52 protein-coding genes, 1 tRNA gene and 2 other annotated features (2 of these 55 cut by a window edge) are annotated in these 57,671 nt (G+C 53.6%); of the genes, 52 read left to right on the top strand and 1 reads right to left on the bottom strand.

Annotated elements, in window-relative coordinates; genetic code table 11:
* The 7 genes from NSQ80_RS16270 to NSQ80_RS16240 form a co-directional block, all read left to right on the top strand.
* Positions 1 to 228 carry the end of an ABC transporter substrate-binding protein gene (locus tag NSQ80_RS16270; RefSeq protein ID WP_339299896.1) on the top strand. 1,437 nt of this gene lie to the left of the window's left edge, so only the last 228 of its 1,665 coding nucleotides appear in the window; its start codon lies off the left edge, out of view; it ends in the stop codon at positions 226 to 228.
* A 39-nt stretch (positions 229 to 267) separates the two neighbouring features.
* Complete coding sequence (locus NSQ80_RS16265) at positions 268 to 1,272, top strand: ABC transporter permease (RefSeq protein ID WP_009225139.1); 1,005 nt, start codon at positions 268 to 270, stop codon at positions 1,270 to 1,272.
* 12 nt (positions 1,273 to 1,284) lie between these two features.
* Positions 1,285 to 2,184: a nickel transporter permease gene (gene nikC / locus NSQ80_RS16260; RefSeq protein WP_260070332.1), complete on the top strand. Its 900-nt coding sequence runs from the start codon at positions 1,285 to 1,287 to the stop codon at positions 2,182 to 2,184.
* 125 nt (positions 2,185 to 2,309) lie between these two features.
* On the top strand, positions 2,310 to 3,260 hold the full coding sequence (locus NSQ80_RS16255; protein ID WP_323077487.1) for an L-lactate dehydrogenase: 951 nt from the start codon (positions 2,310 to 2,312) through the stop codon (positions 3,258 to 3,260).
* A 144-nt stretch (positions 3,261 to 3,404) separates the two neighbouring features.
* A complete protein-coding gene (locus tag NSQ80_RS16250; protein ID WP_339299892.1) occupies positions 3,405 to 3,962 on the top strand; it encodes a GNAT family N-acetyltransferase in 558 nt (185 codons plus the stop codon).
* Positions 3,963 to 4,140: 178 nt separating this feature from the next.
* The gene (locus NSQ80_RS16245; protein WP_339299890.1) at positions 4,141 to 4,812 is read left to right on the top strand and encodes an alpha/beta hydrolase; all 672 of its coding nucleotides are present in this window, start codon (positions 4,141 to 4,143) and stop codon (positions 4,810 to 4,812) included.
* Between the two features lie 69 nt (positions 4,813 to 4,881).
* Positions 4,882 to 5,316: a DUF1801 domain-containing protein gene (locus NSQ80_RS16240; RefSeq protein WP_009225144.1), complete on the top strand. Its 435-nt coding sequence runs from the start codon at positions 4,882 to 4,884 to the stop codon at positions 5,314 to 5,316.
* Positions 5,317 to 5,846: 530 nt separating this feature from the next.
* Here the strand turns inward: NSQ80_RS16240 and NSQ80_RS16235 are convergent.
* A tRNA-Arg gene (locus NSQ80_RS16235) sits at positions 5,847 to 5,920 on the bottom strand.
* Between the two features lie 307 nt (positions 5,921 to 6,227).
* Here NSQ80_RS16235 and NSQ80_RS16230 point away from each other — a divergent pair.
* The 45 genes from NSQ80_RS16230 to NSQ80_RS16010 form a co-directional block, all read left to right on the top strand.
* On the top strand, positions 6,228 to 7,076 hold the full coding sequence (locus NSQ80_RS16230; protein ID WP_232282288.1) for a hypothetical protein: 849 nt from the start codon (positions 6,228 to 6,230) through the stop codon (positions 7,074 to 7,076).
* Positions 7,077 to 7,325: 249 nt separating this feature from the next.
* Positions 7,326 to 8,747: a trigger factor gene (gene tig / locus NSQ80_RS16225; protein WP_009225146.1), complete on the top strand. Its 1,422-nt coding sequence runs from the start codon at positions 7,326 to 7,328 to the stop codon at positions 8,745 to 8,747.
* A gap of 254 nt (positions 8,748 to 9,001) precedes the next feature.
* Positions 9,002 to 9,592, top strand: a complete 591-nt coding sequence (gene clpP, locus NSQ80_RS16220) for an ATP-dependent Clp endopeptidase proteolytic subunit ClpP (protein ID WP_009225147.1) — start codon at positions 9,002 to 9,004, stop codon at positions 9,590 to 9,592.
* Positions 9,593 to 9,604: 12 nt separating this feature from the next.
* Positions 9,605 to 10,861 (top strand): ATP-dependent protease ATP-binding subunit ClpX, encoded by a 1,257-nt coding sequence (gene clpX, locus NSQ80_RS16215; protein WP_009225148.1) that lies wholly within the window; start codon positions 9,605 to 9,607, stop codon positions 10,859 to 10,861.
* A gap of 121 nt (positions 10,862 to 10,982) precedes the next feature.
* Entirely contained in the window at positions 10,983 to 12,104 is a 1,122-nt protein-coding gene (gene ispG / locus NSQ80_RS16210; protein ID WP_009225149.1) for a flavodoxin-dependent (E)-4-hydroxy-3-methylbut-2-enyl-diphosphate synthase, read from the top strand.
* A gap of 172 nt (positions 12,105 to 12,276) precedes the next feature.
* Complete coding sequence (gene lonB / locus NSQ80_RS16205) at positions 12,277 to 13,995, top strand: ATP-dependent protease LonB (RefSeq protein ID WP_009225150.1); 1,719 nt, start codon at positions 12,277 to 12,279, stop codon at positions 13,993 to 13,995.
* 149 nt (positions 13,996 to 14,144) lie between these two features.
* Positions 14,145 to 16,481, top strand: a complete 2,337-nt coding sequence (gene lon / locus NSQ80_RS16200) for an endopeptidase La (protein WP_009225151.1) — start codon at positions 14,145 to 14,147, stop codon at positions 16,479 to 16,481.
* A gap of 51 nt (positions 16,482 to 16,532) precedes the next feature.
* Entirely contained in the window at positions 16,533 to 17,177 is a 645-nt protein-coding gene (gene yihA / locus NSQ80_RS16195; RefSeq protein WP_339299884.1) for a ribosome biogenesis GTP-binding protein YihA/YsxC, read from the top strand.
* A 196-nt stretch (positions 17,178 to 17,373) separates the two neighbouring features.
* Positions 17,374 to 17,958 carry a hypothetical protein gene (locus NSQ80_RS16190; RefSeq protein ID WP_009225153.1) on the top strand — a complete coding sequence of 195 codons (585 nt, stop codon included), beginning with the start codon at positions 17,374 to 17,376 and terminating at the stop codon, positions 17,956 to 17,958.
* A 318-nt stretch (positions 17,959 to 18,276) separates the two neighbouring features.
* Complete coding sequence (gene speD, locus NSQ80_RS16185) at positions 18,277 to 18,675, top strand: adenosylmethionine decarboxylase (RefSeq protein ID WP_009225154.1); 399 nt, start codon at positions 18,277 to 18,279, stop codon at positions 18,673 to 18,675.
* Between the two features lie 203 nt (positions 18,676 to 18,878).
* A complete protein-coding gene (gene hemA, locus NSQ80_RS16180) occupies positions 18,879 to 20,324 on the top strand; it encodes a glutamyl-tRNA reductase (protein WP_009225155.1) in 1,446 nt (481 codons plus the stop codon).
* Between the two features lie 205 nt (positions 20,325 to 20,529).
* The gene (locus NSQ80_RS16175) at positions 20,530 to 21,156 is read left to right on the top strand and encodes an NAD(P)-dependent oxidoreductase (protein ID WP_260071180.1); all 627 of its coding nucleotides are present in this window, start codon (positions 20,530 to 20,532) and stop codon (positions 21,154 to 21,156) included.
* A 2-nt stretch (positions 21,157 to 21,158) separates the two neighbouring features.
* A complete protein-coding gene (hemC, locus tag NSQ80_RS16170) occupies positions 21,159 to 22,121 on the top strand; it encodes a hydroxymethylbilane synthase (RefSeq protein ID WP_260071179.1) in 963 nt (320 codons plus the stop codon).
* Between the two features lie 6 nt (positions 22,122 to 22,127).
* Complete coding sequence (gene cobA / locus NSQ80_RS16165) at positions 22,128 to 23,675, top strand: uroporphyrinogen-III C-methyltransferase (RefSeq protein WP_260071177.1); 1,548 nt, start codon at positions 22,128 to 22,130, stop codon at positions 23,673 to 23,675.
* A 59-nt stretch (positions 23,676 to 23,734) separates the two neighbouring features.
* Positions 23,735 to 24,739 carry a porphobilinogen synthase gene (gene hemB / locus NSQ80_RS16160; protein ID WP_323077468.1) on the top strand — a complete coding sequence of 335 codons (1,005 nt, stop codon included), beginning with the start codon at positions 23,735 to 23,737 and terminating at the stop codon, positions 24,737 to 24,739.
* 45 nt (positions 24,740 to 24,784) lie between these two features.
* The gene (gene hemL / locus NSQ80_RS16155) at positions 24,785 to 26,089 is read left to right on the top strand and encodes a glutamate-1-semialdehyde 2,1-aminomutase (protein WP_009225160.1); all 1,305 of its coding nucleotides are present in this window, start codon (positions 24,785 to 24,787) and stop codon (positions 26,087 to 26,089) included.
* Positions 26,086 to 27,018, top strand: coding sequence for an RluA family pseudouridine synthase (locus NSQ80_RS16150; RefSeq protein ID WP_339299878.1), 933 nt, complete (start codon positions 26,086 to 26,088; stop codon positions 27,016 to 27,018). Before hemL ends, NSQ80_RS16150 begins: the two co-directional genes overlap by 4 nt.
* A 181-nt stretch (positions 27,019 to 27,199) precedes the next feature.
* Positions 27,200 to 28,657 (top strand): LysM peptidoglycan-binding domain-containing protein, encoded by a 1,458-nt coding sequence (locus NSQ80_RS16145; protein WP_260071175.1) that lies wholly within the window; start codon positions 27,200 to 27,202, stop codon positions 28,655 to 28,657.
* An 85-nt stretch (positions 28,658 to 28,742) separates the two neighbouring features.
* Positions 28,743 to 29,005 (top strand) — a binding site (T-box leader).
* 151 nt (positions 29,006 to 29,156) lie between these two features.
* Entirely contained in the window at positions 29,157 to 31,832 is a 2,676-nt protein-coding gene (locus NSQ80_RS16140) for a valine--tRNA ligase (RefSeq protein WP_339299876.1), read from the top strand.
* 100 nt (positions 31,833 to 31,932) lie between these two features.
* On the top strand, positions 31,933 to 33,306 hold the full coding sequence (locus NSQ80_RS16135; RefSeq protein ID WP_036645168.1) for a folylpolyglutamate synthase/dihydrofolate synthase family protein: 1,374 nt from the start codon (positions 31,933 to 31,935) through the stop codon (positions 33,304 to 33,306).
* A gap of 59 nt (positions 33,307 to 33,365) precedes the next feature.
* Positions 33,366 to 34,688, top strand: coding sequence for a UDP-N-acetylmuramate--L-alanine ligase (gene murC, locus NSQ80_RS16130; RefSeq protein WP_260071183.1), 1,323 nt, complete (start codon positions 33,366 to 33,368; stop codon positions 34,686 to 34,688).
* A 172-nt stretch (positions 34,689 to 34,860) separates the two neighbouring features.
* Entirely contained in the window at positions 34,861 to 36,021 is a 1,161-nt protein-coding gene (locus tag NSQ80_RS16125) for an SPOR domain-containing protein (RefSeq protein WP_260071172.1), read from the top strand.
* 220 nt (positions 36,022 to 36,241) lie between these two features.
* Complete coding sequence (locus NSQ80_RS16120; RefSeq protein ID WP_009225167.1) at positions 36,242 to 36,847, top strand: Maf family protein; 606 nt, start codon at positions 36,242 to 36,244, stop codon at positions 36,845 to 36,847.
* Positions 36,848 to 36,975: 128 nt separating this feature from the next.
* Entirely contained in the window at positions 36,976 to 37,671 is a 696-nt protein-coding gene (gene radC / locus NSQ80_RS16115) for a DNA repair protein RadC (RefSeq protein ID WP_260071170.1), read from the top strand.
* 307 nt (positions 37,672 to 37,978) lie between these two features.
* Positions 37,979 to 39,013, top strand: a complete 1,035-nt coding sequence (locus NSQ80_RS16110; RefSeq protein ID WP_009225169.1) for a rod shape-determining protein — start codon at positions 37,979 to 37,981, stop codon at positions 39,011 to 39,013.
* A 96-nt stretch (positions 39,014 to 39,109) separates the two neighbouring features.
* Entirely contained in the window at positions 39,110 to 39,988 is an 879-nt protein-coding gene (mreC, locus tag NSQ80_RS16105) for a rod shape-determining protein MreC (RefSeq protein ID WP_323077460.1), read from the top strand.
* Positions 39,985 to 40,515, top strand: a complete 531-nt coding sequence (gene mreD, locus NSQ80_RS16100; RefSeq protein WP_009225171.1) for a rod shape-determining protein MreD — start codon at positions 39,985 to 39,987, stop codon at positions 40,513 to 40,515. Before mreC ends, mreD begins: the two co-directional genes overlap by 4 nt.
* 79 nt (positions 40,516 to 40,594) lie before the next feature.
* Positions 40,595 to 41,254 carry a septum site-determining protein MinC gene (gene minC / locus NSQ80_RS16095; RefSeq protein WP_009225172.1) on the top strand — a complete coding sequence of 220 codons (660 nt, stop codon included), beginning with the start codon at positions 40,595 to 40,597 and terminating at the stop codon, positions 41,252 to 41,254.
* Positions 41,255 to 41,257: 3 nt separating this feature from the next.
* Positions 41,258 to 42,055, top strand: coding sequence for a septum site-determining protein MinD (gene minD / locus NSQ80_RS16090; RefSeq protein ID WP_009225173.1), 798 nt, complete (start codon positions 41,258 to 41,260; stop codon positions 42,053 to 42,055).
* A 3-nt stretch (positions 42,056 to 42,058) separates the two neighbouring features.
* Entirely contained in the window at positions 42,059 to 43,204 is a 1,146-nt protein-coding gene (locus NSQ80_RS16085) for an FtsW/RodA/SpoVE family cell cycle protein (protein ID WP_009225174.1), read from the top strand.
* 413 nt (positions 43,205 to 43,617) lie between these two features.
* Positions 43,618 to 44,523 carry a M23 family metallopeptidase gene (locus NSQ80_RS16080; protein WP_323077455.1) on the top strand — a complete coding sequence of 302 codons (906 nt, stop codon included), beginning with the start codon at positions 43,618 to 43,620 and terminating at the stop codon, positions 44,521 to 44,523.
* The gene (locus tag NSQ80_RS16075) at positions 44,516 to 45,373 is read left to right on the top strand and encodes a M50 family metallopeptidase (RefSeq protein ID WP_260071168.1); all 858 of its coding nucleotides are present in this window, start codon (positions 44,516 to 44,518) and stop codon (positions 45,371 to 45,373) included. Before NSQ80_RS16080 ends, NSQ80_RS16075 begins: the two co-directional genes overlap by 8 nt.
* Positions 45,374 to 45,466: 93 nt before the next feature.
* The gene (locus NSQ80_RS16070; RefSeq protein WP_323077452.1) at positions 45,467 to 46,654 is read left to right on the top strand and encodes an Rne/Rng family ribonuclease; all 1,188 of its coding nucleotides are present in this window, start codon (positions 45,467 to 45,469) and stop codon (positions 46,652 to 46,654) included.
* A 55-nt stretch (positions 46,655 to 46,709) separates the two neighbouring features.
* Positions 46,710 to 46,798, top strand: a sequence feature (ribosomal protein L21 leader region).
* Between the two features lie 13 nt (positions 46,799 to 46,811).
* Positions 46,812 to 47,123 carry a 50S ribosomal protein L21 gene (rplU, locus tag NSQ80_RS16065; RefSeq protein WP_009225178.1) on the top strand — a complete coding sequence of 104 codons (312 nt, stop codon included), beginning with the start codon at positions 46,812 to 46,814 and terminating at the stop codon, positions 47,121 to 47,123.
* Positions 47,124 to 47,137: 14 nt separating this feature from the next.
* Entirely contained in the window at positions 47,138 to 47,473 is a 336-nt protein-coding gene (locus NSQ80_RS16060; protein WP_009225179.1) for a ribosomal-processing cysteine protease Prp, read from the top strand.
* Positions 47,474 to 47,491: 18 nt separating this feature from the next.
* Entirely contained in the window at positions 47,492 to 47,803 is a 312-nt protein-coding gene (gene rpmA, locus NSQ80_RS16055) for a 50S ribosomal protein L27 (RefSeq protein WP_009225180.1), read from the top strand.
* A 155-nt stretch (positions 47,804 to 47,958) separates the two neighbouring features.
* Entirely contained in the window at positions 47,959 to 48,723 is a 765-nt protein-coding gene (locus tag NSQ80_RS16050; RefSeq protein WP_009225181.1) for a Spo0B domain-containing protein, read from the top strand.
* Positions 48,714 to 50,024 carry a GTPase ObgE gene (gene obgE, locus NSQ80_RS16045; protein ID WP_009225182.1) on the top strand — a complete coding sequence of 437 codons (1,311 nt, stop codon included), beginning with the start codon at positions 48,714 to 48,716 and terminating at the stop codon, positions 50,022 to 50,024. Before NSQ80_RS16050 ends, obgE begins: the two co-directional genes overlap by 10 nt.
* Positions 50,025 to 50,153: 129 nt before the next feature.
* A complete protein-coding gene (locus NSQ80_RS16040; RefSeq protein WP_016311133.1) occupies positions 50,154 to 50,591 on the top strand; it encodes an ACT domain-containing protein in 438 nt (145 codons plus the stop codon).
* Positions 50,592 to 50,652: 61 nt separating this feature from the next.
* A complete protein-coding gene (locus NSQ80_RS16035; RefSeq protein ID WP_009225184.1) occupies positions 50,653 to 51,939 on the top strand; it encodes a homoserine dehydrogenase in 1,287 nt (428 codons plus the stop codon).
* A gap of 34 nt (positions 51,940 to 51,973) precedes the next feature.
* Positions 51,974 to 53,044: a threonine synthase gene (thrC, locus tag NSQ80_RS16030; protein ID WP_339299866.1), complete on the top strand. Its 1,071-nt coding sequence runs from the start codon at positions 51,974 to 51,976 to the stop codon at positions 53,042 to 53,044.
* Positions 53,041 to 54,006 carry a homoserine kinase gene (gene thrB / locus NSQ80_RS16025; protein ID WP_339299864.1) on the top strand — a complete coding sequence of 322 codons (966 nt, stop codon included), beginning with the start codon at positions 53,041 to 53,043 and terminating at the stop codon, positions 54,004 to 54,006. Before thrC ends, thrB begins: the two co-directional genes overlap by 4 nt.
* A gap of 58 nt (positions 54,007 to 54,064) precedes the next feature.
* Positions 54,065 to 54,961, top strand: a complete 897-nt coding sequence (pheA, locus tag NSQ80_RS16020; protein ID WP_009225187.1) for a prephenate dehydratase — start codon at positions 54,065 to 54,067, stop codon at positions 54,959 to 54,961.
* Entirely contained in the window at positions 54,961 to 55,842 is an 882-nt protein-coding gene (gene ilvE / locus NSQ80_RS16015; RefSeq protein ID WP_085170859.1) for a branched-chain-amino-acid transaminase, read from the top strand. Before pheA ends, ilvE begins: the two co-directional genes overlap by 1 nt.
* A 161-nt stretch (positions 55,843 to 56,003) precedes the next feature.
* Positions 56,004 to 57,671: the 5' portion of a LysM peptidoglycan-binding domain-containing protein gene (locus NSQ80_RS16010; RefSeq protein WP_339299859.1), read on the top strand. 207 nt of this gene lie beyond the right edge of the window; 1,668 of the gene's 1,875 nt are visible here — the first part of the coding sequence; the start codon lies at positions 56,004 to 56,006; its stop codon lies beyond the right edge, outside the window.

Genomic DNA, 57,671 nt, shown 5'->3' with positions numbered 1-57,671 from the left:
TACTATTCGAGTGACGAACTGCATGAGTTGTTAGTCGCTGCGCAAAAAGAAACCGACCAATCGAAACGTGAGGAACTGTACAAACAAGCGCAAGAAATCATCAAAGCCGACGCTCCGTGGATTCCGCTCGTGCATACGACACCGCTCCTGGCTGCAAGAGCGAATCTGAAAGGATACGTTCCGGCGCCGACAGGTACGGAATATTACAGCAACATCTATTTCGAATAACAGGCGGGAGCTTAACGCCTCTGGCAGGTGAACCTCATCTTGAAAGCTTATATTTTGAAAAGAATACTCATCATGGTTCCTGTCCTAGTCGGCATGACGATTATCGTGTTTTCCATTATCCATGCGATTCCCGGTGATCCTGCGGAAACGATTCTGGGGCAGAAGGCAACGGAGCAGTCCAAGGAAGCGCTCCGCGAGCAACTGGGCCTGAACAATCCGTGGTATCAGCAGTATTTCACGTACATGGGAGATTTGTTGAAAGGTGACCTGGGGCAATCGATCCGCACGAGAGTACCGATTGCCCAGGAGATTGCCCCCTATCTGGCGGCTACGGCGGAACTAACCGTGGCAGCCATGGCGTTTGCGATCTTCTTTGGCGTGAATGCCGGCATCATCAGCGCCTGGAAGCAAAACTCGTGGTTCGATTACATTTGCATGCTGATCGCGTTGATTGGGGTATCGATGCCAATCTTCTGGCTCGGGCTGATGGAGCAGTGGATCTTCTCGCTTAAATTGCATTGGCTGCCTTCCATCGGGCGGATGAACCAACGTGATCCGGTTGAAGCGGTCACCAATCTGTATCTGATCGACAGCATGATCGCAGGCCGCTGGGATCAGTTATGGACGGTGTGCAGGCATTTGATTTTACCAAGTGTCGCGCTGGGTACGATTCCGATGGCGATTATCGCCCGGATGACGCGGTCGAGTATGCTGGAAGTCATGAATTCCGATTTCGTTCGCACGGCCAAGGCCAAAGGGTTGTCGCAATTTATTGTCATCTATAAACACGCCTTGAAAAATGCATTTATTCCCGTGCTGACGGTCATCGGACTGCAAACTGGCGCATTGCTTGGCGGTGCGGTTTTGACCGAAACGATCTTCGCATGGCCTGGTGTGGGACGGTATATTTACGAAGCGATCAGCTCGCGTGATTATCCGGTAATTCAATCCGGCATTCTGGTTATCGCCTTTATTTTCGTCATTATCAATCTGATCGTGGATTTGCTGTACGCAGCGGTCGATCCACGCATCCGTTACCGGTAAAGGAGGGAAACCATGGCAGAGGCAACTACAGCAAGCACAAACCGCAGCACCGCCGTCCCGGCCGGGAAGGTTTCCGGACCTTGGCGCGATGCGTGGAAAGCGTTCCGCAAAAATAAAATCGCCATGGCCGGCCTGATCATGATCGTGTTTTTCATTCTGATCGCCTTGCTGGCCCCGGTGATTGCTCCTTATGAATTTGACAAGCAGGTTTTGCGCGACCGCTTAAAACCGCCGTCCTCATCGCATTGGTTTGGGACGGACGATCTGGGACGCGACCTGTTCACCCGCGTATTATACGGGGCGCGAATCTCCTTATGGGTGGGGACGTTCTCCGTTGTGGGATCAATCATTTTGGGGACGCTCTTCGGCATTCTGGCAGGGTTCTACGGCAAATGGATCGATATGGTGATTTCGCGCCTGTTCGATATTTTGCTGGCGTTCCCGAGCATTTTGCTGGCGATCGCGATCGTGGCCATCCTTGGTCCGTCGCTGCAAAACGCGTTGCTTGCCATCGCCATCGTCAACATCCCAACGTATGGGCGGCTGGTGCGGGCGAAGGTGCTTAGCCTGAAGAACGAAGAGTATATCACTGCAGCACGGGCAATCGGGATGAAAAACAGCGCGATTTTGCTGCGGCACATCCTGCCAAACAGCTTGACGCCAATCATCGTGCAAGGCACGCTGGGAATCGCTACGGCGATTATCGAAGCGGCTGCGCTGGGCTTCCTTGGTTTAGGTGCTCAGCCGCCTACACCGGAATGGGGCAAGATGCTGTCTGACTCGCGTCAATTCATCGCCACCGCTCCGTGGACTGTAGTTTTCCCGGGGATTTCGATCATGCTGACCGTACTTGCCTTCAACCTGATGGGCGACGGTTTGCGTGACGCGCTTGACCCGCGGATGAAAAGTTAAATCCATCGTTATGAACTGTCGGGAGGATTCCCGGCAGTTTTTTTGTGTGTTGCACCAAATATACGGTCTGCGGTTATAATTTAGGCATCGGATATAGAGAATGGATAGGAGAAGGAGGCGGCAGAATGGCTAAAAAAGCGAGGAAGGTAACGATCGTTGGTTCCGGCCTGGTCGGTACGGCTTGCGCTTATTCCATGATCAATCAATCGATCTGCGAAGAAATTATGATGATTGACCGGACGTATGATCGTGCGGTGGCACATGCGCTGGATTTGTCGCATTGCATGGATTTTACGCCAACCCGTACGAAGGTATATGCTGGCCGGCTGGAGGACTGCCGCGACATGGATGTGGTTGTGCTGACGGCAGGGGCGAATCCCAAGCCGGGGCAAACGCGGCTGGATGTGCTGGGCGAGGCGGAGAAGATTACGCGGGATATCGTCAGCCGCATCGTGGATGGAGGATTTGACGGCGTGTTTGTCGTCGCTGCCAATCCGGTGGACATCGTGACCTATATTGTACGCGAGGTGTCGGGATTCCCGCGGAACCGGGTGATCGGCACTGGGACCTCCATCGATTCGGCGCGGCTCAAAACGCTGCTGTCGGAGGTATTTGCTGTTGATCCGCGCAGTGTAAACGGGTATGCGATGGGAGAGCACGGGGATTCGCAGTTTGTGGCCTGGTCGCATGTCACGATCGGCGGGAAACCGCTACTGCACATTTTGGAGCAGCATAAGGAGCGGTTCCGCCACGTCAAGCTGGACGAAATCGCGCAAAAAACCAAAGATGCGGGATGGGAGATTTTTACCCGTAAGGGCAACACCCAGTTTGGGATTGGGAACGCGCTCGCTTATATCGTGAGATCCATCTTAAACGACGAGCACAAAATCATCGCCGTTTCGGTTGTGCTGGAGGGGGAATATGGACAGACCGGAGTTTGTGCCGGTGTGCCTGCCATTATCGGTGACGGCGGGATCGAGGAAGTGCTGGAACTGAACTTGACCTGGGAGGAACAGCGCAAATTTACGCAATCCTGCGATATTTTGAAGGCGGCGATTGCAAGTCTTCAACTCTAATCATGTTTAGCCGCTGTCGGTTGGCGGTTTATCAGAGCATCCGTTCGATGGGGAACGGATGTTTTTTTATTTTTCCTGGAGAGGTCTGTTTCTGTGCTTAAGTCGCGGGAAGGAGGGGGAATCCGCCTGAGGACCGTTCTGTGCATGTTTCACCTTTTTATACAGGCGGCGGAGATTTTTGTGGAAGGCTTTTACGACTCGCTGCGATACTTTACTTCGGAACGGGACAAACTGGCGAAAGCCATTGTGCATGCTTTGGTCAGAGAGCAGTTTTTTGTTGCCTTGGAAAGGGAGCAGGTTCTGGGGATATTCGCGTATTCCGCGGGGCAGAAGCGGGCTTTCCGGTTTCAACGGGCTGAGCTTCAGCGGGAACTTGGCTGGTTGCGGGGAAGTTTGTTTTATTTCCTTGTCCGTCGGGAGCTGGAAAAACCGCTGCATTTGGCGGAGGGCCAATGTTATTTCGAGGCGGTTGCTACGGCAAAGCAAGCACGGGGTCGTGGGGTTGCCAGCCAACTGAACAACGAACTGATATCTCGTTTAGGTTATGACGATTATATTTTGGAGGTTGTTGATACCAATACCGCAGCGATTCGTTTATATGAACGATTGGGGTATGCCGAGTTTCGGCGGAAGCCGCAGCGCTGGTTTCGGAAGCAGGCGGGGTTTAATGCCAGGTTGTATATGAGATGGATGCAAGACTAGGCGCGACCAGAATAAGGTGTGGTAAATTTAGGTCTAGACAAGAACATATATTCTCTTTATGATGAGGGCATCATGCGGCCGATCGTGCTGATTCACGGGTTTACGCTTGACCATCGCCTGATGAGCGGCTGCATGGAACCGATATTTCAGAATCGCACGGGGTGGAGAAGGATTTACCTTGATTTGCCATTTGCCGGGGACGGGAAAGTCGAAGAATTATGCGGGTATTGAGAATACGGACGGGATGCTGGATGCGGTGCTGGAGTTGATCGATGGGTTGGTGCCGGAATCGCGGTTTGCGGTAGTTGGTGAGTCCTACGGCGGGTACTTGACGAGAGGGATCATTGCCTGTCGTCCCGAACGAGTTGAGGGGGTGGTGTTTATTTGCCCCTTGATCATGGCGGATCCAGATCAACGGGAACTGCCGGACCATACGGTTATTTATGAGGATCCGGCGTTGATTCATGAACTGTCTCCCGAGGAGTATGATGATTTTTGCTCGATGAGCGCAGTTTTGGATCGGCACACCTGGAGAAGGTATGCAAACGAGATCGTTCCCGGCTGTCGCATGGCAGATTCCGCTTTTTTGGACAAGATTCGGGCACGGTATGGGTTTTCTTTTCTGATCGATCGGGAGAAGTTTGACGCGCCTTCGTTATTCCTGCTCGGCAGGCAGGACACGTCGGTGGGATATGCGGATGCGCTCCGCTTTTTAGAGCTGTATCCGTGCGGTACGCTTGCGGTCATGGACCGGGCCGGGCATAACCTGCAGATTGAGCAGGAGGACACGTTTAACGCGTTGGTGAACGAGTGGCTGGATCGAGTGGAGGAAGCTAAGGATAAGGAATAATAAAATGAGACAGGCTTGCGGTGGGACTTGAATTGGCGGGATACGGAGATTCTTGAGGGAGGTTTCTGAATGTACGAGTTGAAGACCAAAGAAAACGACAACAGTGTCATCGAGTTCATTGAAGGGGTGGCCGATGCCAAGAAGCGAGAGGATGCCTATCGGTTACTGGATATTTTTACAGAGACAACGGGGTATCCGGCCAAAATGTGGGGCCCCAGCATCATCGGCTTTGGCTCCTACCACTACAAATACGCCTCCGGCCACGAAGGGGATGCGCCGCTGGTTGGCTTCTCGCCTCGGAAGGCGAAGATCAGCCTATATCTTGCCGCGGATGATCCGGGACGAGGCGCTTTGCTGGAATCCTTCGGGAAGCATACCCAAGGGAAAGGGTGTGTTTACATTAATAAAGTCGCCGACATCGATGTGGACGTGCTGCGTAAGTTGATCCGGCATTCGGTCGAGCACCTTCAGAAGTTGTATCCGAATGATGGGGGAAGGAGCTAGCTGGTAAGCGGCTCTTTCTTTGTGTCGGAAACGGTAAGGGGATTCGGTGCGGGAAATCGGTATAGGAACTGGTATGAGGAACTGTTGTGGGACGGTTATAGCGGCGCGTAGGGTAGCAACTAGGGGGGCGTCGTCGTCCGCAATGGTCGGCCATGGTTCACCTTGTCCGCCGTCGTCTGCCTTGCCCGCCGTGTGGTCCGCCTTGTCCGCCGTCGTCCGAAATATATGCGAAAAATCGAATAGAATTCAACGGGTAACGGTACTTTTGGGCGATTATATATGAAATTTCATGCTTATTTGGACCATCAGAGGTCGAAAGGCCGAAATCTATATGAAAAATCGAATAGATTTGGCGATATTGGCTGTTTCGGTCTGAATTATATATGAAATTTCGAATAGAATTCGGTTGCTGCTATATCCCAGTCACATCGGCCCTACTCGCATGGGCGGCCTCGCTCCGACGACCCCCACCGGGGTTCTCACCCTCCTGGGAACGCAAAAACACTCTCCGTTTGGAGAGTGTTTCGTCACGTCCCAGGAGGGATTCGAACCCCCGACCGACGGCTTAGAAGGCCGTTGCTCTATCCAGCTGAGCTACTGGGACATCTCAAATATGAAAAACACAAGCAAAATATATTATATCACATGTAAGGTTGTTGGGCAATAACTTATAAAGAAAAATTGACATGCCGCAGATGAAAAGGGCGATCGCCGCGATCTGATCCGCGTTCTAATCCGACGATTTGGCCCAAGAGGTTTTTGCCTTCGCAAGGGACTATGCTATAATCTCAATTAATTGCGATTCGGAGGAGAAAGGAGGTAGCCTTATCAGCAGTTCACGACCCGATGAGAAAGACAACATTGTCTTGTTTCCCAAAACGTTGGACTATTACCAGATCGAACTGACCCGTATGCTGGAGACCGAAAGATATGGGGAGGCCGTAGAGCTCCTGCAATTTCTGCTTCAATGCCAGGGAGAGGATCCAAGGCATTACGAGGAATGGCAGGCTTTACTGGAGTGGCTGACCAGCGCATTTCCCGCGCTGAAAGACGGCATATCGGATTCGGAACCACAGGGCTTCGAGGGAGATGAGGAAACAGAGGAAATGCTCGCTCGTCGGCTCGCGGAGGCCAAGCTAGCCGAAGATGCGGGTTATACGGACAAGCTGTTAGCTGCCGTGAGGGACAAGCCGCTCTCGGAGCAGACGTTCCTTGCCCTGGAACAGCTTGCATACCTGGATCGTCCCGAGATCGATGACGCGCTGATCGGCTGGATCAGCCGGGAGGAGATGCATCCGCTTCTTCAATATCGGGTACTGCAAACGCTGCGCCGCCGCGGAACGACGGGGACGCTGGTGATCATGCGCGGAGGGGAGCGGGTGGAAGTGGAGATTGAGGCAGTCCCGCTCAAGCCTGAGGATTTCCCGCCAGCCGTGCAAATGGTGCTTGATCGCGTAGGCGACCAGACGCAGGTGCATGATCCGACCCTTTACTATTTCGCTCAGGAATTATGGTCACAGTTTGTCATGGTACTATATGGTACGGCGGATTACCGCTCGCTCCTGGTCGAAGAAGATGCGATCATCGATATTTGGGCGGCGGCGCTGCATCAGATGGTGGCAGATAGCTTGTCCGGAAGCCAAACGGATGAGGAGATTCGCGCCATGTACGGAATTACCGATGGACTGCGGCTGCGATATGAGCAAGTCTGCCGAACGATTGGCAAATTCGTTGCGTCGGGACGAATCCACGGCATGTAACCATTGGGTGAGAGTGCAGCAGAAGATCACTCTATCAACCTTGCAAATAGGATTTGCCCAATACCTGACTGTGGTCCGGCTCTTGTAAAAAGATGTATTGTTGTTTATAATATAATGGTTATTCTGATCGTGTTCATAGAGACAGCTATACTGGAACCCAAGAGCAAGACACCTTGAAAATAGCTGTTTTAGTCGCGATTCGGTTTCAGTATTTAAAGTATATGTGAAATTTGGAGGGGAAAGCATAAAATGAAAGCAACTTGGGAAAAAATAGAGAAGAACCTCGGTGTACTCGAGGTTGAGGTGGAGGCGGAACGCGTAGCCGCCGCACTGGATAAAGCTTTCCAAAAGGTTGTTAAGAAAGTAAACGTACCTGGTTTCCGCAAAGGTAAAGTGCCTCGGCCGATTTTCGAAGCACGTTTTGGCGTGGAAAGCTTGTATCAAGATGCAATCGACATCCTGTTACCTGAAGTGTACACTGAAGCGGTTGATCAAACGGACATTTTCCCGGTAGATCGTCCTGAAGTGGACATCGAGCAATTTGCTAAAGGACAACCTTTCAAGTTCAAAGCAAGAATCACGGTTAAACCAGAAGTGAAGCTTGGCGACTACAAAGGCGTAGAAGTTCCTGCCATTAACGTTGAAGTCAGCGACGAAGAGCTGAACAATGAATTGGAGCGTCTGCAACAACGCCATGCTGAGCTTGTTGTCATCGACGATGAGCCGGCTAAGAACGGCGACACCGTTGTTATCGACTTTGACGGTTCCGTAGACGGCGTGCCTTTCGAAGGCGGCAAAGCTGAACGTTATTCCCTGGAGCTTGGAAGCAACACGTTTATCCCTGGCTTCGAGGATCAAGTTGTAGGCTTGGCTACCGGCGACTTCAAGGACGTTACGGTAACTTTCCCGGAAACGTACCATGCAGAAGAGCTGGCTGGCAAAGAAGCTGTGTTCAAAGTCAAAGTTCACGAAATCAAACGCAAACAACTGCCTGAACTGGACGACGAGTTCGCGAAAGACGTTAGCGAATTTGACACGTTGGACGAGTTCAAAGAAGATTTGAAGAAACAGCTTGCGGCTCGCAAAGAGCAAGAAGCAAAAGCAGCCCGCGAAGGGGCAATTGTTGATAAAGTCGGCGAGAACGCTGAAGTCGAAATTCCGGAAGCGATGATCAAAGGCGAAGTTGAGAACATGATTCGCGACTTCGACAACCGTCTTCGCGCACAAGGCATGAACCTGGATATGTTCCTGGGCTTCTCCGGTCAAACAGTGGACGACCTCAGAGGACAAATGCAAGGGGACGCTGAGAAACGCGTTCGCAACAACCTGGTGCTTGAAGCCATCGCTAAAGCCGAGAAGATCGAAGTCACTCAAGACGAAATCAACAAAGAGCTGAACGATATGGCGGAAGCTTACAAACGTACGCCGGAAGAAATCCGCAACATTTTGGCAGCTAACGGTTCTTTGGGCAGCTTGAATGAGGAAATCCTGATCCGCAAGACGATCCAGTTCTTGCTGGAGAACAGCAAGGAAGTTCCGGCTGAGCAAGCGGAAGCAAAGTCCAAAGAAGCTAAACCGGCTGCTAAGAAATCGACGAAGAAGTCGACCAAAGCCGAAGCGAAAGCAGACGCTGACAAAACTGAAGCCGAAGAAGCCCAAGGCGAGGAATAATTCACTCCAGCCAGATCCCGCTTCTTTGTATACATCACGATAAAAGTTGGGGCACGTATGATAAAATGCGTGCCTTAATTTTTCATCTCCAGATGATACATTTATTTCCATCGCGCACGGGACAAGCCTAAGGTTATATAATGTGTAAAAACGAACATAAACTGTACTGGGCGAAAAATGACACGGGGCTTCGAACATGATAGAATGTTTTACGTAAGCGCAAGGGAAATTGAAAAGGAAAAGAGGTTGGTCGCATGAGTCTGGTACCTATGGTCGTAGAACAAACGAATCGAGGAGAACGGTCGTACGACATCTATTCGAGACTCCTTAAAGATCGCATTATTTTTCTCAGCAACGCAATTGATGATGAAGTTGCCAATCTCGTGATTGCCCAACTGTTGTTCTTGGCAGCTGAAGATCCTGAGAAAGATATTCACCTGTACATCAATTCTCCGGGGGGTTCCGTTACCGCGGGGATGGGTATATATGATACGATGCAATATATCAAGCCCGATGTGTCCACCATCTGTGTCGGGATGGCGGCCAGCATGGGATCATTGCTGCTGACAGCAGGGGCCCCTGGCAAACGTTATGCGCTTCCGAACAGCGAAGTGATGATTCACCAACCGCTTGGCGGCGTTCGCGGTCAGGCAACGGATATTAAAATTCATGCCGATTGGATCATCAAGACAAGACAAAAGCTGAATCAGATCTATGTAGAGCGGACGGGTCAACCCCTTGAAAAAATCGAGCGCGATACAGACCGCGACTTCTTCATGAGCGCGGAAGAGGCTAAGGCCTACGGGATTATCGATCAGGTGATCTCCAAGCCCACTAATCTATAAAGGGGTGTTTACATGTTTAAGTTTAACGATGAAAAAGGCCAACTAAAATGCTCGTTCTGCGGCAAATCGCAAGAGCAAGTACGCAAGCTTGTTGCCGGACCCGGCGTTTATATATGCGACGAATGCATTGAGCTGTGCACGGAAATCGTGGAGGAGGAACTTGGCCACGAGGAAGAGCTGGATCTGAAGGAAATTCCGAAGCCAAAGGAAATCCGCGATATTTTGGACCAGTACGTCATTGGTCAGGAGCAAGCGAAGAAATCGCTGTCCGTTGCGGTTTACAACCACTACAAGCGGATTAATACGCAGAACAAGATCGAGGATGTTGAGCTGCAGAAGAGTAACATCCTGCTGCTAGGCCCTACAGGTTCGGGGAAAACACTCCTTGCCCAAACGATGGCCAAAATCCTGAACGTTCCATTCGCGATCGCCGATGCCACTTCCTTGACGGAAGCCGGCTATGTCGGTGAAGACGTGGAAAACATTCTGCTGAAACTGATTCAGGCTGCCGATTATGACGTGGAAAAAGCGGAACGCGGCATCATTTACATCGACGAGATCGATAAAGTGGCGCGTAAATCGGAGAATCCTTCGATTACCCGCGACGTTTCCGGCGAAGGTGTGCAGCAAGCGCTGTTGAAAATTTTGGAAGGTACGGTGGCTTCCGTTCCTCCGCAAGGCGGACGCAAACATCCGCATCAAGAATTTATCCAAATCGATACGACGAACATTTTGTTCATCTGTGGCGGGGCGTTTGACGGCCTGGAGCAAATGATCAAGCGTCGGATCGGTAAGAAGGTTATTGGCTTTAACGCGGCGAATGACGGGCAAAAAGAACTCAAACCGGGCGAATACCTGTCGATGGTATTGCCGGAGGACTTGCTGAAATTCGGATTGATTCCGGAATTCGTTGGCCGTCTGCCGGTCATCTCGACCCTCGAGCCGCTGGATGAGAAGACGCTGGTGCGCATTTTGTCCGAGCCGAAGAACGCTTTGGTGAAGCAATATCAGAAGCTGCTTGAGCTGGACAACGTGAACCTGCAGTTCGAACCGAAGGCGCTAGAAGCGATCGCTCGGGAAGCGATCAAGCGGAATACCGGAGCCCGCGGACTTCGCGCCATCATTGAGGGCATTATGCTTGACGTGATGTACGAAGTGCCTTCCCGCGACGATATTACGGATTGCGTGATCACCGAGAAGGTCGTTCTGGAGAAAACGGTGCCGGAATTGGCTTCCAAGCCAAACAAGAAACAAGAAGAAAGCGCGTAAGCGGGGAACCGCCGGGTGCGCTAAAATAAAGGTCAAGGTTCTCCACCTTTGCGGTTGTCGTGCCCTATATCTGGGCGCGCCCGCGGGGGTGGAGCTTTGATCGTTATGGGAGAGACCAGACATGACATTCTTGAGACAAGATACGCGGCCGGTTAAAGTCGGAAATCTGACGATCGGCGGCAGCAACGAAGTCATCATCCAAAGCATGTGTACGACGAAAACGGCAGATGTCGAGGCAACGGTAGCCGAGATTCTCCGGTTGGAGGAAGCAGGTTGCCAACTGGTACGCGTGACGGTGAATAACGAGGAAGCGGCTGCGGCGATCAAGGAGATCAAGAAACGGATTCATATCCCGCTGGTCGCTGACATTCACTTTAACTACAAGCTGGCGCTGCTGGCGATCGAAAACGGCATCGATAAGGTCCGGATTAATCCGGGGAATATCGGCCGCCGCGAAAAGGTTGAAGCGGTGGTCAAAGCGTGCAAGGAACGCGGCATTCCGATTCGGATCGGCGTGAACGCCGGTTCGCTGGAGAACCACTTATTGGAGAAATACGGCTACCCAACGCCCGAAGCGATGGTCGAAAGCGCCTTGTACCATATCGGGATTTTGGAGGATCTGGACTTCCATGACATTATCGTGTCGCTGAAGGCCTCGGACGTGCCGATGGCCATTGCGGCCTATACCAAAGCGGCAGAGGTCATTCCATACCCGCTGCATTTGGGCATTACGGAAGCTGGAACCTTGTTCTCCGGCACGGTGAAGAGTGCAGCTGGTATCGGCGCCCTCTTGTCGATGGGGATCGGCTCGACGGTCCGGATTTCGCTGAGTGCGGATCCGGTAGAGGAAGTGAAGGTGGCGCGCGAGCTGTTGAAGACGTTTGGGTTGATTACCAATGCAGCGACGCTTGTCTCCTGCCCGACCTGCGGCCGGCTGGATATTGACCTGTTCTCCATCGCCAACGAGGTGGAGGCGTATATCGCCAACCTGAAGGTGCCGATTAAGGTATCCGTGCTCGGTTGTGCCGTCAACGGCCCGGGCGAAGCGCGCGAAGCCGACATCGGGATCGCCGGAGCTCGCGGGGAAGGGTTGCTGTTCCGTTACGGGGAAATGATCCGGAAGGTTCCGGAAGCCGAGCTGCTAAGCGAATTAAAGAAAGAAATTGACCATATCGTGGAGGTGTACGAAGCGACCGGAGAAATTCCGGGACGCAAGGAGCACCGGGCCCGCGTGAAGTCTTGATTGAATATAAATCCGTACCGCAGTCTGCTTGAATGCAGGCTGCGTTTTTTTGTTGCCCGCTTCAACACGAACTATCCCTTAGAATATCCCAACTTGAAAAATCCTTGTTTTACCTTGGAGCGAAAAGGCTATACTACCAAGTATCAGTATAAGAGTGGGAGGCGTAACGCGTATGGATCTAAATGTTATCCTGATGGCGGTCCAAATGTTTTTTGCCGTCGTGATTGGGCTTTATTTCTGGAATCAGCTGCGCAGTCAAAAAGGCAACCGGCTGGCGGTAGACCGGGAATCGCGCAAGGAAATGGAGAAATTGCGCAAGCTAAGGGCCGTCTCGCTCACCAAGCCGCTTGCGGAGCGTACCCGTCCGGCCTCGATGAACGACATCGTTGGGCAAAAGGACGGTTTGCGTGCGCTGAAAGCGGCGCTTTGCAGCGCCAACCCGCAGCATGTGATCATTTACGGTCCGCCGGGCGTAGGAAAAACGGCGGCAGCACGCGTTGTGATGGAGGAAGCGAAGAAAAATCCGGTATCTCCCTTTAAATCCGATGCCAAATTTGTTGAAATTGATGCAACGATCGCCCGCTTCGACGAGCGCGGCATCGCTGACCCGCTGATCGGTTCGGTGCATGATCCGATCTACCAAGGGGCGGGGGCGATGGGGGTTGCCGGCATTCCGCAGCCGAAGCCCGGTGCCGTGACGAAGGCGCATGGCGGGATTTTGTTTATCGATGAGATCGGCGAATTGCATTCGATCCAAATGAATAAACTTTTGAAGGTTTTAGAGGATCGCAAGGTGTTTCTGGAGAGTGCGTATTATAACTCCGAAGACTCCAATACGCCGGCGTATATCCACGATATTTTCCAAAATGGCTTGCCTGCGGATTTCCGCTTGGTTGGCGCGACAACCCGCTCGCCGCAGGAGATCCCGGCCGCTTTACGCTCGCGGTGCATGGAGATTTATTTCCGGCCGCTGCTGCCGGAGGAAATCGCCCAAATTGCAGAGGATGCGGTGAAGCGAATTGGCTTCCAGCCTTGTCCGGAAGCGATTGAAGTGATTAAGAAATATGCGACGAACGGCCGCGAAGCCGTTAATATGGTGCAACTCGCTGCCGGTCTGGCCCTCACCGAGAAGCGCGACCAACTGCTGGCATCGGACTTGGAATGGGTGGCCACGAGCAGTCAACTGGCGCCGCGACCGGATCGCAAAGTACCGGATCAGCCTGCAGTTGGTGTCGTCAATGGCCTGGCCGTGTACGGGGCAAACATGGGCACATTGCTGGAAATTGAAGCTACGGCGGTTCCTGCTGAAAAGGGTAAAGGCACCTACAACATCACCGGTGTCGTAGACGAAGAGGAAATCGGCGGAGGCAGCCGCACGCTGCGCCGCAAGAGCATGGCCAGAGGCTCGGTGGAAAATGTCCTGACTGTCCTGCAGCGGATCGGGCTGAATCCGCCGAACTATCACCTTCATATCAACTTCCCGGGGGGAACCCCGATCGACGGTCCTTCTGCCGGGTTAGCCATCGCGACTGCGATCGCCTCGGCGATCAAGCAGGTGCCAGTGAACAATCAGATCGCCATGACCGGCGAACTGGGGATTCACGGCAAGGTGAAGCCGGTTGGCGGCGTCGTGGCGAAGGTGGAGGCGGCATTCCAGGCTGGCGCCACGACGGTGCTGATTCCGAAGGACAACTGGCAATCGTTGTTTGAAGGCTTGGAAGGCCTGCGGGTAATCCCTGTCGAGACGTTAGGTGAAGTGTTCCGCCACGTCTTTGGTCCCGAGGCCGAGAAGAATCTGGAGTTGCCGATCGGCGGCGACCTGTTTGCTCCGGCAACAGCTCCCGCGCCTTTTCTGCACGCAGAGTCACCTTCGCAAGGCGGAGCGATGTAAGCCGGGCCAGCAGAGGTTACCTATGCGTCATGCTCATACACATTCCGGGGAGCGGCTGCTTGAGGCGGTCGCTCCTCGTTGGTGTTTTTATGTAACATTTGCTAAAATAGCAATGAAATCTACAGAGAACGTTTGGAGGTGCATAAGCGATGGGACCCCATAAATCCAAAGGCCGGCGATTTCCGCTGCTGCCGCTGCGCGGTCTGCTCGTCTATCCAAGCATGGTACTGCACTTGGACGTGGGACGAGAGAAGTCGGTGAAAGCGCTGGAAAAAGCTATGGTCGAAGATAATCTGATTCTCCTCTGTTCTCAATCGGAAGTGAACATAGAAGAACCAACCCAAGAAGATATCTTTCGCATCGGCACCGTCGCAAAGGTGCGCCAGATGTTGAAGCTTCCCAACGGCACCATTCGTGTGCTGGTGGAAGGCATGGAACGCGCTGAAATTATCGAATATTTGGATAATGACGAATATTATGAGGTTATCGCCGAAGAGCGTCCGGAGGAAGAAACGGTGGATCCGGAAGTGGACGCACTAATGCGTACGGTGTTAACCCAATTCGAACATTATATCAACTTATCTAAGAAGGTCACGCCGGAGACGCTGGCAGCCGTATCAGACATTGAAGAAGCCGGTCGTTTGGCGGACGTAATCACCAGCCATTTGTCCTTGAAAATCAAGGATAAACAAGAAATCCTCGAAACAATCGATGTCCGCAAGCGGCTGGAGAAGCTGCTCGACATCTTAAATAACGAGCGCGAAGTGCTGGAGCTGGAGCGCAAAATCAACCAACGCGTCAAGAAGCAGATGGAGAAAACGCAGAAGGAATACTATTTGCGCGAGCAGATGAAGGCGATCCAGAAGGAGCTCGGCGAGAAGGAAGGGCGGGCCGGCGAAGCCGAAGAGCTGCGGGCCCAGCTCGAAGAGAAAGGGCTGCCGGAGAACGTCCGGGAGAAGGTCGAGAAGGAAATCGACCGCCTGGAGAAAATGCCGGCCAGCTCGGCGGAAGGCGGCGTCATCCGCAACTACGTGGATTGGCTGCTTAGCCTGCCGTGGAACAACAAGACCGAAGACGACCTCGACTTGGCCAAAGCGGAGCAAGTGCTGAACGAAGACCATTACGGCCTCGATAAGCCGAAGGAACGGGTTCTGGAATACTTGGCTGTGCAGAAGCTGGTCAAGAAGCTGAAAGGCCCGATCCTGTGCCTGGTCGGCCCGCCAGGGGTCGGGAAAACGTCGCTGGCCCGCTCCATCGCCCGTTCGCTAGGGCGTCAGTTCGTCCGCATTTCGCTGGGCGGCGTGCGGGACGAAGCAGAGATTCGGGGACACCGCCGCACCTATGTCGGCGCAATGCCGGGACGAATTATCCAAGGCATGAAAACGGCAGGAACGCTGAATCCGGTATTCTTGCTGGACGAGATCGACAAGATGGCTTCGGACTTCCGCGGCGATCCTTCCGCGGCGCTGCTTGAGGTGTTGGATCCGGAGCAAAACAACACTTTTTCCGATCATTTTATCGAGGTTCCGTTTGATCTATCCAACGTGATGTTCATTACGACTGCCAATGCGGTACATAACATTCCGCGGCCGTTGCTTGACCGGATGGAGACGTTGTTTATTCCGGGCTACACGGAGCTGGAGAAGCTGCAGATTGCCAACCGTTACTTGCTGCCTAAGCAAAAACGCGAGCATGGACTGGAGCCGGAGCAGCTAGAGGTTGGCGAAGATGTGCTGCTGCAAGTGGTCCGCGAATATACCCGCGAATCCGGCGTGCGGAATCTGGAGCAGCAAGTGGCTGCCTTATGCCGTAAAGCGGCGAAGCAGATCGTTTCCGAGAATAAGGAGAAAATTATCATCACAACGGACAATGTCAAGGATTTCCTTGGCCCAGCGAAATTCCGCTATGGGGTGGCCGAGCTGGAAGATCAGATCGGCACGGTAACGGGACTAGCCTGGACGGAGGTCGGAGGGGAGACGTTGGTCATCGAGGTGACCGTCGTACCGGGATCCGGGAAGCTGACGCTTACCGGTAAGCTGGGCGACGTGATGAAGGAATCGGCGCAAGCTGCCTTCAGCTACACCCGCTCCAAGGCGGCGGAGCTGGGGATTCCGCTCGATTTTCACGAGAAGAACGATATTCATATCCATATTCCCGAAGGGGCGATTCCGAAGGACGGTCCGTCGGCGGGCATTACGATCGCTACTGCGCTGATCTCGGCGTTGACGAACCGACACGTCTCCAAGGACGTCGCCATGACTGGCGAAATTACGCTGCGCGGACGCGTGCTGCCGATCGGCGGCTTGAAGGAGAAATCGCTTGCCGCGCATCGGGCGGGCTACCGTAAAGTCCTGATGCCGAAGGACAATGAGCGCGATCTGCGCGACATTCCGGACAGCGTTAAGGAGGACCTGGAGTTCGTACCGGTGTCACATATGGACCAGGTGCTCGAGCATGCGCTCGTAGAGCGTCCAGGGATGCACTAGCATGTAAGCGTGGCGCAAAGGTGCGTCATCGCTCAAGAGAGGAAATGAACGATGAAGGTAACCAAGGCTGAATTTATCATCAGCGCTGTTGGCCCCAATCAATATCCTGAGGACGCCTTGCCGGAGATCGCTCTGGCAGGGCGTTCCAATGTGGGCAAATCGTCGCTGATCAATCGGATGATTAACCGCAAAAACTTAGCGCGCACCAGCTCAACCCCCGGAAAAACGCAGCATCTGAACTATTACCGGGTGAATGACCGGCTCTACTTTGTGGACGTGCCAGGCTATGGGTATGCCAAAGTATCCAAGTCGCAGCGCAAGGTCTGGGGCAAAATGATCGAGAAGTACCTGCAGGAGCGGGAGACGCTGAAGCTGGTGCTGCAGATCATCGATCTGCGCCATCCGCCGACCAAGGACGACGAGCTGATGTACGACTGGCTGAAGGCGTACGAGCTTCCGGTGTGCGTCGTTGCCACCAAAGCCGACAAGGTGCCGAAATCGCGCTGGCAGAAGCACCTGAAAATTATCAAGGAAGCGCTGGTACTGCGGGCCGGGGATCCGTTGATCCTGTTCTCGGCGGAAGAGGGGATTGGCAAAGATGAGCTGTGGGCGCAAATCAAGCGGTATGCGGGGCTGGCGGAAGAAACCGAGGCTAAAAGCCCGGAAGCCTCCGATACAGAAAATGGGAAGAGCTAAGAATTCGGTAAATACGAAAGGGATTTGGAGCAGTTTCCGCAGGAAAGTGAGCATGCAGCGAAATTGTTCAGGTTAAAAACGGCTTAATGCCGTTTTTTCTGGAAAATGGCAAGAATTCACGTTTTGGCCGCTGAGCGTACGGTTGGAATCGTAGTGTATAATTATAATAAAGCGATTAAGAATTGAGGAGATTTGTATGGCTCAGCGGTTAGCCACAGAGTATGTCAATGCCAGTATGCGTTTAACGGAAGTTCAGATGTCGCAGTTTATTCACAAAGTCTACGATCCCCATGTGCGCCAGCGGGTCAAAGTGTTGGACAACGGCGGGCAAGAGGTCGTACTGGAGGATGACGGCGGTGAGGAAGTGCATCTTCCATTTGAACGTGTTGACGGTTATTATGTCTGCGAAATGTCTTTCCGCTTGGAAAAACCCCATTTAACGAACGTGATGAGACTGTTGTTCGCCGCCTTTAAAGGCTCCGGCATGGTCACCCGAATTTATAACGGATTCATGATGATGTATTATTATCAGGAAGGCCGGGTTCGCAAAATCGTCGAGTATTCTCGGGAATCCTACAAGCTTGTGTTCGAATACAAGGATGCGGCGGCGGAGCTGCAGCAAATTTACCGGAATAACGATATTGAGCTGGAAATCGCCCGGATCCGCAAAAACATTAATTCGCTGCTTGACCAGCGGTTTGTCGCGGATGAAGCGGATGTGGAACGCATCGACAATGAGCTGCGTCAATGCTCGCGAAGACTGTTTGTCCTAGAGGCATAAACTAAAATAGTTCAGTCCCCTAAACGGGTGTCACCAGAGAGAGGGCGACAACATAATGTACTAATGATAACTACCCTATTACAGGGTAGTTTTTTATTCATGAACCGCGAACGGATGCAGGGATTTTGCCGAAAAAATAGGTTGCATTTGTCCGCAAGAGATGTTATTTTTAATCTCGTTGAAAAGAATATAGGAACCAGGATTCACTCAGGACATGGAGATGTTGCGAGAGATGTTTCCCTCGAGAAGTGAATGACGTAGGTCCTAGCGGATGAAATTTTTTCAAACATTTTATTCCTAGGAAGGGGGAGCCGGAAGATGGAATATTCAACTTTCGGAAGACACGTTGCGGTTGATGCTTGGGGAATCGACTATGAGGTGCTGAACAACGCCGGGTTGTTGGAAGCCCACTTGGTGGAAGCGGCGGAAGCTTGCGGAGCGACCATTTTGTCGATTCAATCCAGACAGTTTGAACCGCAAGGAGCCACCGTGCTTGTGATGTTGTCGGAAAGCCACCTCTCGATTCACACGTATCCTGAGAGAGGGTTTGCTGCTATTGATTGCTACACCTGCGGGGAATTTGTAGATCCGCAGCTGGCGATCGATTACCTGGTGTCCGTCTTGAATCCGGAGAAAACGTATGCGAAGAAGCTGATTCGGGGCTTAGGCGAGCTGGAAGTAGCCGAAGCGGATTCGAATCGCGCTGAATTTGTTTAAGCGAGGATAGATTTTCTAAAAAATTGGAAAAAAGCTTAACCATGGGTCATCCATGGTTATTTGTTTTGAATGAATGAAATTCATAAATAATTCATAAAAAACTCATAGAAATCCCAGGGGAGCCGAAGGCTACTGTGATATAATTAACATAGTTTGTTTGCGATACATGCTATTGACACTTCTTCAAGGCAGGTGAACTTGCAATGCACATCGTCGTAGTTGGGTTAAACTATCGCACGGCGCCTGTGGAAGTCAGGGAACGCTTTTCTTTAACAGATACGGACATGCCGCAAGCGCTGCAGGAGCTCTTACGTACCAAGAGTGTATTGGAAGGCGTAATTATTGCCACCTGCAATCGTACAGAAATCTATGCCGTAGTTGATCAACTGCACATGTGCGGGTCCTTCGTTCGCAGCTTTATGGAACGCTGGTTTGGGGTTCCTCGCGAAGAATTTACCCGCCATTTATATATATATGAAGACGAACAAGCGATTCGTCATCTGTTCCGCGTTGCGTGCGGTCTGGATTCGATGGTGCTGGGGGAAACCCAAATTCTCGGCCAGGTCAAAAATGCGTTCTTGCTCTCGCAAAGCGAGAAATGCACCGGAACATGGTTTAATATGTTGTTTAAACAAGCGGTCACGCTGGGCAAACGAGCCCATTCCGAAACCGCCATCGGGGAGAGCGCTGTTTCGATCAGCTATGCTGCCGTGGAGCTGGGCAAGCGGATTTTTGGCAGCTTTGAAGGCAAACGCGTGCTGATCCTTGGTGCCGGCAAGATGAGCGAGTTGACGGCCAAGCACTTGAGCGGTGCCGGTGCGGAAGAAGTGCTGGTAGCCAACCGGACATTTGCCCGGGCCCAGGAGCTTGCCGCGAAATTTCACGGTGTGCCATGCACCATGCAGGAAGCGATGGAACGGCTGGAAGAGGTGGATATTCTGATCAGCTCGACCGGTGCGGAAGGGTATGTAATCACTTCGGCACAGGTCGCCCGCAGCATGAAGGGGCGGATGGATCGCCCGTTGTTTATGATCGATATCGCGGTGCCGCGGGACATCGAGCCGGCCATCGGCGAGCTGGATCAGGTATTCCTGTATGACATCGATGATCTCGAAGGCATCGTAGAGAGCAACATGGAGATGCGCCGCGCAGAAGCGGTTAAGATCGAAGCCATGATCGAGGACGAAATCGCCGCCTTCGGAACATGGCTGCAGACGCTGGGCGTGAAGCCGGTCATTCGCGCGCTGCAGGAGAAGGCTTCCGATATTCACGAGAATACGTTGGACAGTCTCTTTAATAAGCTGCCGGAGCTGGATGAACGGCAACGCAAAGTGATTCGTCGCCTCACCAAGAGCATTTTAAATCAAGTGCTGCATGATCCGATTAACCGGATCAAGGAGATGGCTGGCGAAAGTCAAGGCACGAAAGCGCTGGAGATGTTTACGCAGATTTTTGCGCTGGAGGATCGTCTGGAAGCACAAAGCGATGCACCTTCCGCATCCGGCAAGGAGATCTCCGCCTCACGGGAAGCGCAAGAAATGTTAGCGTCCCGGGCGTCCGAAGGGTTGCCGGAGCTCGAAGATGGGCTCCCAAACCAGGTCTCCTTCGAGCCTGAGCCTTCGTTGCCGCTGGCGAAGGTGTCTGTATAATCTGGATAACTGGATATTCTACACCGCGAGAACGCCCTGAGCCCTCTGCCGGATGCACCCGAATCGATGGCTGATTCGACGCTGAAGCGGAGGGGGAAGGGCTTTTTTTGAAGGGATGAACATGGAAAATTGCGGCAGGGTAGGGTATGCTATTAATCAGTTGAAGTAGGAGGGATGCGCCATACCTTATTATGTGCCCGTCCTATTGAATTTGGCAGGCCGTCGCTGCGTCATTATTGGCGGCGGACCGGTTGCCGAACGGAAGGCGACGATGCTGGCAGAGGCTGGAGCGGTAACGGTGGTGATTAGTCCCAACGTAACGGAAGGTCTGCAGCGGCTCCATCAGGAGCGGGAGCAAGTCGTATGGATCCAACGGGAGTATCAACAAGGGGATTTGGCCGGGGCGTTCCTCGCTTTTGCCGCGACCGATCGGCCGGAGGTCAACGCCGCTGTGGCCGCCGAAGCGGAGGCGGAGGGCATCCCGATGAATGACGCGGGCGAAGGGACGCGAGGCAGCATGATTACGCCCGGCGTTCTGCGCCGCGGGGGGCTGGTCGTTGCCGTCTCCACCTCGGGGGCGGGACCAACGGCCGCGCGGGAGCTGATCCGCGAGATTGATGAACACTTTGGCGAGGATTACGAGCGTTACATTGACTTTTTAAGCTCGGCGCGGGCTTTCATTAAAGAGCGAATCGACGATCCCGGAAGACGGAAGCGTCTGTTTCGGAGGTTGGCCGAGACCGATATATTGACCTCGATCCGGGAAGGAAGCTTTGAGCCGTGGAGCGAAGCAGCCATGATCGCCTGGATTGAGGAACAGACGGAGGAATAAGCATGACGAAGCGAACGATAGTGGTGGGTACGAGACAAAGCCAGCTGGCGCTGACACAGACGGGACAGGTCATCGACGATTTAAAAGCGATCTGCCGGGAGCATCACCTGCCGTTTGATTTTGAAATCCGCAAGATCGTAACCAAGGGAGACCGGATTTTGGACGTGACGTTGTCCAAGGTTGGCGGCAAAGGGCTGTTCGTGAAGGAAATCGAGCAGGCGATGCTGAACGGGGAGATCGATTTGGCGGTCCATAGCATGAAGGACATGCCGTCTGTGCTGCCGGACGGACTGATGAACGGTGCGGTGCCGCGGCGGGTTGATCCACGGGATGCGCTTATTTCAAGAAACGGACGGAGCCTTGACGAATTGCCGCAGGGGGCCAAGGTAGGGACCAGCAGCTTACGTCGCGCCAGTCAATTGCGCGCTTATCGACCGGACTTCGTGCTGGAGCCGATTCGCGGCAATATCGATTCCCGATTGCGCAAGCTGGAGGAGGAAGGTTTTGACGCGATCATTTTGGCCGCGGCGGGGTTATTCCGCATGGGTTGGGAACACCGGATTACGGCATTTCTTCCCGCAGAGGTCTGTCTGCCCGCCGTTGGTCAAGGGGCGCTTGGCATCGAATGCCGCGAGGATGACGACGAGGTGCGCCGGCTCTTGTCCTTATACAATGATCCGGACACCGCGGTGACGGTGGCTGCGGAGCGCCGTTTCCTCGGCGTGCTGAATGGCGGCTGCCAGGTGCCGATTGGAGCCTACGCGACGTTGCTGCCGGAAGAAGGCGCAAGCGGCGAAACCGGCCGTCCGCGTTTGCGATTGACGGGGATGGTTGGTTCGGCGGACGGAACGACGATTCTGAAGGAAAGCGCCGAAGGAACAGATCCGACCGAGCTGGGAGAGCAGCTTGCCGGCCGGCTGATCTCGATGGGAGCAGCTGCATTATTACAAGAAACCGGGGAGTGAACGAATATGGCTGGTAAGGTGTATCTGGTTGGCGCAGGCCCTGGAGATGCGCGATTGATTACGCTGAAAGGGCTTGATTGTCTGGAGAAAGGCGACGTGATCGTCTACGATCGTCTGGCCAATCCCAGCCTGCTGCGAAGAACGAAGCCCGGGGCAGAGAAAATATATGTCGGGAAGCGAACCGACCGTCACACGATGAAGCAAGAGCATATCAATCAGCTGTTGGTTGATTTGGCGCTGGCGGGCAAAACCGTCGTTCGCTTAAAAGGCGGGGACCCGACGATCTTCGGCCGCGTTGGAGAGGAGGCGGAGCTGCTGCGGCAGCACGGAATTCCTTACGAAATCGTGCCGGGGATTACGGCGGCCATCTCGGTGCCGGCGTATGCAGGCATTCCTGTCACTCACCGGGATATGGCTTCCTCGGTGTCGATCGTTACGGGGCGTGAAAGCCCGGACAAGCTGGATCAGTCTATCGACTGGGAAAAGATCACCAACGCGACCGGCACCCTTGTGTTTATGATGGGCGTGGCCAATATTGGTCATATCAGCAGACAGCTGATTCATTACGGTCGGCCGCCCGAAACGCCGGTTGCCCTGATCCGCTGGGGGACGAGAGCCGAACAGGAGACGCTGGTCGGGACGCTGGCCGATATTGAGCAAAAGGTACGCGAAGCTGACTTTAAGCCGCCGGCCGTCACGGTTGTCGGCGAAGTTGTGGCTCAACGGGAGCAGCTCATGTGGGCGGAATCGCTGCCGCTATTCGGCAAGCGGATTCTCATCACCCGTTCGCGCTCGCAAGCAAGCGAGCTGGTGCGCGGCATCGAGGAGCTTGGCGGCGAGCCGTACGAGTTCCCTGTCATCGACATCGCGATGCCGGAGGGCCGGGAGCTGGCCAGCACGGACGAAGCGCTCAATCAGCTAGAGCAGTACGATTGGGTATTCTTCACGAGCGTCAATGGCGTGGAGTATTTCTTCTCGCACCTGGAGAGACTGGGGAAAGATGTGCGCGGGCTGCATAAAGCGAGAATTGCCGCCGTAGGGCCGGCAACGCAGGCGGCGCTGCGCCAACGCGGGATTGCGGCGGAGGGCTTGCCGGGCAAGTTTCAGGCCGAGGGCCTGATGGAAACGTACGGCAGCGAGTTGAAGCCCGGACAGCACGTGCTGTTGCCGCGCGGCGACCTTGCCCGAGCTTGGTTGCCTGCTGCCTTGCGTGAGCAGGGCTTGACCGTCACCGAGGCAGTCATGTACCGGACAGTGCCGGCCGGGGAAACGGACGAAGAGCTGTTGAAGCTGCTCGAGAAAGGCCGTATTCACGCCGTCACCTTTACCAGCTCGTCAACGGTGACGAATCTGTTGGCCGCGCTCACCGGCATGGGGGTCGCCGATCCGGTCGCTGCCCTGCAAGGCGTGGACATCGCCTGCATCGGGCCGGTCACGGCGAAAACGGCAGAGGATGCAGGCCTGCGGGTTTCGATTCTTGCGGAAGAAGCAACGATCGACAGCTTGATTCAGGCGCTATGTGACTGGAAAGCGCGGACGGCGTCGGCGAAGTGATTTTTTTTGATTAACACGGAGGCTTAACCCCGTGCTGCATACTTAGGAGGGAATCAAAGATGAATTTTCCGATCGTAAGACATCGCCGGCTGCGTCAGTCGGCTGCGATTCGCGGGATGGTGCGTGAAACCGTCCTGACGGTGGACGACTTGATTCAACCGATCTTTGTAACTTATGGAAAGGGCGTCAAGAATGAGATTTCATCGATGCCCGGCGTGTTTCATTTTTCGCTGGACACGCTGGAAGAGGAAGTCAAAGAAATTATGGATCTAGGCATTCCGGCGGTTCTGCTGTTCGGCATTCCGGAAACGAAGGACAGCGTCGGCACCTCGGCCTTTGCGGAGGACGGGATCGTACAGGAAGCGACGCGGATCATTAAATCGCGGTATCCGGATTTGCTGGTCGTAGCCGACACCTGCTTATGCGAATTTACGGATCATGGCCATTGCGGGATGGTACATACGTTTGAACGCGACGGGCATGTCTGCGGCGACGTCATGAACGACGAGTCGCTGGAGCTGCTGGTGAAAACCGCTGTCTCCCAAGCGCGAGCAGGCGCTGACATCATCGCGCCGTCCAACATGATGGACGGATTTGTGCAAGCGATCCGTGCGGGACTGGATGAAGCGGGCTTCAGCCATGTGCCGATTATGTCATATTCCGTCAAATACGCGTCTTCGTTTTATGGGCCGTTCCGTGAAGCGGCGGACTCGGCGCCGCAGTTCGGCGACCGGAAGACGTATCAGATGGACCCGGCCAACGCCCGCGAAGCGCTAAGGGAAGCGGAATCCGACGTGCTGGAAGGCGCGGATATGCTGATGGTGAAGCCGGCCTTGGCCTTTATGGATATTTTGCGGATGCTGCGGGATCAATTTGATCTTCCGCTGGTCGCTTACAACGTAAGCGGAGAGTATTCGATGGTGAAGGCAGCCGCCCAGCAAGGCTGGATCAACGAGCGGGCCATCGTCACTGAGATGCTGCTAGGCATGAAGCGGGCGGGTGCGGATATCATCATCACGTATTTCGCCAAGGATATGGCACGCTGGCTGCGCGAGAATCAGTAAGCATAGAGCCAAGAACGGGGTTTGAACAGTTAAGGAGGGGGATCGATGAGCAAGGACACGATTGGCCGGCGGGGCGAAGAGCGATCGCGCCTGGCTTTCGAAGAAGCGAAGCAGGTCTTGCCCGGCGGCGTTAACAGCCCGGTGCGGGCATTTAAATCCGTTGGCTTGACGCCGATGTATATCGAACGCGGGGAGGGCTCCCGGATTTATGATATCGACGGCAACAGTTTTATCGATTATGTAGGCTCCTGGGGGCCGCTGATTATGGGCCATGCTCATCCAGAGGTGGTGCGTGCGCTGCAGGAGACGGCTGCGAAAGGGACGAGCTTTGGAGCGCCAACGCTGCTAGAGACGCAAATGGCCATGCTGGTTGCTGAACGGGTGCCGTCGATCGATGTGGTGCGGATGGTGAACTCGGGAACGGAAGCAACGATGAGTGCGATCCGTCTGGCACGGGGATACACGGGCCGCAGCAAAATTATGAAATTCGAAGGCTCCTATCACGGCCATGCCGACAGCTTGCTGATTAAAGCAGGCTCCGGCGTAGCGACGCTGGGACTGCCGGACAGCCCGGGCGTGCCTGAGGGGGTTGCCTCTAATACAATTGCGGTACCTTATAACGACTTGGCTTCGGTTGAGCTTGCGTTTGAGCGGTTTGGGGAAGAGATCGCCGGCGTTATCGTGGAGCCTGTAGCCGGGAACATGGGTGTTGTGCCGCCGCTGCCGGGATTCCTGGAAGGTCTGCGCCGGATTACCGAGCGATACGGCAGCTTGCTCATTTTTGACGAGGTCATGACAGGCTTCCGCGTAGGGCTGAATTGTGCGCAGGGGCGCTTTGGCGTTACGCCGGATTTGACTTGCCTCGGCAAGGTGATCGGCGGCGGGCTGCCTGTTGGAGCGTATGGCGGAAAACGCGAGATCATGGAGCAAATCGCGCCAAGCGGGCCGATTTATCAGGCCGGGACGCTGAGCGGCAACCCGTTGGCAATGGTTGCGGGTTACACGACGCTGTCGCTGCTTACTCCAGAGGTGTACGACCGGCTGGAGCGCTTGTCGGCGAAGCTGGAGGAAGGCTTTACGCGCAACGCCAAGGAAAAAGGTATTCCGTGTACGATCAACCGCGTGGGCTCGATGATCTGTCCGTTTTTTACCGAAGAGAAGGTTATCAATTACGAGACGGCAAAAACAAGCGACCTCGACTTGTTCCGCCGTTACTTCGCGGCGTTGCTTGAGCAAGGCATCAACGTGGCGCCTTCGCAGTTCGAAGGTATGTTCGTCTCGGGCGTGCATACCGACGAAGACATTGAGCTGACGATCGAAGCGCATCGCTTGGCGCTGCAAAAGCTGTGAGCGGCAAGCTAACCTGGACGCGGCGCGGGGAATGGCTCGAGCTGATGCCCGGCAAGCTGCCTGCGCGCGATGGGCAGGACCGTCTGGATGCGGCGATGGCTTGGCTGGAGGAGGGGCTGCAGGCTCCTCCTAAGCTGCTGCGTCGGCTGCGGGCCGAAGGCGGCATCAAGCTCGCCGGGGACCGTTTAAGGCTGCTGGCCTTTCCGGCCAGGGCATCGCAATATGCTCCGGTTGAGGCAGAGCTTTCGCTTTTATATGAGGATGATTTTTGCCTTGTCGTGCACAAGCCGGCAGGGCTAAAAGTCCATCCGGACGGCAACGAGGGGGGCGCTTCCCGTAGGGACTCGGCTCCGCCGGACACGCTTGCCAACCGCGTCGCGGGATGGTACGCCAGCCTGGGTCAGCCAATCGCTGCGGCGCATATTCACCGGCTGGACGAATATACGTCAGGACCGGTGTTGTTCGCAAAGAACGAATACGCCCATTTAAAGCTGGATGAAGCGATGAGCCGCAAGGAGATCGGACGGACTTACATCGCGTTTGTACAGGGCGTTGTTAGTTCCGCGCTTAAGGTCATTGACCAGCCGATCGGCCGGGACCGCCATCACAATCAGCGGCGCCGGGTGTCCCCTACTGGCAAGCCGGCGATCACGCATGTGGAGCTGATGGAGGTATACCCGAAGCACGAGGTGAGCCTCGTTCGGCTGACCTTGGAGACCGGCCGCACGCATCAAATTCGCGTCCATCTGAGCGCAGCGGGCCATCCGCTCGTAGGGGATGCGTTGTATAGCGGCAGCACGAAGTGGCTGCCTTATCAAGCGCTGCATGGTGAGCGGCTGGTGTTCCCGCACCCGCTCACCGGAGAAGCGGTGGAGCTGGGCGATCCGTGGCCGCCGGCCATGATCCAGCTGCGCGATCGCTTTCGTTGACAAGCCGGGCTGTCGTATGGCAGCCTGGCTTATTTTTTACTTAGAGTTGGTCTGTACCCTGCAATCGGCAAAAAGCTGGCATGCACTCCTTTTTGCAGCATATAGATTAAACGAGGATGATTTGGATCAAGATTCATCGATTTCTAAATCAGGTTTGGATATGCTGAAAGGAGGTAACGAGTTGGCTGATCAATCCTATGGTCTCAGGTTTGATATTTATGAGCGCATACATCTTTCTGAAGATGTGATCGGCATTGAAGAGCTGGAGGAGATCGAGCTCTATCCGAAAGTCCAGGTGATTCCCGGGGAGGAGTATGCCGCGCTGCGCGGCCATTTGCTGTTGTCGGGGGTGTATCGGGGAGAAGGAGAAACGCAGAAGCTGGAACATTATATTCCAGTAGAAATTACGATACCGCTAAGCCGGGTAAACCGGTTGGAGGATATCACGGTCGAAATTGAAAATTTCGATGTTGACCTGCTTAGTTCGCGCAGCTTGAATATTACAGGCGTCTTGTCGCTTCAGGGGGTGGAGACCATCGCCTTAGTGTCCGAACAAGATGCATGGAAGGATCGCGAGTTTACGACGGCCCATGTCGTACCGAATCTGCCCGGCGACGAATCGGAAGCGGAATCGAATTTCAACACGGAGGATTCAGCGGATTACGCTTCGGCGCTGACCGAGCCTGAACCGATCCCGGCAGCGCCTTTGCTGACGGAAGAAGTTCGCCAAGAGCCGGAGCCGACGTTCTCTTGGAATTCGTTAATCCGCGAAACGGCAAACGAAGAGCCGGAGCCTGAACTGGAGCTGAAGCAAGAGCCGCAGGACGAAGAGCCTCAACAAATCCCGCAATTCGCTTCGTGGCAGGCGTTTCCGGACGATGTCCTTGCCGCGCAAAAACGAAATGCGGACGAGCCGCAGGAAACCATCTCCTGGAGAGAGGATGTCCCCGCATTCCAGGAAGCTAGTCCTTGGGCGGACAAGGAATCCGAATCGGACTTTGGCGCTGCCGCAGAGGTTTTTGCAGATCAAACAGAGGAGTTGGATGTAGACGCAGCGTTTCAGGAGGAAATTCGCCCATTCGCAGAATCCGCGCCGATTGAACGTGCGAGTGAAGCCGTGGAAGCGGAAGCTGCCGAGCCGGAACGGGTTTCGTATGGGCTAGGCGAAGAAGTTGCTGTAGTGTCAAACGATACGGTGAACGAAGACGTTTTGGAGGCGGATGCGGCGGCTGAAGCCGATCAGGGTGCACCTGCCCAGCCAGAAGAGAAGAAGGAAATGAAGATCGCATTGGGTGCCAAAAAAGGGGATGACGAGGGGGGCCGAGATAGCTTTGGCTTAACGAAGCTGATTGCCTCTTCTTCCCGGCCCGCTCAAGAACCGCAGGAGGAAGCATCGGATCAGCCGAGTCTGGACGACAGCAGAGACCCAAGTGAGGGTGAGGAGCTGCGGTGGAAGAACCTGTTCATCAGCAACGAGGATCAAAACCCCTTCCGCAAAGTGCGTCTCGTGATCGTGCAGCGCGAAGAGACGTTGGATGATATCGCCCAACGCTACCACCTGAGTCCACGGGAGCTGCAGCTGTACAACCGGCTGTCCGAGCATCAGGTGAATGAAGGGCAAATTTTGTACATTCCGTGAGGATCTCCCCGTGAAATCAGGCGGATTGTTGACTCCCGTTCCTTTCCAAGTTATGATAATATAGATTAAAGTAATAAGATCTATGGCAAAGACTTGGAACGGGAAGAGTAGGCAGCGTACCCTTCAGAGAGCGGAATCCACGGCTGAGAGATTCTGCAGGACATGTAGCTCACCGAAGTCGCCCGGGAGTTGTCCGTTTGAGCAGCATATCATATGGGGTTAGAACGGACCGGCAGCAGCCGTTATCTGCATGAGAGTCGCATTTCTTGCACCGGATGGTGAATGAACCGGATGCCATTGATGCGAAACAAAGGTGGTACCGCGAAAGTAAAGCCTTTCGTCCTTTGAGACGAAGGGCTTTTTGTTTTTTCTTAGGCAGCATGAAGTAGGCGCGAAAGCCCGTCCCGAAGTCTTATGCACACGGTGTGGAGCTGATGACGCCAGTCGACTATCTTGGGATCGCCAAGGCTATGCTTATTTGTAACGGAGGTTGAATAGGATGACAGAAAATCAAGATCAACAAACTTCGTCGGTAGAAATGCCGACGACGTACGATCCGAAAGCAGCGGAGCAGAAATGGCACCGTTATTGGTTGGAGAACGGCTTCTTTAAAGCCGGACAACGGCCGGATGCCAAGCCCTACACGATCGTGATTCCGCCGCCTAACGTAACCGGGATGCTGCATATCGGGCATGCGCTGGATTTGACGCTGCAGGATATTTTGACCCGGACCAAGCGAATGCAGGGATATGACGCGTTGTGGCTGCCCGGGATGGACCATGCGGGGATTGCAACTCAAACGAGAGTGGAGCAGCGGCTTAGAGAGCAAGGCGTATCCCGATACGACCTGGGCCGCGAGAAGTTCCTCGAACAAGTATGGGCCTGGAAGGACCAGTATGCGGAAACGATTCATGAACAGTGGGCCAAAATGGGCGCTTCGCTCGATTATTCGCGCGAGCGGTTTACATTGGACGAGGGCTTGTCCCAAGCGGTTCGCGAAGTGTTCGTGAAGCTTTATGAGAAAGGCTTGATTTACCGCGGCAAATACATTATCAACTGGGATCCGGCGGCGCGTACGGCGCTTTCCGATATCGAGGTAGAATATAAAGAAGTTAACGGGCATCTGTACCATCTTCAGTATCCGCTGAGCGATGGAAGCGGCTATATCACCGTGGCGACGACTCGTCCAGAGACGATGCTCGGCGATACCGCCGTTGCTGTTCATCCTGAGGATGAACGTTATCGCCATCTGGTCGGCAAAACGCTTCGTCTGCCGATCGTTGACCGTGAAATCCCGATTATCGCCGATGAATACGTGGAGAAAGAGTTTGGCAGCGGCGCGGTAAAAATCACCCCGGCGCATGACCCGAATGACTTCGAAGTTGGTTTGCGCCATAACCTGCCGCAAATTAACGTGATGGACGAGACCGGCAAGATGAATGCTGAAGCCGGCAAGTATCAAGGCCTCGACCGCTTCGAATGCCGCAAGCAGATCGTGAAGGATTTGCAGGAGATGGGCGTGCTGATCAAAATCGAGGATCACGTGCATCAGGTTGGTCATAGTGAACGGACCGGCGTTGTGGTTGAGCCGTATCTGTCGACGCAATGGTTCGTGAAGATGAAGCCGCTCGCGGAAAAAGCGATTGAAGCGCAAAAATCGGGGAACGGCGTTAACTTCGTACCGGATCGGTTCGAGAAAATTTATTTGAACTGGATCGAGAACGTACGCGATTGGTGTGTTTCCCGCCAATTGTGGTGGGGTCACCGCATTCCGGCCTGGTATTGCGACGAGACCGGCGAAATGGTTGTAGCCCGCAGTGAGGAAGAAGCACGGGCCAAGCTGGGACGCGACGATATCCGACAAGACGAGGACGTGCTGGATACGTGGTTTAGCTCTGCACTTTGGCCGTTCTCCACACTGGGCTGGCCGGATGAGGATAGTGCGGATCTCAAGCGCTATTTCCCAACGTCCGTTCTTTCCACCGGTTACGATATCATTTACTTCTGGGTTGCCCGGATGATCTTCACTTCGCTGGAATTTACCGGTCAAGTTCCGTTCAAGGATGTCCTGATCCACGGCCTCGTCCGCGACAGTGAAGGGCGCAAAATGTCCAAATCGCTGGGCAACGGCGTCGATCCGATTGAAGTTATTGAGAAGTACGGTGCCGACGCAATGCGTTACATGCTGTCCACCAGCAACACGCCGGGGCAAGACCTGCGTTTTCGTTGGGAACGCGTTGAGCAAGCCCGCAACTTCGCCAACAAGATTTGGAACGCTTCGCGTTTTGCGTTGATGAACCTGGGGGGCGTGAAGTACGAGGATATCGATATCAGCGGCGAGCTGTCGACGGCGGATCGCTGGATTTTACACCGGATGAACGAGACGGCCAAGGAAATTACCCGCCTGATCGACGCTTACGAATTCGGAGAAACCGGTCGATTGTTGTACAACTTCATCTGGGACGATCTGTGCGACTGGTATATCGAATTGGCCAAGCTGTCCCTGTACGGGGAAGATGCTGCGGCTAAGAAGAAAACCCAATCTGTGCTGGCCTATGTGCTCGATCGCACGCTGCGCATGATCCATCCGTTTATGCCGTTTATTTCCGAGGAAATATGGCAGCATTTGCCGCATTCTGGCGAAACGATTACGCTGGCGGCTTGGCCGGAATACGACCCTGCGCTGGAAGCACCGGACGCTGTTCAGGAAATGAATCTGCTGATCGATGTCATTCGCGCTGTGCGGAATATCCGCGCCGAAGTGAATGTGCCGATGAGCAAAAAGATCGAGCTCGTCATCAAGCCGGGCAGCGCGGAAGTGCTGGAAGTGTTGTCCCGCAACGAGCATTACATCCGCCGTTTCTGCAATACGTCGGAGTACGAGGCTTCGCTGAACGCCGGCGTGCCGGATAAGGCGATGACCGCTGTTGTAACGGGAGCCGAGCTGTTCCTGCCGCTGTCGGGTCTGATTGATATCGGACAGGAAATCGAGCGGCTGACGAAGGAACTCGACCATCTGAACAAAGAAGTGGAACGCGTTGAGAAGAAGCTGGCCAACGAGGGCTTTGTGTCCAAAGCGCCGGCTAAAGTCATCGAGGAAGAACGGGCGAAGATGGCCGATTATTCCGAGAAACGCGACAAGGTGCTGGCACGGATTGCGGAGCTGAAAGGTTAATTGAAAATAAAAGTTCAAGAAGTCAGGTTTGGAGCACCGAAGAAAAGGCTTTCGAAGATGACTTCTTGAACTACACTAATATTAAATGAAGGTGACTGACATGGGGGATCGTACAGAGGAAGAAACACGGCCGCTGAACAGCTATGCTGAAGCGGTCGATTGGATCAACGGGCTGCTGCCGTTTGGCATCCGTCCCGGCTTGGAACGGATCGAGCTCATGATGGAAAAGTTAGGCCATCCCGAACGGAGGCTGAAATTTATTCATGTGGCAGGGACGAACGGTAAAGGCTCCTCCTGCGCTTTCCTGACCCGAACACTGCGGGAATGCGGTTATCATGTGGGGACGTATACGTCCCCTTACATCACAAAATTCACGAATCGCTTCCAATATGATGAGGAAGATATCCCCGAGACGGTGCTGCTCGAGCTGGCGAACCGGGTTGCTCCATTGGTGGCTGAAATCGCCGGCACCGAACTGGGATCCCCAACCATGTTCGAGGTGAGCACAGCGATCGCGATTTTGTATTTTGCGGAAGTGTGTTACCCCGATGTGGTAGTATGGGAGACCGGGCTTGGGGGAAGGATGGATGTGACCAATATTGTGACGCCGATCGTCTCTTTGATTACGAACATCGGCTTGGATCACATGGACGTCCTTGGCGACACAATCGAGCAAATCGCCCGCGAGAAAGCTGGCATTATCAAGGCGGGGGTACCCGTGGTCAGCTGCGCCGAGCAGCCGGAGGCTGTTGCCGTACTGAAGGAAACGGCGGCAGCCAAGCATGCTACCCTCTATCTGATGGGGGAGCAGTTCCGGTACGAGCGGGTGGCGGTGGATGCCAAGGAGCAGCAGTTGCATTTTCAAGGTCCATTCCGGGAGATGGATTTTACGATTCGCATGCTTGGGGAGCATCAATGCAAGAACGCCGCCGGCGTCATGATGGTGCTGGAAGTGCTGCGGCAGTATATGGCTTTTATCCTCGAGGATGAACAGGTGCAGGACGGTTTCCGTACTTCCTTCTGGGCCGGACGGCTGGAAGTGGTGCGGGAGGAACCTCGCCTTGTATTGGACGGAGCACATAATCCGGAAGGTGCCGCTTCGCTGGCGAAAAGCCTGCCTGAAGCGTTCCAATACCGCAAGCTGCATTTGATGATGGGGATGCTGGCCAATAAGCATCATCAGGGCTACTTGAAGCATATATTACCAATAGTGGATACGCTAATTCTGACCGAGCCCGATTTTCGCCGGAAAATGGACGCCGATGCGTTGTATGAACTCGTGGCCGAACTACAGGGGATAGAAGCGAAAGCGGATTTGGAAATCATCGTGGAACGTGACTGGAGAAAAGCCCTTTCGCTTTTGGAGTCACGGACGGAACGGGAGGATCTTGGGGTAGTCACCGGCACGTTGTATCTGATCTCGGACGTGCGGGCGGCCCTTTTGCATCAAACCGATTCTGAAAAAGGCTGGTGACCATTTTGTTAAATACGACCGAACAACACGTACATTTTATCGGTATCGGCGGATATGGCATGAGCGCCATTGCCCGCGTGATGCTGGAAATGGGGTATACCGTCACGGGATCGGACGTTGCCTCCCAAGAGTTGACGGAGAAGCTCGCCGCGAAGGGAGCAAAAATCTACATCGGCCACACCGCCGAACACGTGCATGGGGCGGATTTGGTCGTTTACTCTACGGCGCTGCCGCAGGATAATGTGGAGCGTTTGGAAGCCCAAGAGCAAGGCATACCGGTGCTGCATCGCTCTCAGATGCTGGCCCGGCTGTTAAATGAGCGAAACGGTGTAGCTGTAGCCGGAGCTCATGGCAAAACGACAACCTCGTCGATGATCGCGCTGGCGATGGAGCTTTGCGGCACCGACCCAACCTACATTATCGGCGGGGAAATTATGGACATGGGCACGAATGCCAAAGCCGGACAAGGAAAATGCGTGGTTGCGGAAGCTGACGAAAGCGACGGCTCCTTCTTGCAGTACTATCCATCGCTTGGCGTAGTGACCAACATCGAGGCCGACCATTTGGAAAACTACGGCGGTGACTTCAATCGCCTGAAGGAAGCCTACGTGCAATTTCTGAATCAGATTAAACCGGACGGCAAGGCTGTCGTATGCGGAGACGACCCGAACATACGGGAATTGCTTCCTCGGGTTCAAAGCCAGATGATTACGTACGGCATCGAAACCAACTGCGATTATACGGCCCGGGAGATCGAGCTTGGGGATCGCTGTGTAACCTTTAAGATGCATCAAGGCGACCGGGAGCTTGGTACGGTGGAATTGTCTGTGCCTGGTCGGCATAATGTTTACAACGCCATGGCGACCGTCATCGTCTGCATGGAGGCAGGCATTCCGTTCAATGAAATTGTAAAAGCGTTGCGCCACTTCCATGGCGCGAAGCGCCGCTTCCAGGTGCTTGGGGAGAAGAACGGCATTCTGATCATCGACGATTACGCTCACCATCCGACGGAAATCCAAGCGACGATCGCAGCGGCCAAGGCGACCGGCAAGCGGATTATCGCCGTCTTCCAGCCGCAGCGTTATACACGCACCTTCTTCTTGTTGGATGCGTTCAGCCGGGCGTTTGGAGAAGCGGATGAGGTGATCATCACCGATATTTATTCGCCGGCCGGAGAGAAAGCGATCGAAGGCGTGAGCTCCTCGAAGCTGGTCGAATTGATCAAACAAAACAGCAATCCCGGCGCTCGTTACTTGCCGACGAAGCAGGACGTAATTGCCGATTTGCAGCATCGTTTGAAGCCTGGCGATCTCGTGCTGACGATGGGCGCGGGCGACATCTACAAAGTGGGGTACGAGCTGACCAAAGGGCTGTCTAACTAAAGCCTCAAGCTTTACCCTTCAGTATAAACGGTCTTTACCGGGCTTTGGTTCCCGGGGAGGCCGTTTTTTTCGTTTCTTACAATCTACGAACCTCACCTCTTTAGGCTTGGCATAACCGTTAGTTCGCGTTCATATGGATAGGGTAGAAGAATGGACAAGGAGCGTGCGGACCGTGAACAAAGCCAAAATGACATTCCGGTTTGACAGGGATGGCCGGGAAATCCGGCCGGAGCGGGAGATTGCTGAGGAGCCGATACGGAGGACGACACCCCAATATCGAGCGGTAGAGACGGTAGAGGAATGGGGGGATCCCTTCACGGACCATACAGGGATGGGGCTCACTGTCTTTCCGGGCGGACAAGACCAGAGACAACGCCAAGATCCGATGGGGACAACTCGGGACGATTGGGAAGAAATTTACGACAAAGACCCTTGGCAGACAGAGTGGCAGGAGGAGACCCCTCCCATCTATACCCGTCCTCACCGAACCTCCTGGTGGAAGGTGGCCGGCTCTTTGACCGGAGCGATTGTTACGGGCGCACTGTTTGGGTATGTCGTGCTATCTTTATTTAATCAGGAGATCGAACTCCCTCTTCCAGGGATTAACACGAACACGCCGCAGCAGGTGGAATCGGGAGACACAGCAAGCCAGCCGGCCATGGGGGAGATTGAAGGGGAGGACCCCGCAACCGAGGATAACGTTCCGCTTATTAGCGTCGCATTGCCGGAGCAGACTTACTACTTCCTGCAATATGGCGTGTTTAGCACGGCGCAGGGGGTGCAGCTGGCGCAGGAGGAACTGCAAGCGTCCGGTATTGCAGCTGCCCGGGATACGGTCGACGAGAAACGGGTTTATGCCGGGGTCTCCACGGATAGAGAGCAATCGAAACTGCTTACCGGTCAACTGAAGGCGGCAGGTGTGAACCTGATTTTGCACGAGATCTCGTTCCCGGCAGCGGCTAACGTCCCATTTGCCGGCGAACGCGAAGCGTTGGAAGGGTTTATGGCGCAGAGCGCAGAGCTGGTTGACCTGCTTAGCACCTCGTCCGCAGCGCTGCTGACCGAAGCGGACCCGCAGCCGCAGCAGCACCCGGAACTAGAGCAATTGGGGGCCAAGCACCAGGCCTGGACACAAAGCGCTTCGGCGATCCGCGGGAAATGGTCTACGGCGGGGGCAGCCCTGGCCGGTGAAATGGAGAAAGCGATCAACGGGGCGGTCGAGGCCATGAGCGAATATCAGAAAAACGGGGCAAAAACACTGCTCTGGGAAGTACAAAATGAGATGATGCGCTTCATTATGGCCGAGCAGTCACTCGTTCACGACGGAGTATAAATATGCAACAGGACATTTAATCCAAAGACAGGGGGCTGGAAATAGTTTCCCCTGTCCTTTTTGTGTTTGCGCCTGGGGCCATAATAATCTTATAATAGGTTAGTGTCAAAAAATGGCGGGGATGACAGCAAACCGTTGTCGATTCTTATCTATTTTTTACCAACTTATGCATGTAACCATTCAGGACATCAATTCGTTTTCTACAAAGGAGAGTTCCATAATGGATACCGCAAATTTGCGCCGGATTATTCTTGCTTCCACTTCACCTCGCAGGCGTGAATTAGTCGCATCTCTGGCGATTCCTTTCGAAGTGGTACCAAGCCATACAGAGGAATCTTTCGAAGCATCGTTATCGCCGGAGCAAATCGTGATGGAGCTTGCCGGGCGCAAAGCGGAAGCCGTTTACCGGGGGCTTGATCCTTCGGCAGACCGCAATGCGGTGATCGTCGGGAGCGATACGATCGTGGTCCGAGACGGCGAAGTTTTGGGTAAACCGAAGGACACCCAAGAGGCAGCGGATATGCTGCGAAGCCTGCAGGGACGAGAGCATGTGGTGTATACTGGCGTAGCCTGCATGGACGCCTTAACGGGGCGACGTCACGTTGATTACCGGGCGACGACTGTAAGGATGAAGGCATTGACCGAAGCGGAAATTCAAGCCTACGCCCGCAGCGGGGAAGGATTGGACAAGGCTGGGGCCTATGCGATTCAAGGACTTGGCGCTACGATCGTTACTGGAATTGAAGGATGTTATTTTAATGTGGTCGGCTTGCCGGTCTCGCTGCTCGTGGACATGCTGAAGGATTTCGACATTCAGGTGCTGTAAGCAGGAGGCTGAGCTTGCCGTGATGGCAGGTCATCGGGAAGTGATAAAGCATATCCTTCCGAACTTAGGACGGGCGTAACCGGAATAACCGGGAGCGACCCGAACCCATTCGGAAGCGGGGGATAGCGATGGAACAAGCACAAACTCCCTATATGCTGCGTGATCTTCCTTCTGAGGAGCGGCCAAGGGAACGAATGATCAAATACGGAGCGGGGGCGCTCAGCCATGCGGAATTGCTGGCGATCCTGCTCCGCACAGGAACACGCCAGGAATCGGCAGTTCATATGGCCCAGCGATTGCTCGCCGAATTAGGCGGGCTGCGCGGGTTAGTTGATGTCAGCCTGGAAGAGATGACGAGCCTGAAAGGCATCGGACCTGCGAAAGCGGTCCAGCTGAAGGCAGGGATTGAGTTGGGGCAGCGACTGGCCAAGTCACGTCTTCCGGATCAAGCAGTAATCCGCAGTCCGCACGATGCGGCTGAGCTATTGATGGAGCAAATGCGCTATTTGCAGAAAGAGCATTTTGTATGTCTTTTTTTGAATACAAAAAATCATATCATTGCTCAAGAGACGCTTTCGATCGGAAGCCTGAACGCATCGATTGTGCATCCGCGCGAGGTGTTCCGGGCTGCGATCAAATGCAGCAGCGCTTCCGTCGTATGTGCGCACAATCATCCCAGCGGCGATCCCACTCCAAGCCCGGAGGATATCCGGATGACGCGTAGGCTTTGCGAAGCGGGGGAAATTATCGGCATCGATGTGCTCGATCACATCGTCATCGGGGACGGCAAGTTCGTCAGTTTGAAAGAACGGGGCTTGATGTAACTTCAGTGAATTCAAGATTCGCCGTCGAACTTGCATCATTGATGAACTTCGTGATCGGAAGATGACTTTTTGAACAACCGTTTCAATGAAGGTTCAAACAAGTCAGGTTTCGAGCACCAAGAAGATTGGATGAAGCTAGGGGCTGAGTAGCGGAGCGTAGACAGATCTACGTGAGCAACGGAAGGCCCGGCTGAATTCAAGATTCGCCGTCGAACTTGCATCATTGATGAACTTCGTGATCGGAAGATGACTTTTTGAACAACCTCTAATATAATAGGTTAGATACAGAAGGAAAGGAAGAAGCAGCATGTTGGGTGGCTTTACAAAAGACTTGGGAATTGATTTAGGGACGGCAAATACGTTGGTATATACGAGAGGCAAGGGCATTATCGTCCGCGAGCCTTCGGTGGTAGCGATTCATACCGACACGAAAAACATCGTGGCCGTCGGAGAATCGGCCAAGAAGATGATCGGCAGAACCCCCGGCAACATTCGGGCGATCCGTCCGATGAAGGATGGCGTGATCGCTGATTTCGATACAACGGCAACGATGATTAAATATTTTATTGGTCAAGCGCAGAAGAAACGTTCGTTGTTCCAGCGCCACCCGAACGTGATGGTTTGCGTACCGTCGGGGATCACGGCCGTTGAGCAGCGGGCTGTTGAGGACGCGACGAAGCAAGCAGGTGCACGCGAAGCTTACACGATCGAGGAGCCGTTCGCCGCGGCGATTGGCGCAGATTTGCCGGTTTGGGAACCTACCGGCAGCATGGTCGTGGACATCGGCGGCGGGACGACGGAAGTTGCGGTGATCTCGCTGGGCGGGATCGTCACCAGCAAATCCGTCCGCGTGGCAGGCGATGAAATGGATGAAGCGATCATCCAATATATCAAGCGCCAATACAACCTGATGATCGGGGAAAGAACCGCCGAGCAGCTGAAGATGGATATCGGCTCCGCACTTGCGCTGGAGAAGGTTGAAACGATGGAAATCCGCGGACGCGACCTCGTGACAGGACTGCCGAAGACGATCACGATCACTTCTGACGAGATCTCCGAAGCGCTGAGCGATACGGTGGGTGCAATCGTGGACGCGGTGAAAGTCACTTTGGAGAAATGCCCGCCGGAACTCGCAGCAGACATTATGGACCGGGGAATCGTATTGACCGGCGGCGGCGCGTTGCTGCGTAACCTGGATAAACTGCTGGCCGGCGAAACCGGCATGCCGGTGATTGTGGCGGAGAATCCGCTTGACTGTGTGGCGATCGGTACGGGCCGGGCTTTGGATAATATCCACTTATTCAAATCGAAAAGTAGTTCAGCCCTTCGTTCCAAGCGATAATTTCGCGCGGAAGAAGGCACCCCTGATATCAAAGCGGCGCCGTCCTGAATTGGACGGCCAATGCCGTTTTTCCAAGAAATCATGTATGGTTGGAGGGTGCGAAAACTGTTTAAGCTGCTTGGCAACAAAAGATTATTTATTTTGTTGATGGGACTTATTTTGTTTATTGCGGTGATGGGGTTTACGCTGGGGCCAAGAACCAACTTGTCCTGGCCGGAGAAATTCGTCAAGGACACGGTTGGCTTCGTGCAATACGTGTTTTACAAGCCCGCTAGCTATGTAGCGGGCTTCTTTGAAGATATTTCGAACCTGCGCGCGCTGCAGGAGGAGAACGAGCAGCTCAAAATTGCTTTAGCGCACTATACACGTGACAAAGCGACGTATAACTGGATTGCTCAAGAAAACGAACGGTTGAAGAATAAGCTCGATTTCACTGAAGCGCAAAAGAGACTCTACGATTACACCTGGAAAATTGCCCAGGTCATCAGCGTTAATGACGATCCTGTCAATCGCACGATCGTGGTTAATTTAGGGGCTCGGGAAGGCGTGAAAGAGGGGATGGCTGTCTCCTCCGATAAAGGCTTGGTTGGCGTGATCAGTCATGTCAGCAACTTTACGTCCACCGTCCGCCTTGCGACCTCAATGGATGCCAAGGACCCGAACTCTAACGGCATCGCCGTGACGGCACAAGGGAAGGAAAACGACGTCTTTGGCATGATCGAAACGTTTGATCGCGAGCAGGGAATGTTCCTCATGACGCGCATTGAAGATGCCACTCCGCTGAAGAAAGGGGATACCATCGTCTCCTCCGGGATCGGCGGCGTATTTCCTCGCGGGATGGTGATCGGCACGGTGAAGGACATTCAGGTTGGCGAATACGGGCTGACGTATACCGCTACGGTGGAACCTGCTGCGAACTTCACCGACTGGAAGGAACTATTTATCGTATTCGAACCGGAAGGTGAAGGCGAGTGAACAAGCGCAAACTGATTTTAATTCTGCTGCTGTTCCTCTTGTTCATTCTTGAGGGAACTTTGGTTCCTTGGCTGATCCCTACGGCATGGCAGACGCGGATTGCCCCGCATCTGGTTTACGTCGTTATTCTATATTTCTCCGTTTATGAGAACCGGCATACGGGGCTGATCCTTGGTCTGGTCTTTGGGATGTTGCACGATATCGTTTTTTATGGGGCGTTGATCGGAGCCTACTCCTTCGCTATGGGGTTGTCCGGCTATCTGCTGGGGCTCTTGTCCCGCAACCAGCGGGCACCGCTGCCGCTGATGATGATCGTCGTGCTGCTGGGCGGCCTGCTGCTGGATTCGATTCTGTTCGGTACGTATACGCTGTTTGAACTGATACACCAGCCGTATACATGGGCGTTGAAAAATCACATTATCCCAAACGTTTTGGTGCAGTTCGTATTTGCTTTGGCGATATACGTACCGCTGCGTCGGCAGCTCGAAATCATTACCCGCAGACGCTCTCCCGAGGAGAACGCTTGACTTCCCGCTTATTTTGCTTGCTGTAAGCAGGAACTTTTCCGCTTCGGCGCGAATTGATTAGGGGGGGAGGGACAGGCTCATGACAGTAAAATCCAACCACGTGACGATTAAAGGCGTAAAAGATGGCCTGGTTTTCCTGCTGGACGACAAATGCGATTTTTCGAGTCTTCTGGAGGAATTAAAGTATAAATTGGAATTTAGCCATCAACATATCTTGACTGGGCCGATCATCCATGTCGATGTGAAGCTGGGGATGCGACTCGTCACTGAGGATCAGAAGGACATGATTCTTGATATATTAAAGCAAAAAGGCAATCTGCTTGTCCGCTCCTTTGAGATGCCGGAAATTGTTCGGGCGGATGCGCCGGGAGCGCTGACGACGATTGCGGGGATTGTCCGCTCGGGTCAGGTGCTGCATCATGAGGGCAACCTGCTGTTTATCGGCGATGTGAATCCCGGGGGGACGATTCGCTGTACCGGCGACATTCTGATTCTCGGCGCTCTGCGCGGGATGGCCCATGCAGGCTTTGAGGGCAACGAGAATTCGATCATTGCAGCTTCGTACTTGTCTCCAACGCAGCTCCGAATCGCGGAAACGATCAGCCGGCCCCCGGATGAATGGGAGAACCGGGAGACGAGCATGGAGTTCGCTTTTCTACGGGAAGGGAAGATGCAGATCGACAAAATCATCAATATCACCCGGGTGAGACCGGACCTTAACGTGTTTAAAGGGGTGTGAATCATGGGACAAGCTATCGTAATAACGTCCGGTAAAGGCGGGGTGGGCAAAACCACGACCTCGGCCAATATCGGCACGGCGCTTGCGCTTCTGGGGAAAAAAGTGTGTTTAGTGGATACGGACATCGGTTTGCGAAATTTGGACGTAGTCATGGGGCTCGAAAATCGGATCATTTATGATTTGATCGACGTGGCCGAAGGTCGCTGCCGACTGAATCAAGCGCTGGTGAAGGATAAGCGGTTCGATGAGCTGTATATGCTGCCGGCGGCGCAAACGAAGGATAAAAACGCGATTTCGCCAGATCAGGTCAAAGACATCGTTCTGGAACTGAAGAAGGAATTTGAATTCGTAATTATCGACTGCCCGGCGGGGATTGAGCAAGGGTTTAAGAACGCGATTGCCGGGGCGGATCAGGCGATCGTGGTCACAACGCCGGAACATGCCGCTGTACGCGATGCGGACCGAATTATCGGGCTCTTGGAGAACTCGCATATCGCTTCGCCGAAGCTGGTTGTGAACCGGATTAAAATCAATATGATGAAATCCGGGGATATGCTGGATATTGAAGGAATCCTTCAGGTGTTAAACATCGATCTGATCGGCATCGTGCCAGACGATGAGAAGGTCATTAAAGCCGCCAACAGCGGCGAACCGACGGTAATGAATCCGGACTCTTCGGCTGCGATTGCCTACCGCAACATCGCGCGGCGGATTTTGGGCGACACCGTGCCGCTGATGCTGCTGGATCAGAAGAAGGGCGTATTTACGCGCTTTAAGAAGTTTTTTGGAATGGGTGGATAACCGTTGTTTTTTAAACTTAAACATGTGGACTGGCTGATGGTAGGAATACTTGCTTTGTTTATGGTGTTTAGTACCCTCCTGGTGCGCAGTGCCATTGCTCCATATGAGACGGAATTCCAGTGGTATGATCTGAAGACGATCATATTTTACTTGCTAGGGTTCGTGGTCGTGTTCGGTATGGCTTTGGTGGATTACCGTACGTTGCTTCGGTACAGCTGGTATGTGTACGGAGCAGGCTGCGTGCTGCTGGTGCTCGTCTACCTGTTTGCGCCGGAAATCAACGGGGCGCGCAGCTGGTTCAAGATTGGCGGGTTGCAATTTCAGCCGGCCGAATTGGTTAAGGTTATTCTCATTTTGACGACGGGGTATTTATTAGGCAAAAAAATGGGGCAACCGCTTCACTTCCGGCGCGACATTATTCCGATCACGCTGGTGACGCTGCTGCCGTTTTTTTTGGTATTGATTCAACCGGACTTGGGAAATGCCATCATTTATCTCGTCGTGTTGGTAGGGATGCTGTGGATCGGCAATGCCAGATACAGCCACGTCTTGATCGGTTTAACCGCGGCGGTAGCGGGATTGATTCTGTTCGTCACGTTGTTTAACGCCTATAATACGCAGATTCAAGACTATTTAGCGAAGCATCAGAAGCTTCACTGGTATCAGCGGATCAACACGTTTATCAACCCGGATCAAGCGTCGAGCGACGATCGGCACCAATCCAACTATGCCAAGATCGCCATCGGCTCCGGGGGACTGCTCGGCGACGGTTACATGAAAGGCGACTTAAAGAACAAGAAATTCGTTCCGTATCCGTATTCGGACTCGATTTTTGTTGTCGTTGGCGAGGAGTTTGGGTTCATCGGGGCATCGGTGCTGCTGTTGCTCTACTTCTTGTTCATTTACAGGATGATCTTAATCGCCCTGCATTGCATTGATAAACGAGGCGCCTACATGATTGTTGGTATCGTTGCGATGTTCCTGTTCCAAATCTTCGAGAACGTCGGGATGATGATCGGCCTGATGCCGATTACCGGGATTACGTTGCCGTTCATCAGCTATGGAGGAACCTCGCTGCTCATCAATATGTTATGTATCGGACTGGTGTTCAGCATTAAGCTGCATCAGGAGAAATATAAGGTGGATTAGGATAAACCGGTGCCGGCAGCACCGGTTTTTTGGTTTATTGACCACCGCTGCACCTCATAGAGGTAAAAGATGGCCTTATTTTTGCGAAGTCAAAGAGATTGGCTGAAATAAGGTCATTTTTTTCCCTTATTCGTGAGAACTCCAGCATGTTTGTTGGTGAAGTCGCATCAATAAGGCCCAAAATTACCGTTATGATGTGCGCTTGAAGATAAACGTGGTGGAATAAGAACATAAATTACCTCTATTCACTTCCCAGCTCAGGAGCGATTAGGCGGATCTCCAAGCTTGTTCATATTCCATTCCTGTGGCTCATAAGTATGTAGTACAGGCCCTGCCAGAGAAGAAGGCAGCGGCAGGAACGGATGACTTATGGGACAACCACGAATTGTGGAGCGGAGCGGGGGGATAAGAGCATGGACGTGAAATCAAATGTCAAAAAGCGGAGAGCGGAGCGGATTCGGCAATTGACGATGGAAGACGCCGTAGGGCCGCTGCCGCCGGATCAGGGCTGGGGAGCTGCCCCCGGACGGGCGGCTGCACCTCCGAGAACGAAGCCATGGCCTGTTAGTGCAGGTCAGGACGACACTGATCCCGATCCCGAGCTGTTATGGAAGCGCGGGCAAGGCCGCTGGCACGATCCTTATGCTGGCGCTTATGGAAGCGGAAAGGGTGACGATGAGCTGATGGGTCCCGGGCCGGGAAAACGTTCGACGTTCTGGTTCGCGATGTTCGTTCGCCTGGTGATTAGCACGTTACTGTTTGCGGCGATCTGGGGCATGAACCGCTATGAGCCGGCCTGGGCGACGCCCATCCGCGCGTTTATTGCCAAGTCGCTTACCGTGGAGATGGATTTCCAAGCGGCCCAAGCCTGGTACGAACGTAATTTCGGAGGGGCACCATCCTTTATTCCCATCTTTAAAACCAATGAAGATCATGGGCTGAGAGTAGGAGGCGCAGCTGGTTTTTCACTGCCGATTGAGGGCAGTCTTGCCAGTCCATTTGCCTTGAGCTTAAAAGGAGTTGAAATTATTCCTGACACCGGCAGCTTGCAGGTCAAAGCCATCGAGACCGGACGGGTGCTTCGCGTTGCCCGGGAAGCCGAGACCGGACAGACCGTGACGGTACAGCATGCCGGGGGATACGTCTCGGTATATGGACATTTGGAGCAGATCTCCGTTGAAAAAGGGGACTGGCTGGAAGGGGGCGATGTTCTGGGCAGCCTTCCGCCGCGAACGCAGTCGCCATTGCCGACGCTTTATTTTGCGATCAAAAAAGATGACCGGTATATCGATCCGGCGGATGTGATTCCATTTGATTAAATGGCGCGGCATCGCGATTTCGTTCCATCCTTTTTTCGTCATTATTATGCTGATGTCTGTGCTGACCGGCCACTTTCTGGAACTGCTTGCCTTGTTCACAATCGTGTTCGTGCATGAGATGGGCCATGTGTTTGCCGCTCGCATGTACGACATCAAAGTCTTGTCCGTCCAAATGCTTCCCTTTGGAGGCGTGGCGGTCATGGAGGATGCGGGGGACCTCACAGCCGGGCGCGAGATGGTTATCGCTTTGGCAGGCCCGCTGCAAAACCTGTTGCTGATCGGCGCCTCCTTGCTGCTTCATGCCGTCGGGATCTGGGACGGGCCGTTTTTGAGCTATTTTATTCAAAGCAATCTGCTCATTGCTTTATTTAATCTGCTGCCCATCCTGCCGCTGGACGGCGGCAAAATCTCGCAGGCTTTATGCAGCCTGGTTATGCCTTATTATGCCACGCTGCTCTGGTCTTACCGTATCAGCTTGCTGTTCAGCGCCTTGCTGGTGGCCTACTCCTTCTTGCCGCTATTGCTCGGGTTAGGTGGGATGCAGCTGAATCTTCTGCTGATTGGCCTCTTCCTGCTTTATTCCAATCTGACCGATTATCGGAACATTCCCTATCGTTTTATCCGTTTTCTGGTGAACCGGGATCGCAGCTTTTCCAGACATCTGCTGAGCGGGACGTTGGCCCAACCAATCGTTGCGGAGAAAACGAAACCTTTGGATCACATTTTGCGTCTATTTAAGAGAGAAAAATATCATTTTATTTACGTGATGAACCAACAGGGGAACATCGTGGCGGTCGTTCCGGAACAACGAGTGATTTCCTCTTTCTTACAGGGAGGCTCTGGGGCTTGAAGCGCGACAGACGTGATATAATGGAACGGGCATGTTACTTGATAATAAGCGAGTTCATGATCAATGGATGACGAAAGTATGAAGGGTGAGATCATGAAGAGGATGATTGTTCACTGCGGACCTGGCTCTACCGAAATTGCGCTTCTAGAAAACGGCAAGCTGGTGGAATATGCGGCGGAGCGTTCTCAACATCGAGGACTGGTTGGCAGCTTTGTGAAAGGCAAAGTGGTTAATGTCATTCCGGGTATGCAGGCCGCTTTTGTGGATATCGGTCAAAAAAAGAATGCGTTTCTCTATATCGACGACGTGCTGCACCCTCATTTGGAGAAGCAGCCGAAGCAGAAGCCGTCGATCGCGGAGCTTCTGAAGCCAGGCCAAGAGCTGGTCGTACAGGTTGTAAAAGAAGCGATCGGCAACAAAGGTGCGCGGGTGACGACTCATTATTCTTTGCCGGGACGCTGGCTGGTCTATATGCCGACGGCTGGTTATGTTGCCGTCTCCAAGAAGATCGCATGCGAAGAGGAGAAGCAACGCCTCAAGCTGCTTGGTGAGGAGCTGCGCAGCGAGGAGGAAGGATTGATTCTGCGCACGGTCGCCGAGGAAGAGGACGGCAAGGCGATCGCGGAAGATCTCGCGCAGCTGCGCAAGCAATGGGCCGCCATCCAGGAGAAGGCGAAGCATGCGGCAGCTCCGGTCGTACTGCACCAGGATTTAAGCATGATCCAACGTTTGATGCGCGACGTATATAGCCCGGAAACGGACGAACTGATCATGGATTGTCCGGAGCAGGCGGAGGAGGCGCTTGCTTTTCTGCAGGCGATGCTGCCGGGGGAGACGCCGCGCATCATTGTGCATGAAAGCGAAGTGCCGATCTTTGATTATTATGAAGTGAGGCAGCAGATGGAGAAGGATTTTCAGCGGAAAATCTGGCTGCCGGGGGGCGGCTACCTCGTGTGGGACACGACTGAGGCGTTGACCGTGATTGACGTGAATACCGGCAAGTTCACCGGGGGAGACAGCTTGGAGGATACGGTGTTCCGCACCAATCTGGAGGCCGCGCAGGAGATGGCCCGGCTGATTCGGCTGCGGGATACCGGCGGCATTATCATCGTAGATTTTATCGATATGAACAGCGACGAGCATCGATCGGCCGTTTGGGAGCGGCTGGAGCAGGCGCTGGCTGGCGACCGTACACAGCATCATATTTTGGGATGGACCAAGCTCGGCTTGCTGGAAATGACGCGAAAAAGAATGCGGGAAGAGATTACGGTAATCAGTTGATTTTTTGCAAGGTGCATGGTAGTATATTAGGGTATGTGTCATGAGTTAGCTTGTGCACATGCTGCAACCGCTCCGATCGGGTTAACAAGTCCGCTGGACCTTTGCGTCTAACGGCACCTGAATCAGGCGAGTCTGAGACATGAGGAGGTGCAAGCAAATGTACGCAATTATCGAAACCGGCGGTAAACAATACCGTGTTCAAGAAGGCGATGTGCTTTACATCGAGAAATTGAACGCAGAAGACGGTGCAAGCGTAACGTTCGACCGTGTGTTGGCAGTATCGAAAGGTGAAGGTTTGGTAACGGGAACTCCATTGGTATCCGGCGCTAGCGTAACGGCGAAAGTCGAGAAGCATGGCAAAGGCCAAAAAGTGATCGTTTACAAATACAAACCGAAGAAGAACTACCACAAGAAGCAAGGTCATCGTCAACCTTACACGAAAGTAACGATCGAGAAAATCCAAGCGTAAGAAGGTGCGATAACTTGATTATCGTCTCCATATTACGCCGGAAGAATAACGACATCGCAGGCTTTAAGGTGGAAGGCCATGCCGGCTATGCGAAGGCCGGTGAGGACATCGTCTGCGCGGGCGTGTCGGCCGTGACCGTTGGAACGGTCAACTCGATCGAAGCGTTGACGGGCATTGTGATGGACTCCAGGATGAAGAACGGCTTTCTTAGCGCGAATCTTCCTGATACGGTCGAAACGGAAGAAGCCGGAGCACAAGCGCAACTGCTGCTTGCCTCGCTTGTCGTTATGCTGAAGAGTATCGAAGAATCATACGGGAAGTATATTCAGATACAGGACGTCATTATTTGAAGAAGGAGGTAGACTACAATGTTGAAATTGGATCTCCAGTTGTTCGCTTCCAAGAAGGGCGTAGGTTCCACGAAGAACGGACGCGACAGCATCGCGAAACGCCTTGGCGTGAAACGTGCTGATGGCCAATTGGTAACGGGCGGAAGCATTCTCGTTCGCCAACGCGGTACGAAAATCCACCCAGGTACAAACGTAGGCATCGGTTCGGACGATACGCTGTTTGCGAAAATCGACGGCGTTGTGAAATTCGAACGTTGGGGTCGCGATCGCAAAAAAGTGAGCGTCTACCCTGTGGAAACCGCTCCTGTAGCGGCTACAGTCGAAGCTTAAGAGCTATGAATCAAGAGCCCTGGCACGTTGGTGTCAGGGCTTTACTTTTTTACATACATAACGGGAGCGAACTTGGTTGAGGTATGTTATACTGGGTAGGGATGTCAGGGTGGGGAGTTTCATTCCGCCCAATCTGTTAGAGGAACGGGGAAGATATGAAACATCGGTTCATGGTGAGGGCAATGATCGTGTTGATCGCGCTCGTTAGCCTGACACTAGCTTATTTTCTGAAGTCGCCGATCGGACAGGTCCTCCTGTGCGGGGCTCTTTTCGTGTTGTTTGGGCTATATGTACGGCATCTTCGGAAAGGAGCCGAAATCGAGCGGAAGCATTTGCTGGAATCGGTCCAACGAACGGCCTCCGCCACGCTGGGTCATCATCGCCACGATTGGATGAACGATCTGCAGATTCTATATGGGTATATCCAACTTCGGAAAATTGATAAACTCGCCGATTGCGTGGAAAGAATAAAAGAACGAATGGCCGTAGAAAGTAAAATTTCCAGGTTAGGCATTCCGGCCTTGGTCTTCTACTTACAATCGTTCCGCGAGGTCAACGGTTCGATTCATCTCGACGTTGACATTGAGGACGAACTGCAGCTGGATCAATTGCTTACTGCGGAGCAAGCGGAAGAACTGACGGAGGCCATCGTGGAAACGGTGCGGATCTTCCAGTATAACGGGCGTTCTTCTTGGGGAGAGACGCTGCAGTTGAAGATGTCGATGTACCGTGAGGACGGCGAAGTCATCGTTCGGTTTGAACAGGCCGGTTCCAAGGGGAATCCGGAGGTACTTGTCCGCCTTCTTGATGAAGGAATGGCGGGATTGCGGGTTAAGGCTGACCGTGGCGATGCGGAAAACGGTTCGTTGCGGCTACGGGTGGCTTGTGGAAAAATAAACGAGGTGAACGCATGTTTGTAGATAAAGCGAAAATTTATGTCAAGGGGGGCGACGGCGGCGACGGGCTGGTCGCTTTTCGCCGGGAGAAATACGTGCCCGAAGGCGGTCCGGCCGGCGGTGACGGCGGCAAAGGCGGCGACGTGATTTTCCGCGTTGATGAAGGCTTGAGAACGCTGATGGATTTCCGCTATCAACGGCATTTCAAGGCGCAGCGCGGAGAGAAGGGGCGGAATAAGAGCCAGCACGGAGCAAATGCGGAGAACATGATCGTCCGGGTCCCCCCCGGAACGGTTGTCATTGACGACGATACCCAAGAGGTGCTTGCCGATTTGACGCGCCATGGGCAGGAGGTGGTTGTGGCCCGCGGAGGTCGTGGAGGTCGCGGCAATATCCGGTTCGCTACGCCAAACAACCCGGCACCTGAGCTGGCAGAGCATGGCGAAGAGGGCGAAGAACGCTGGGTCGTGCTCGAGCTGAAGGTGATGGCCGATGTCGGATTGGTCGGGTTCCCTAGCGTTGGGAAATCGACGTTGTTATCCGTTGTATCGGCAGCAAAACCAAAGATCGGCGCCTACCATTTCACAACGATCACCCCGAATTTGGGGGTTGTTGATGTGGGCGACGGCCGGAGCTTCGTGATGGCGGATTTGCCTGGATTGATCGAAGGGGCCCATGAAGGCGTTGGTCTGGGCCATGAGTTCTTGCGGCACGTCGAGCGGACGCGGTTGATCGTCCATGTCGTTGACATGGCTGGCTCGGAAGGGCGGGATCCTTTTGACGATTGGCAGAAAATTAACGACGAGCTGCGGCTGTACAATGCCGATTTGGAGAAACGCCCGCAGATCGTAGCCGCCAATAAGATGGATATGCCTGAAGCGGCAGCGAATTTGGAGAAATTCCGTGCCGAAGTCGCCAAGGTGCGCGGGGATTTGGAGATTATGCCGATTTCTTCATTGACTCGTCAGGGTGTCCAAGAGTTGCTCTACCGCGTGGCGGAGCTGCTGGAGCAAATTCCGGAGGCGCCTGCGATCGAAGAAGTGACCGAACTGGCGGAACGCAAAATTTACAAATTGGACAAAAAGGAAGACGAAGGCTTTACGATCCGCCGCGAAAACGAGACTTTCGTGGTGGAAAGCGCGAAGATCGAGCGGATGATGAAGCGGATGCAGCTGAATTCGCATGACGCCATCCTGAAGCTGGCCCGCACGCTGCGGCATATGGGGGTAGACGATGAGCTTCGCAAGCGGGGGGCCAAGGACGGTACGCTGGTCCGCATCGGGGACTTCGAGTTTGAGTTCGTTGAAGGCAGCAGCTACTACTGATGATGGAAAAGAGCACCTTTTGGGTGCTTTTTTTGCTATGGGTCAGGACAAAAAATCATTGCCACCCTGCGTCATATCCGTTATAATGTCCACTATATGAAAACAAAAGTCTCTAAGGAGAGGACGTTCGTGAAGGAGCACTACTATTTGGTTCGTGAGGATATTTTGCCAGAAGCGGTAGTTAAGACCTTACAGGTAAAGCAGCTCTTGGCCTCCGGCGACGCCAAAACAGTTCATGAGGCTGTTGCTCAAGTGGGGTTAAGTCGCAGCGCTTTTTATAAATATAAAGACGGCATTCATCAACTCAATCAATTCGAACGGGAAAGCATCGTGACCATCTCCTTTGATCTGGAGCACCGGTCCGGGATCTTATCGAAGGTGCTTGCGCTGATCGCCGGTTCCGGCGGCAACGTATTGACGATTAATCAGAGCATCCCGCTGCAAGGCAAAGCCAATGTCGTGATCTCCGTGGAAACCTCGCGCTTAACCGAAGAGCTGGATGAGATGCTGGATTCGCTGCAAAGCATTCCGGGCGTAAGGAGAACACAGATCGTTGGTCAAGGTTAACAAGGTAAAGAGGAGAAATTAGACGAAAAAAACCGTAATTGGATAACGGGAGGGGACGGCTGTGAAGCCTGTGAAAGTAGGACTGCTCGGACTTGGCACGGTAGGGACCGGCGTGGTCCGGATCTTGGAAGGACATCAGGAGGATCTCAGCAGTCAGGTGGGTTCGCCGATCGTCATTGAGAAAATTGCCGTTAAGACCTTAGACAAAACGCGCAGCGTCCATGTGGATCCACGAAAGCTGACGGAGGACCCCTGGTCGGTCATCCGAGATCCGGAGATCGACGTGATTGTGGAAGTTATGGGCGGCGTGGATCAGACAAAAGCTTATATTTTGGAGGCGCTCGAACGCGGCAAGCATATCGTGACCGCAAACAAGGATTTGATGGCGCTGTATGGCTCAGAGATTCTGGCCAAGGCGATGGAGCATCAATGCGACGTATTTTATGAAGCCAGCGTGGCCGGCGGCATACCGATCATTCGCACGTTGATTGAAGGCTTTTCCTCGGATCGGATTATGAAAATTATGGGGATTGTCAATGGAACGACCAATTATATTTTGAGCAAAATGAGCCAGGAAGGCGCTTCTTACGAGGATGTGCTGAAGGAAGCGCAGCAGCTCGGATACGCAGAGTCCGATCCGACCTCCGACGTGGAGGGATTGGATGCCGCTCGCAAAATGGCGATTCTCGCAACCCTCGGTTTCCGCACCAACGTGGAGCTGGACGATGTGCATGTTCGAGGCATAACTTCGGTATCCAAGGAAGATATTTTATATGCCAAGCGTCTTGGGTATGAGATGAAGCTGCTCGGCATCGCAGAACGGCAGGATGACGAATTCAGCATTACGGTTCAGCCGACCATGGTGAAGAATACGCATCCGATCGCGGCCGTAAATGGCGTTTACAATGCGGTGTACGTGTATGGGGAAGCCGTTGGGGAAACGATGTTCTACGGTGCGGGAGCCGGCGAAATGCCGACGGCCACGTCCGTGGTTGCGGACCTGGTCGCTGTCGTTAAGAACCTCAAGCTTGGCGTGAACGGTTTGAAAGCCATCGTCCCGTATAAGCCCAAGAAGCTGAAAACCGACGAACAAATCGCCTACAAAAACTTCCTGTTGCTCCACGTCGACGATAAAGCCGGCGTTCTGGCGCAGATCACCCAAGTCTTCGCCGAATACGAGGTGAGCTTGGAGTCGGTCGTACAGTCGCCAAATACGAATGTTGAAGGTGCTGAAATTATGATCGTGACGCACAATGCCAGCAAGGCAAGCATGGATAAGGTATTGGCCCATTTCGAATCGCTGGACGTCATTCATCGGATCAAAAGCGTGTATCGCGTAGAGGGATAATAACATTAATTCAGAATAAAGGAGTTCTTTTTGCATGAGATATCTCGGATTGCTGGAAACGTACAAGGAATATTTGCCGGTGAGCGACAAGACGCCGAAGCTGACGCTGCAGGAAGGCAATACCCCGCTGGTTCGCGCGGAGAACCTGTCGAAGGAGCTGGGCCTGGATCTGTATTTCAAATATGAAGGGCTGAATCCAACCGGTTCCTTTAAGGACCGCGGAATGGTGATGGCCGTCGCGAAAGCGGTGGAGGAAGGCAGCCGGACGATTATGTGCGCCTCCACGGGGAATACCTCGGCAGCGGCAGCGGCTTATGCGGCTCGGGCGGGAATCGACTGCATCGTGCTGATTCCGAACAACAACATTGCCCTCGGAAAGCTGGCGCAAGCGATGATTTACGGGGCGAAAGTGATTGCCATCGAAGGTAACTTCGACCGGGCGCTCGAAATCGTACGTGATATCACTGCCAAGCATCCGATTACGCTGGTCAATTCGGTGAACCCATACCGTATCGAAGGACAAAAGACCGCGGCATTTGAAGTGTGTGACCAACTGGGGAAAGCGCCGGATGTCCTTGCGATCCCCGTCGGCAACGCGGGGAATATTTCGGCCTATTGGAAAGGCTTCAAAGAATATTATGAGCGTGGTAAATCAACTTCTCTGCCGCGAATGGTTGGATTCGAAGCCGAAGGCGCGATGGCGATCGTGAAAGGCGAGCCTATTCGCGAGCCGGAGACGATTGCAACCGCCATTCGGATTGGCAATCCGGCCAGCTGGAAGACAGCGGTATCCGCTGCGGAGGAATCCGGCGGGCAGATCAACTACGTTACGGACGACGAAATCCTTGATGCATATCGCACCATCGCAGCCAAGGAAGGTATCTTTGCTGAGCCAGCATCCGCTGCTTCAATCGCCGGCGTATATAAACTGCATCGGGAAGGATATTTCAGAGGCGGCGAGACTGTCGTGTGCGTACTGACCGGGCATGGTTTGAAAGATCCAAACATCGCGATTAAGAGCATTGGCGGCGAACCGCTTGTCGTACAGGATACGGAGGAAGCGGTGCTGGATGCGATTGCCAAGCTGCAAGGAGCACGGGCATGATTCGCCGGGAAGGCGTCCGGGTCAAGGTGCCGGCGAGCACAGCGAATTTGGGGCCCGGCTTTGATACGCTTGGTATGGCACTTAACCTCTATGCTTGGATTGAAATGAAACCGGCCCCCTCCACGGTGATCACCCTGCATGGGGGGAACCTGGAGGGACTGCCAACCGATAAAAGCAATCTGGTGTATCAAGTCGCGCAATCGGTGTTTGCTGAAGTCGGCGTGGCTTTACCGGAACTGGAAATCTCGATGAAATCGGATATTCCGTTAACCCGCGGGCTTGGCAGCAGCGCTTCGGCGATCGTCGGGGCGCTGTTTGCAGCCAACCTGCTGATTGGCGAGCCTTTGAGCAAGGCTAAGCTGTTCGATATGGCTACAGCCTTGGAGAAGCATCCGGACAACGTTGGTGCCTCCCTGTACGGCGGGATTATTACCGCGGTCTGGGACGGGGCGCACGCGGATGTGCTGCGCATCGAGCCGCCGGCCGATCTGGAGGTGCTTGTAGCCATTCCTGATTTCCAGCTGTCCACCTCCAAGGCGCGTGAGGCGCTGCCGAAGCAGATCAGCCTGCAGGATGCGGTGTACAATGTCAGCCGCACGTCCCTGCTGACTGCGGCGTTAGCCGCTGGCCGGCTGGATTTGATCCCGGCTGCCATGCGCGATCGCCTGCATCAGCCGTACCGGGCTGCGCTCGTACCTGGAATGGCCCGGATTCTGGAGGAAGCGACAGCCCACGGAGCTTTGGGGGCTGCCTTAAGTGGAGCTGGCCCGACGCTGCTCTGTCTGACGGATCGCCGTCAGGGAGCGGACAAACAGCTGGAGTCGTTTTTGCTGGAGGTGCTGAGTGGGGAAGGCATCTCCGCGCAGACCATGCGGTTGAAGCCTTGCACATCGGGGGCAGTGGAGCTTACTATGGAGAGTGAAGGTTCTTTTCTGGATCACATTCAAGCCTACGGTTTGTGAGAGCTTCGTGATCGATTAAGATTAATGGTTGAAGCACCTTATGAGGGGAAGTCAGGAGATGAAACGAATAGCATTGCTGCCGGAAGGCTCGGTATCTCATGAAGCGGCGCTGCATCTATTTGGCGATGAGCCTGTGGAACTGCTGCATTTCAAGCAGATATCCGACGTCTTCTTAGCCACGGCCAGCGGACACAGTGATTACAGCGTCATCCCGATGGAGAATACAATTGAAGGCTCCGTCAGCCTTCATATGGATTGGCTGATTCACGAAGTGGATATTCCGATGCAGATTGAATGGATATACCCTTCCGTGCAGAATTTGATTGGCAAGAAGGAAGAGTTCCAAGCGGCCGATCCATCGGACGAGATCGATTACAGCAAAGTGACGAAGGTGCTGTCTCATCCGGTTGCGATGGCGCAGTGCTTGCAATTTATTCGTTCGCAGATGCCTAAGGCGGAGCTGGAGCATACCGGCAGCACTTCAGAAGCGGTAGAGCTGGTGAAGAAAAATCCGGGACAAGGCTGGACGGCAATCGGCACGGCACTAGGAGCTAAGCGCCATGGACTGGATGTCCTGGCTCGCCATGTGACGGATCACGATAATAACTATACCCGATTTGTTCTGATCGGCCCGCGGCCGCTTGAACTGAATCACTCGGCAGCCCAAAGCAAAACAAGTCTGCTGGTAACGTTGCCTGAGGATTTTCCGGGCGCCTTGCATCAGGTATTGTCTGCATTTGCATGGCGTAAACTGAATTTGTCGCGCATCGAGTCACGCCCTACGAAGAAGAGGCTGGGCAGTTACTATTTTATTATGGATGTGCTTGAAGCGGTTGATTCCGTGCTGCTGAGTTCAGCGATTGGTGAAATCGAAGCGCTCAACTGTCAAGTACGTGTGCTGGGGAGTTATCCCAGCTTGTCATTTGGAGAACAAAAAGCGGAGGTGCCAAAATAATGGCAGAACAATGGATTTATTTAGATGGACAATTCGTAACAAAAGATCAAGCAAAGGTTTCCGTATATGACCACGGCTTTTTGTATGGGGACGGGATTTTTGAAGGCATCCGCATTTATAACGGGAACATCTTTAAATGCAAGGAGCATTTGGACCGCCTATACGATTCGGCTAAATCCATTATGTTGGACATTCCGCTGACGTATCAGGAAATGGAAGATGCGCTGGTCGAGACGCTTCGCCGCAACGATCTGCGTAATGGCTATATCCGTCTGGTTGTCTCCCGCGGTCCCGGCAACCTCGGATTGGATCCAAACCGTTGCCCGAAAGCCTCGGTGATCATTATTGTAGAGCAGCTGGCGATCTATTCGGAAGAAGCCTACAAAACGGGGTTGAAGACCGTATCTGTGTCGACGCGCCGCAACATCCCAGACGCTTTGAATCCGAAGATCAAATCGCTGAACTATTTGAACAACATCTTGGTGAAAATTCAGTCGAACCTGTCCGGTGCGGGCGAAGCAATCATGCTGAACGCGCAAGGGTACGTTACGGAAGGGTCGGGCGATAATATTTTTATCGTGAAGAACGGGGTTATTACGACTCCTCCATGCTACTTAGGCGCTTTGGACGGCATTACCCGCCAAGCAATCATCGAAATTTGCCGCAAAAAAGGCTACAACATCCAAGAGCAGCCATTTACGCTGCATGACGTTTATGTCGCCGACGAAGTGTTCCTGACGGGGACAGCTGCCGAAGTTATCGCTGTGCGCGAAGTCGACGGCCGCATTATCGGCGAAGGGCATGCCGGCCCGATTACGCTGAAGCTGCTGGAAGAATTCCGCGCGATTGTTGATAAGGACGGATTGAAGGTTTGGGAATAATCTGACAAGGCCGACAAGAATCCTATTTTCCTTGGTCTAAGAGGAAGATAGGATTTTTTCTTTTCTAGGATGTCAAAAACCGGGCTCCTGCATAGGATGTAATAAATGGGCCCCGGGCGATCATCACGTACCGGAGAAGAAACCTAGGAGGTCTTTATCGCGTGAAAATCCATATTGTGAAAAAAGGCGATACTTTGTTTGAGCTCTCAAAAAAGTATAACGTGCCTCTGGAAAAACTGATCGAAGCTAACCCGCAGATCGCCAATCCAAATCAGTTGAACATCGGTGACAAAGTAAAGATTCCAGCTGTGGCCGTACCGATTGGCGGTGAAACGGGCAATGTTTACAAGCACGTCGTCAAGCAGGGGGACACGTTATGGAAGCTGTCCAAAGCTTGGGGATTACCTTTGCAAAGTCTGATTGATGCAAACCCACAGCTTAGCGACCCGAATCAATTGAAGGTTGGGGACATCGTCAACATACCTACGGGCATGGGAAATCCGTCAGGTGGTGCCGACAACCCTTCTGCGCCGAACGTAGGGATGTCTCCTGCGCAAACTGGTAAGAAGAACACGGCTCCCATCGCCGGTTCTGGAAAGAAAGCTCCAACCGGCGTGAAGCCAGAAGTGACAGCGCCGAAGCCGGAGAAGGTGGAGCCGGTGAAAACCGAAAAGCCGAAGGAAGCCCCGGCGAAAACAGAGCCACCGAAACAACAGCCAATCAACGTAGAACCGCCGGAGCAGCAGCCGATCAACGTGGCACCACCGAAACAACAACCGATCAATGTGGAACCGCCAAAGCAACAACCGGCGCAAGTTCAACCGCCTAAAGTAGTACCGATGGAGATCAAAATGGAAGTGGAACAAATCCAATATGAATCCACGAAGCTCCAACCGATTCATTTCGAGCCGCAAAAGCATGAACCCGTTAAGATTCAGCCCTATTCGTACGAACCGAATATCTCTCCTGCAAATTACGGGCCGCAAAACGTCAGCCCTTACAGCCATGTGCCCATGAAGGGGGAACCCACAGGAGTTAGCCCTTACGGTTATGAGCCGATGAAAGGCGAACCAAAGGGAATCAGCCCTTACGGTTATGAGCCGATGAAAGGCGAACCAAAGGGAATCAGCCCTTATGGCTATGAGCCGATGAAGGGAGAGCCTACAGGAGTCAGTCCTTACACGTATGGGCCGAATACGCAGCCAAATCAGTACCCGAACCTTTCCTATCCAAGCCATCTTCTGCCGCAATACACACAACCATCCACACTTCCGGCCATGGGTTACGCTCCGTCACCTTGTGGCTGCTCGGGAACGTCTCCTTATCCATATACGACTCAGACTCAGGAAGCCTATCCTCCATTTTATCAATATCCGATTGCAGCTGAACCCGTATCTGGCTATTATGGCAATCCTTCACCAACAGCACTGTCGCCGACGGAAGGGGAGTATCCGGGAATTTTGAACGCTAACGCGCCTGTATCGCAAATGCCGAACTTGGGAGCGGTAAGCCCGTACGCAAATCCAAATCCAAATATTCAGCCACACGCTGTGTTTCCGCAAGCCGTATCTCCTGAAGCGAATAACAATGCATTCTATCCTCAAACGATGGATTGGGGGCATCATCCCGGAATGATGCCTTGTTATGGCCCGCCCGTACCAGGTTATCCAACATCGGTGATGCCGTCAGCCTATTCTTATCCGATGGCCTATCCTGGAGCGAATAACCTGGCTCCACTAGCTAACGAACCTTTAAAGGGTGAAGTAGGCGGGATGGAAAACATGAAGGGTCACTTTGATCGGGAGGCGCAGACTTCCGCTTCCGGCGAC

The sequence above is a fragment of the Paenibacillus sp. FSL K6-2441 genome (genome assembly GCF_037964765.1).
Lineage (GTDB): Bacteria > Bacillota > Bacilli > Paenibacillales > Paenibacillaceae > Fontibacillus > Fontibacillus phoenicis.
Note: the sequence above shows the minus strand (reverse complement) of the source record. Positions and strands in the feature narration are given on the sequence as shown.

Coding starts and splice junctions, on each gene's coding strand:
- speD (WP_009225154.1), top strand. CDS start 18,277: ATGGAATATTCAACTTTCGGAAGACACGTTGCGGTTGATGCTTGGGGA.
- clpP (WP_009225147.1), top strand. CDS start 9,002: ATGAGTCTGGTACCTATGGTCGTAGAACAAACGAATCGAGGAGAACGG.
- lon (WP_009225151.1), top strand. CDS start 14,145: ATGGGACCCCATAAATCCAAAGGCCGGCGATTTCCGCTGCTGCCGCTG.
- NSQ80_RS16240 (WP_009225144.1), top strand. CDS start 4,882: ATGTACGAGTTGAAGACCAAAGAAAACGACAACAGTGTCATCGAGTTC.
- pheA (WP_009225187.1), top strand. CDS start 54,065: ATGAAACGAATAGCATTGCTGCCGGAAGGCTCGGTATCTCATGAAGCG.
- minD (WP_009225173.1), top strand. CDS start 41,258: ATGGGACAAGCTATCGTAATAACGTCCGGTAAAGGCGGGGTGGGCAAA.
- thrB (WP_339299864.1), top strand. CDS start 53,041: ATGATTCGCCGGGAAGGCGTCCGGGTCAAGGTGCCGGCGAGCACAGCG.
- NSQ80_RS16110 (WP_009225169.1), top strand. CDS start 37,979: ATGTTGGGTGGCTTTACAAAAGACTTGGGAATTGATTTAGGGACGGCA.
- rplU (WP_009225178.1), top strand. CDS start 46,812: ATGTACGCAATTATCGAAACCGGCGGTAAACAATACCGTGTTCAAGAA.
- NSQ80_RS16230 (WP_232282288.1), top strand. CDS start 6,228: ATGCTGGAGACCGAAAGATATGGGGAGGCCGTAGAGCTCCTGCAATTT.
- NSQ80_RS16135 (WP_036645168.1), top strand. CDS start 31,933: ATGGGGGATCGTACAGAGGAAGAAACACGGCCGCTGAACAGCTATGCT.
- ispG (WP_009225149.1), top strand. CDS start 10,983: ATGACATTCTTGAGACAAGATACGCGGCCGGTTAAAGTCGGAAATCTG.
- NSQ80_RS16190 (WP_009225153.1), top strand. CDS start 17,374: ATGGCTCAGCGGTTAGCCACAGAGTATGTCAATGCCAGTATGCGTTTA.
- hemC (WP_260071179.1), top strand. CDS start 21,159: ATGACGAAGCGAACGATAGTGGTGGGTACGAGACAAAGCCAGCTGGCG.
- rpmA (WP_009225180.1), top strand. CDS start 47,492: ATGTTGAAATTGGATCTCCAGTTGTTCGCTTCCAAGAAGGGCGTAGGT.
- thrC (WP_339299866.1), top strand. CDS start 51,974: ATGAGATATCTCGGATTGCTGGAAACGTACAAGGAATATTTGCCGGTG.
- NSQ80_RS16250 (WP_339299892.1), top strand. CDS start 3,405: ATGTTTCACCTTTTTATACAGGCGGCGGAGATTTTTGTGGAAGGCTTT.
- tig (WP_009225146.1), top strand. CDS start 7,326: ATGAAAGCAACTTGGGAAAAAATAGAGAAGAACCTCGGTGTACTCGAG.
- NSQ80_RS16255 (WP_323077487.1), top strand. CDS start 2,310: ATGGCTAAAAAAGCGAGGAAGGTAACGATCGTTGGTTCCGGCCTGGTC.
- yihA (WP_339299884.1), top strand. CDS start 16,533: ATGAAGGTAACCAAGGCTGAATTTATCATCAGCGCTGTTGGCCCCAAT.
- clpX (WP_009225148.1), top strand. CDS start 9,605: ATGTTTAAGTTTAACGATGAAAAAGGCCAACTAAAATGCTCGTTCTGC.
- hemL (WP_009225160.1), top strand. CDS start 24,785: ATGAGCAAGGACACGATTGGCCGGCGGGGCGAAGAGCGATCGCGCCTG.
- hemA (WP_009225155.1), top strand. CDS start 18,879: ATGCACATCGTCGTAGTTGGGTTAAACTATCGCACGGCGCCTGTGGAA.
- NSQ80_RS16050 (WP_009225181.1), top strand. CDS start 47,959: ATGAAACATCGGTTCATGGTGAGGGCAATGATCGTGTTGATCGCGCTC.
- radC (WP_260071170.1), top strand. CDS start 36,976: ATGGAACAAGCACAAACTCCCTATATGCTGCGTGATCTTCCTTCTGAG.
- lonB (WP_009225150.1), top strand. CDS start 12,277: ATGGATCTAAATGTTATCCTGATGGCGGTCCAAATGTTTTTTGCCGTC.
- ilvE (WP_085170859.1), top strand. CDS start 54,961: ATGGCAGAACAATGGATTTATTTAGATGGACAATTCGTAACAAAAGAT.
- murC (WP_260071183.1), top strand. CDS start 33,366: ATGAGCGCCATTGCCCGCGTGATGCTGGAAATGGGGTATACCGTCACG.
- hemB (WP_323077468.1), top strand. CDS start 23,735: ATGAATTTTCCGATCGTAAGACATCGCCGGCTGCGTCAGTCGGCTGCG.
- obgE (WP_009225182.1), top strand. CDS start 48,714: ATGTTTGTAGATAAAGCGAAAATTTATGTCAAGGGGGGCGACGGCGGC.
- minC (WP_009225172.1), top strand. CDS start 40,595: ATGACAGTAAAATCCAACCACGTGACGATTAAAGGCGTAAAAGATGGC.
- cobA (WP_260071177.1), top strand. CDS start 22,128: ATGGCTGGTAAGGTGTATCTGGTTGGCGCAGGCCCTGGAGATGCGCGA.
- NSQ80_RS16080 (WP_323077455.1), top strand. CDS start 43,618: ATGGACGTGAAATCAAATGTCAAAAAGCGGAGAGCGGAGCGGATTCGG.
- NSQ80_RS16120 (WP_009225167.1), top strand. CDS start 36,242: ATGGATACCGCAAATTTGCGCCGGATTATTCTTGCTTCCACTTCACCT.
- NSQ80_RS16070 (WP_323077452.1), top strand. CDS start 45,467: ATGAAGAGGATGATTGTTCACTGCGGACCTGGCTCTACCGAAATTGCG.
- nikC (WP_260070332.1), top strand. CDS start 1,285: ATGGCAGAGGCAACTACAGCAAGCACAAACCGCAGCACCGCCGTCCCG.
- NSQ80_RS16140 (WP_339299876.1), top strand. CDS start 29,157: ATGACAGAAAATCAAGATCAACAAACTTCGTCGGTAGAAATGCCGACG.